The following is a 57,197-nucleotide window of genomic DNA, read 5'->3' on the forward strand; positions in this document are numbered from 1 at the left end:
GCCGAACGCGACGTCCGGCCGCTGGGCAGGGGACGCTGGCTGCTGGACACCGAAGTGGCGGGATTCGCCGGGGTAGGCCGCTTCGTGGTAGGGCTGCTGGACGACATCCGCATCGTCGATTCGCCCGAACTTACCACATATATACACAATTATATCAGAGCGAATATTTCCTGAGCCGCGTTTTTTCGCTACATTTGCTCTTGCACGAATACTAAAATACCAACACCTATGAAAACAGGCAGTATATTGACGGGAGCATTGTGCATGGCACTTGCCGCAGGCTCCTGCTGCCGGCAGACGCCGGCGGCGGAAACGGCGGGGAAGCAGCTGACAACCGCGGAAACGATCGTATTCAAGGACTACGGAGCCGAGCCGACCGTGCTCGACATCGAAAGCTACACGCTTGCCAACGAGAATTTCCGCACCGTACTCTGGACGGGCGGCAACCTGCAGGTCACCGTCATGGCGATTCCCGTCGGCGGCGACGTCGGGCTGGAGCTGCACAACGGCATCGACCAATTCCTGCGCGTGGAGGAGGGTACGGCGCAGGTGATGATGGGCGACAGCGCGGACAAACTCGACTTCGTGAAAGAGGTCAAGGACGACTATGCAATCTTCGTCCCGGCCGGCAAATGGCACAACATCGTCAACAAGGGCGACAAACCGCTGAAGATCTATTCGATCTACGCTCCCGCGGAGCATCCCCACGGCACGATACACAAAACCCAGCAGGAGTCCATGGAAGCCGAACACGACCATTGACAGCAGAAAAAAACAGTGAAAAACGTGTGTTTTGAATAAAAAACGCACGTTTTTTATTTCGTGTCACAACCTGTCACACAAAGGCCGTTCCTTTGCAACGTGAACCTAAAAGAAAAACGATTATGGGAACAGCTTACAAAATCAGGTGCCGCCACTGCGGAGCGCAGTTCGAGCACTACATGCAGCCGGGTTACGGCGTTCTGCCGATGTGCGTGGGTTGCGGCGAATACGTCGAGACCGAAACGGCCATCCGGTGCCCCGCCTGCCTCAAGAAACTCAACACCACGCAGGAGGAGTTCAACGAGCAGATAGAGGTGACTTACATGTGGGATTAGCGCGCAAAAAGTCGGCGCGGAAATATGGAAAATCCGTGAAAAATTTCTATCTTTGAAAAAATAAACCCTTTTTTCGAAAACACATGACACAGCTTCAGGCGGGGGATATGGCCCCCGATTTCAAGTCCACGACCCAAGACGGTGAGACACTGACGCTTGCCGACCTGAAAGGACAGCGCACGATACTTTATTTCTACCCCAAGGACAATACGTCGGGCTGCACGCTCGAAGCGCAGAGCCTGCGCGACGGCAAGGCGGAACTGACGAGGAGGGGATTCCGGATCGTCGGCGTAAGCCCCGACAGCGAGAAGTCGCACCGGAATTTCTGCGCGAAGCACGACCTGAATTTCACGCTGCTGGCCGACACCGACCACAGCGTATGCGAAGCGTACGGCGTGTGGGCCGAAAAATCGATGTACGGCCGCAAGTACATGGGCGTACTGCGCACGACGTTCGTCATCGACGCCGAAGGACGCATCGAACAGGTTTTCACGAAGGTAGACACCAAGAACCACTATCAGCAGATTCTGGACGCATACAAATAGGGCGATGAAGCGGTTGGGGAGCATATTACTCGTCGCAGGCTGTCTTTCCGGCACCTTGCAGCCGTATGCTCAGGAATATCCGGCCGGCCCCCTGTACGACACTCCGGACGAGTTGTCGTTCAAGGCCCGCGCCGCCGCTCAGACACTGTTGTTCAAAGAATTGGAACCGCTCAGCCTCCAATGGCTGCGCGAAGAGGTAAACCCGCTCCTGCGCGCCCGGCGGAAGCTGCGGCAGGCAATGCAGACCCGCGCGGAGAAAGCCGCGGCCACCGCCGTGCCGATGGTTCCCAAACGCGACCTGAGCAAGGAGGTCGGCCTGTGGCGGATGAGCGTCGGCAACACCTCGGCCGACAACTGGAGTCCGTATCCCGACCGTGCGCTGGACGCCCGGACCCTGCGGTTCCCGCTGCCGCGCGACTCACGAGCCGACAAGCGGCCCGACAACCTAAAAGCCCTCGACAGAATGAGGCAGCAGAAAAGATAAAAAAAAGAAAAAATAACAGACAAAGACAATGGCAGAAAAAGTACAGGTAAATGCGGATAAGCTCAAAGTGCTCAACGCAGTGATGGAAAAAATAGAAAAAGACTTCGGCAAAGGGTCGATCATGCGTATGAACTCGCAGGAAGTCAGCGACGTACCGGTAATTCCGACGGGTTCGATCACGCTCGACATAGCCCTCGGAGTAGGCGGATACCCCAAAGGCCGCGTCGTGGAGATCTACGGTCCCGAATCGTCGGGCAAGACGACGCTGGCCATCCACGCCATCGCCGAAGCGCAGAAGGCGGGCGGCATCGCGGCGTTCATCGACGCGGAGCATGCTTTCGACAGTTTCTACGCCCAGAAATTGGGCGTGGACGTGGACAACCTGCTGATCTCGCAGCCCGACAACGGCGAGCAGGCATTGGAGATCGCAGACTCGCTGATCCGTTCGAGCGCCATCGACATCATCGTCATCGACTCGGTGGCGGCGCTGACTCCCAAGGCCGAGATCGAAGGCGAGATGGGCGACTCGAAGATGGGCCTGCAGGCCCGCCTGATGTCGCAGGCGCTGCGCAAGCTGACGTCGAGCATCTCCAAGACCAAGACGGTCTGCATCTTCATCAACCAGCTGCGCGACAAGATCGGCGTGGTCTACGGCAACCCCGAAACCACCACGGGCGGCAACGCCCTGAAGTTCTACGCCAGCGTGCGCATTGACATCCGCCGCATGTCGGTCATCAAGGACGGCGAGGAGCAGCTCGGAACCCGCACGAAGGTCAAAGTCGTGAAAAACAAGGTGGCGCCTCCGTTCAAACGCGCGGAATTCGACATCATGTTCGGCGAGGGCATTTCGAAAATCGGCGAGATCGTCGATCTGGGCGTCGATTACGGCGTGGTCAAGAAGGCCGGATCGTGGTTCTCGTACGGCGACCGCAAGATCGGTCAGGGCCGCGACGCCGTCAAGGAACTGCTCAAAAACGACGAGGAGCTCCGCAACGAGATCGAAGGCAAGGTGCGCGAAGCCATGAAGGCGCCCAAAGAAAAATAGGTATTTATGGATTATACTGCCGAGGATGAAGTAATAATCAAGGAAAAGTGGGACGACCTGCTCCTCTCGTGTACGAAGATCTGCAAGAACGACGAGGACTGGAACTTCATCAAAAGAGCATTTTTCCTTGCCAAGGAGGCACATCAGGGGGTAAGGCGCCGCTCCGGCGAGCCATACCTCCTGCATCCTATTGCAGTAGCCAAGATCGTCATCGAGGAGATCGGGCTGGGCGTGAAATCGGTCGTTGCGGCTCTGCTGCACGACGTGGTGGAGGATACGGAGTACTCCGTGGAGGACATGGAACGCATCTTCGGTCCCAAGATAGCCTCGATGGTGGACGGGCTGACCAAAATGTCGGGAGTCTTCAACGCCGACACCTCGGAGCAGGCCGAATATTTCCGCAAGGTGCTGCTGACCCTCTCGGACGACGTGCGGGTCATCCTCATCAAGATCGCCGACCGCCTGCACAACATGCGCACGCTGGGGTCGATGCCGATGAACAAGCAGATTAAGATCACGGGCGAAACCATCTACCTCTTCGCTCCGCTGGCCTACCGGCTGGGACTCTACTCGATCAAAAGCGAGCTGGAGGACCTCTGCATGAAGTACCGCTTCCCGCAGCAATACGCCGAGATCACGCAGAAACTCAACGAAACGGAGGCGTCGCGCCGGGAGTTCATCGACAAATTCAACGCCCCGATCATCGCCGCGCTCAACCGCGACAACATCAATTACGAGATTTCGGGCCGCGTGAAGAGCATCTACTCGATCTGGAGCAAAATGCAGCGTAAGCAGATTCCGTTCGAGGAGATTTACGACCTGTTCGCCATCCGCATCGTCTTCAAACCGCTGCCGTTCCCTTCGGAGAAAACGCAGTGCTGGCAGGTTTACTCGACGATCACCGACATTTACACCCCCAAACCGGACCGCCTGCGGGACTGGATTTCGATGCCCAAGGCCAACGGTTACGAGGCGTTGCATTCGACCGTGATGGGTCCCGACGGGGTATGGGTCGAAGTGCAGATACGCACCCAGCGGATGGAGGATATCGCCGAAAGGGGATTCGCCGCCCACTGGAAATACAAACACGCCACGATTTCGCAGGACGAAGACGAGTTCGACAAATGGCTGAAGCAGATCCGCGCGGCGCTGAACAGCCCGACGGAAAACGCAGTTGACTTCTTGGATAACTTCAAGTTATCGCTGTATACCTCGGAAATAGTGGTGTTTACACCAAAAGGCGAGGCCCGAAAAATGCCGTTCGGCGCTACGGCGCTCGACTTCGCATACGACATCCACTCGAAGATCGGCAACAGCGCCATCAGCGCCAAGATCAACCACAAACTCGAACCGATCACCACGCAGATCAACAGCGGCGACCAGATCGAGATCATCACGGCCGACAATGCCCGCCCCAAGCCCGAATGGCTCGAAATAGCGACCACGGCCAAGGCCAAGCAGTCGATCAAAAGCTTCCTGAAGCGCGAACGCCAGAACAACATCGAGCGGGGTATGCAAATGCTCGACGAGAAGATGAAATCGCTGAATATCAAGCTCAGCGGCCGTGTCCTGCGCAAGATCGTCCCGATATACGAAAGCAACAACAAGGAGGAGCTGTACAGCAAGATCGGAGCCGGCATCATCGACCTGAAGGACCTCGACAAAGTCCTGAAAGTAAACTCCAAAAGCAAGATACTCAAGTTCTGGACCCTTTTCATCAACAAAAAGGAGGACGAGGAGGGCGACGACCCGGCGGCTATCAACGACGCGGGCGAAACGGCGCCGAATGCAGCGCACCCGGCCAAAGAACAGCCGGAAACGCCCCAGTTCGAGATAGCGGAATGCTGCAAACCGATTCCGGGAGACAAGGTCGTGGGTTACCGCGATCCGAAAACCGGCAACATCATCGTCCACAAAGCCACGTGCGACGAATTGAACCGTCTTGCGACCCAGTTCGGCCGGAATATCGTCAAGGAGGAGATCAAATGGTCGCAACACAAGGCGATGTCGTATTTGGTCACCATCGAACTGCGCGGCATCGACCGTATGGGAATTCTGCTGGATCTGGCGAAAGTCGTGAGCGCCGATTTCAGCATCAACATCCGCGAAGTCGGCATCCACAGCCACGACGGCATCTTCGAAGGCAGCATCAGTCTCTATGTCAAGGACGCCGAGGGCCTGCAGGACGTGATGACGAAACTGCGTAAGATAAAAGGGATCGAGAGTGTCAAACGAACTTTAAGCTGATATGGAAGACTATTCAACCGTAATATGGGTCGTGGCGATTTTTGCAGCCATGTTGTTCAACGCGACCTCGCAGGCTCGCAAAAAGGCGAAAAAACAGGCTCACGAGACCCAAAAGCACACTCAGCACGAAGCTTGGCCCTCGTGGGACACGCAATCTGCGGATGAAATGCGGCACCCGGACAGTCAGGAGACCGTATCCGGAGCGGAAACCGACCGACTGCGCCCCGCAATGCAGCAGCCCGCACCGACGCCCGGATTCGGTGAAGTCGCCCGCAAAACGGCCGATTTCAAAAGCTCCGGGCGGCACGCCGGACGCAAAAACGCTCCGGACGGACGGCATCTCCACGAAGAAATCCTGCACGAAGAACACGCAGCAGGGGACAAGCATACGACAGCGGAGGCTGTAGCGGAAATTACGGAGGATTTCGACCTGCGCAAGGCAGTTATCTACTCGGAGATACTCAAGCCCAAATTCAACGAAGAATAAGGCTTTGAAGAGCAGCCTGCCGAAAGACGGCGATTTCCGCACAGTGACAGCAGGCGGGCGTAGGAGACCCCGAAAAACAACGGGAAGTTCCGGCAACAACGAGGAGCGACAAACACGGCGAATTAAGCAGGAGGGCATAGCGCCAATGCTTTTTCGGGGCATATATGAACGCAGGGCCATGTAAACCTCCTGCCGATCGGGTTGGACCACGGTGATCTTGTCGATCCCAAGCGTCACGGCTTACGGCGCATCCTCGTGAAAGATCCTCACGGGACTAAACTAAGAAACTTTAAAAGATAAATATATGGCATCCATTTTTTCACGCATTATCGCAGGCGAAATACCTTCCTATAAGGTCGCCGAAGACGAAAACTATTACGCCTTTCTAGATATCAATCCGCTGACGAAAGGGCACACACTGGTCGTACCGAAAAAGGAAATAGACTACATTTTCGACCTCGACGATCAGACACTGGCAGGCATGATGCTGTTCGCCAAAAAAGTCGCAGGTAAAATCAAGCAGGAAATAGCGTGTTCCAGAGTCGCAGTGGTGGTTTTAGGGCTTGAAGTGCCGCATGCGCACATCCATCTGATCCCCATTAAGAGCGAAAACGACGTGGATTTTCACCGGGAAAAGCTCAAATTGACTCCGGAAGAGTTCGAAGAAATCGCAACAAAACTTTCGAAATAGGCAGCTGTTTACAATTATATAAACAACTGAAAAATAGGCGGGTAGTGGGTTATTAACACTATCCGCCTATTGTTTATTTAACATAATATATCGCCAATCAACGAAAGCTAATAATTCAGGCGATTATCCGTCGGAAATCCGTTAAAAAAATCAAAATTTTCCTAAAATAGGGTAGCGAATTTACACTTGTAAACACACAATGGAGGAAGTATTTCCATTTGTAATTACACTTGTAAATACACAAGCGTCGGTACATGTGTTAATATATCCATTTGTAAATAATAGGCAAACCGGCTCTAAATAGCGTTCCACGCATAATCGAGGAGGTGTCAAATGGTTAAACATCGGAGATTAATTCAATTATAACCAATGAATTACAAGAATTATATACAACTCTAATTGATATATGCAAATATGGCTTGTCGGGAATAGGGGAGTATTGCATACACATGGATATCATATAGCATATATTTACTAATATCCAGCTATTTAAAGTAAAATATATCAACTAATACATGATATCAACCACCGGAGGTAGATTTAACAATATTCCCTTCGTTACACTTGTAAACTTTTTCAACACTTATTAACATTTTACAAATGCAAAAATTGCTTGTTTTACAAAAAACAAATATTTATATTTGTAAAAAATTCTGCTGATGAGGGAAAAATTGCTCGATTTGATGAAAAATGAAGGATTGAAGCCAAGCCAGCTCGCCGAGCTGCTGGGAATCAATCCCGCCGGAATCTCCCATATTCTCGCCGGACGCAACAAACCGGGCTTCGATCTGCTGCAAAAGATTCTCCGGAGGTTTCCCCGGATCAACCCGGATTGGCTGCTGCTCGACTCGGATAAGATGTACCGCGACGAGCCGCCGGCCCAATCGTCAGCTCCGCAGCCGATGAGCCAGCCCGCGTCGCCCGGCGGCGACCTTTTCGGCCTTGCCTCCGGTCGGCATCCGCTTGAAGAAAAACGGCAGCCGGAAACGACGGAAAAAGCAACCGACGATCCGGCACCGCAACGACAGCTCCCGACAGCATTGTTTACCGCCAACGTCAAACGGATCGTCGTGCTGTATGACGATCAGACCTTCGAAAGTTTTACGCCGACGACAAAGCGTTAAAAAAATTCATACGGGCTGCGGGACGGAATACTCGATTCTCAGAGCGTAAAAAACCGGCTTCCGGTATATTCCAAGGTAACGGAACCGGACAAGAAATTGCGGCGAAATCGCAGACAATCCAATCCCGACCACCCACCGACAACAAATTAACAAGGCAGGTTTAAAAACCTGCCTTACTTGCACATGGCGCAAATTTGGCCGCCTTAACTTGCAACCGGCGCAAACACCAATTTTGCCGCCTTATTTATCCAACGGATTTTCTTCGGCCGCTTCGACGCCGCAATCGCAAAAATGGAATTCCGAACGCGCCTTGTCCGGGGGAAACAGGAAATAAACGCATACGGCCTCCGTGCATAACACTTCGTGCCGGTCATAGATGCGGACTTCGATCTCAACGATGTTGCGACGCTGCCGACACACGGATGCCCGCAAAACGATATGGTCGTCAGTCGTGTGAATCGGCTTGTGATAGCGGACCTCCATCTTCGAAGTAACGCCGCTCGTCTGAAACTTCCGGAATACGACCCAGCTGCTGATCTCGTCGGCCAGCGTTGCCTGAATGCCTCCGTGCAGCGTATCCACCCAGCCTTGGTATTCGGGACGAGGATGCCAGACGCTCACGATTTCATCGCCGTTTTCGTAAAATTCCATCCGCAGTCCCTGCGGACTGTTCGGATCGCAGCCGTAACAATGGTAACCGTCCATGCCGCGCCAAGGATTCGTTATCTTCTTCATAATTGCTATTCGATCTTGCGGTGAGGGCCGGATCTGTTCCGTGATCTGAGAACGGTTCCGGAATCGGCCCGGTATAACAAAGATAGCCATTTCCCCGCGAATCTCACCGTCTTCGGCAATGCAAATCCGGTTCATTTCATCCGGAATATTATTCAATCCCGACAACAAAGTCACACGGACAAATCGACACCATGGCGCAATGTTTGGTGTAATATTACCATTATGTTAAATTATCGCAAATTGGAAGTCCATTTTGTTCATAATCGAATCCATATACACTATAACATCCTGATTATTCGGCAAATTGAGCAAATAAGCAATATCCCGCAATCCGGCGACATATAACTTCACCGAATTTTTGCTATTTTTGTAACATAAATCCGGAACAAATGGCTGAAAATGACAGCTGTATAAAACGCTCGGCAATTATCCTGACGGCTTTCGGGCTGTTCTTCGTGACGTGGTATTTCAACCTCGGCGTTCGGCCATTTGCAAATTTCATATCTACTTGCAAATCAATTCACTACATATTGCATTACCTGATTGCGGGTATAATTCCGGCAGCGGCGCTTCTGTTGCTGCACCGACCCGATACCATATTATATAGGCTCGGACTGACGCACGGATTCGGCCGGGGATTGCTCTTCGGAGTGCTGAGTACGGTCCCCATGTTTGCCGGCTATGCGGTCATCGGCAGTTTCAACCGGGAAACGCCGCCGGATCACATGTTTACGTTCATAGTCGTCGCGGGATTCTTCGAGGAGCTGATTTTCAGAGGTTTCGTATTCGGAGAGCTGTTCCGGACAGCCCGTTGGGGATTTCTGCCGGCAGCGACGCTGACGGCTTTGGCATTCGGATCGCTGCATCTGTATCAGGGTGACGACCTGATTTCCGCATCGGCAGCTTTCGGCGTCACGACTGCCGGAAGCATCTTTTTCAGTTGGATCTATGTGGAATCGGAGAACAATCTGTGGAGCGTAATCTGGCCGCATACGCTGATGAACGCGCCGTGGATGCTGTTCAGCGGGAGCGGGAGCGGCGCAGTCGGCGGATTGTGGGCGAACAGCCTCCGCCTGTGCACGCTGCTGATCGCAATCGCATTAGTCGTCATATACAAGAAACGGAAGGGACTACCCTACCATATTTCAGGAAAAACACTGATAATCAACAGACAATATGTATAAAAAACTCGTTTTCATATTTATTGCAGCGCTGATGGGCGCTTGCACGCCCCGCCAGCAGGCGGACGAAAAGACATTGTATGTCTCGATCCTCCCGCTCCGCAGTCTCGTGGAGGAAATCGTGGGCGACGACTTCAAGATCGAAGTGCTGGTACCTCTCGGCGCAAGTCCCGAAACGTTCGAACCGACGCCCCGGCAGTTCATCGGGCTGAACCGGGCGGAGATGATCTTCAACGTCGGACTCATCGACTTCGAAACCACGCTGTTATCCAAGATCGAGGAGCGCGGCAAGGTCGTGAATCTCAGTCAGGGCATAGAACTGATCGCCGGCAGTTGTTCGCACGCTTGCACGCATGCGGAGCAGGAGACATCCGGCGGACACGGCACCTCCCACGCCGAAACCCACAACCATAGCCACGCTCACGGCGTCGATCCCCACGTATGGACATCGCCCCGCGCATTGCAGAAAATGGCGCAGAACGCTTATGCGGCCATTCGCCGGGCATATCCCGACTCGGTGAAGTACGAAACGAATTACAAACGACTGCAGGCCGATTTACGGGCGCTGGACGCCCGCACCGGCGAGAAGATCGCGCAGAGCGGCATCGAATACTTCATCATCTACCACCCCGCCCTCACCTATTACGCAAGGGATTACGGCATCCGGCAGGTGGCGATCGAAGCAGACGGCAAGGAACCTTCGGCCAAGCAGCTGACGCAGGTCATCCGTCAGGCCCGTGAGGACGGCGTACGGCGCATCCTCTATCAAAGTCAGTTTCCGGCATCCGCCGTGGAGATCATCGCACGCGACATCGACGCTGAATATGTCGAAGTGGACCCGCTGCGCGAAGATGCGATCGCCAATATCGACGCGATAACCGACATAATCACGCGGCGATGAATCTGGTAACGCTACGCGACGTCGGCGTCGCATACGACGGCTACGAAGCCCTGCAGCACGTCGATCTGGAGATTGCGAAAAACGACTTTCTGGGTGTCATCGGCCCGAACGGCGGCGGCAAGACGACCCTTGTGAAGGCGATTCTGGGCACGGTGCCCCATACCGGAGAGGTGCGGCTCGCACCCGAACTGTTCCGGGACAAGGAGCGGCTGATCGGCTACATGCCCCAGCTATCGGATTTCGACCGCACGTTCCCTATCTCGGTGCTCGAAGTGGTATTGTCGGGTTTGCAGGGGCACAAGGGAATTTTCAGCCGCTATACGAAAGCCGACCGCGCAAAAGCACTCGGCCTGTTGGAAACGGCGGGCGTGGCCGATACGGCCCGCAACCCTATCGGCGAAGTTTCGGGCGGCCAGATGCAGCGGGCGCTGCTGTGCAGAGCCGTCATTTCCGATCCCAAGCTGCTGATTCTGGACGAGCCGGCCAACTTCGTGGACAACAAATTCGAAAACGAACTCTACCGCACGCTGCACGAACTGAACCGCCGCATGGCGATCGTCATGGTGTCGCACGACATCGGCACCATCTCAAGCGTCGTGAAGGAGATCGTCTGCGTGAACCGCCGCGTACACCGCCACCGCTCGAACATCATCACCGAAGAGCAGCTGCGCAACTACGACTGCCCCATCCAGCTCGTGTCGCACGGGCACATTCCCCACACGGTGCTGGAGCATCATCCGGGCGACTGCTGTTGCGACCACGAATAAAAAGCGCGTTCCCCGGCGGGGAACGCGCTTAATTTATAGACCGGCCTCCATCCGCGAGCGTTTATGCGCTCTCGGCCCGATACCGGAAATCGGACAACGGCTTATTTCTTCGCCTCGTTGATCTTGCTCAGCTTCTCGAAAAGCTTGTCATAAGCCTCCACCATCTCGACGCGCAGAGCGGCGAAATGCTTGCGGACGAGCGAACGGTTGTGCGGCTCGGCGGGATTGTTGGCCTTCGTGAAGAGATCGTTGCGGACGGCAACGGCCTCCTGCATCACTTCGAAAACCTCCTTTTCCTTCGAAGGCTGGAAGCAGATCGCCATATCGCAGTCGAAAACCACCTCTTCCAGACGGTAGTCGATCTCCTTTTTCAGGTTCCTTAAATTTGCCATATCATTGTGCGTTTTAAAAATTTGCTCCGACAAAGGTACGAAAAGCTTTCGGATTATCAAACGTTTTATGCCCTACGCCGCTGAAATAATCCCCGCCGGCCCATGCAAAAAAAAAGGATTCCGCATGCGGAATCCTTTTTACCGTATTATTCGGCCTTACATCTTTTCCAACTCCCTGTAACTCTTTTTGGCGGCTTTAGCCTCCTGCCGGGCCGCCTTGCGGGCTGCTCGCTCCTGCTCCCGGACGATTTTCCTCGCTTCGCGAAGCTCCTTTTTATAATCGACATCCGATCCGGGCATTTCGACGATGATGCCCGTTATCGACTCGTCGATCACCTCGCATCCGCAGGGTTCACAGACGGGCTGCGGCGCAGGTTTGGGCCGGGGAATCATCGTGCGCTGCTCGACGACGCTGCCTTCGCCGTAATTGATCGTCAGTTCGACCCGGCGGAGCGGCGGAAGGATATTCTTTTTCATATAGTTCCAAGCCGAAGGCATCTTTTTGAGCGCCAGCTCCTTGGCGTCAGGCGACCGGCTGCCGTCGAGGATATCCAGCACGGACTGTTTGTCGGGCACCTCCGACTTGGCGACCAATGAGCGGCACATCTCCCAATCTTCGGCGACGGCATTGACCGTCACGTCGTACTTATTTGAAAAACCATACTTTCGATCGACGTAATTCTTGAAATCCTGCGCTCGGTTCCGGGCCAGCGTCTCGTTGAATTTCAGCGGACCGTCGGGCGACGAATATCCCGTGATCTCGACCGATTTGACCCTCATCAGCGTGTCTTTCATCAGGTTGCCGACGAAGTCGTCCAGATCGCCGAGCTCCCGCGAATTGCCGTCGAGCGTCGAGGAGAGTTTCGCCAGATTGATCTGATAACGGACCGAGTAGTCGGTGTCGCCGGGACGTTTGATGATGAACCTGCGGACGAGATAATCGCCGTCGGTGGTCTCCGACAGCATCACGGTATCGGCCGCAGGCACCGGCGCCGCGCTCCTGACTTGGGCCGTCGCTCCGGCAGCGGCACACAACGCAAGAGATAGAGCGAATGTTGTAAAGATTGTTTTCACGCAAATAATAGTGTTGGTTAATTCCTGCCGCACAACTCGCAAGATTCATACCACGGTTGAGCACTAAATATTTATGGCCGCAGCGGCAAGCGGAAGGGATAATAAAAAAGAGGAAGAACGATGATGTGCACCCCAAAGTTTGGACTGATTAATAATTCAGATAGCATGAGTTCGGTATTGTACCGGGCTCATGTTGTTTAATGCGGTCTTTATTCGCTTGTTATTGTAGTAATTTATGTATTCCTCCAGTTCCTTGCGGAAGTGATCGACAGACTCGAACTTCTGCAAATATAATAATTCTGATTTTAACAGTCCGAAAAAGTTTTCCATGACCGCATTATCCAAACAGTTTCCCTTACGAGACATGCTCTGACTAATACCTTTTTCACGCAGCCGATATTGATAGCGTTTCATCTGGTACTGCCAACCCTGATCCGAGTGAAGTATAAGTTCCGGAGTATCGGGCAGATCCTTTATGGCATCTTCAAGCATTTTCATTGTTTGGTAAAAGGTCGGATGTTCAGCTATATTATAACTTATTATTTCCCTGTTATATAAGTCCATAATAGGCGACAGATAAAGCTTCTTGCCGAACAGAGAAAATTCAGTAAGGTCTGTAACCCACTTTTGATTAGGACGTTCCGCCATAAAATTACGTTTCAGCAAGTCGGGCACCACGGCACCAACCTCTCCTTTGTATGAACGATATTTTTTTAGGCGCACCTGGCATTTAACTCCACATTCGTTCATTAACCTAAGTACCGTTTTATGGTTTATAGAATATCCGCGATTGTGCATCTCTACTGTGATACGGCGGTAACCATAACGTCCCTTATGATCGTGGTATATACTTACAATCTCGTTTTTCTCTTGTTTGTATTTATCGGGGAACTTTAACTGCTTCAGATGATAACAATAGCGTGGGAAGGGTATGTTCCGGTCTTAGTTCTTCGATGGCTTTTGCCCGCTCCCGTTCTCGCGGACGATGCGTTCCTCGACTAAGACCCTCAATTTTTTTAAGTAAGCAACCTCGGCGCGAAGACGTTGGTTTTCGACTCGCAAGTCATTTTCTTCCTGTGGTTGTAGTTCCTGTTTATTAGGCTTGGTTCTCATCTTACCCCGATTATCACGGTAAAGACCGGATTCACCTTCTTCATAATAGATACGCTCCCATTTGCTCAGCGTACTCTCATTGTAAATACCGAACTTTGCCGTTGTTTCCGTTAAAGATAAGTGATTCTCGTGCATGTGCCTGATAGCTGACAACTTAAAATCGCCGCTGTAAGTATATTGCCGTATACGAAGACCTGCTTCGCCGAACTCTTTATAACGCGCAATCCAACGCGACAAAGGCGTATAGCTTATTCCAAAATGCTTGGAGGCGGACGATACGGAATGTTGGCCATTGACAACAGACAAAACTGCCGCTAATTTCTCCTCATAACTGTACTTCATAAAACACCCCAAAAGTTATGTCCAACTTTTGGGGTGCAGTTCATGATGATCTTCCCCTTTTCACAGACCGCATCAGCGCTGCGCTTTCATATAATGCTGTTCCAGCAGTTTATAAAGCGATGACTGCGGATAAAGAATCTTTCCACCAAGAGTAGTATAAGGGATTTGGCGGTTGTCCCGGTAATTCTGCAAGGAGCGTTTCGAGATGCTGAAGATGCTGCAAATCTCCTCACTGGTCAGGTACAGTTCATTTCCGATGGTCGGGCGGTGCGTGTCGATCAGAATATCGACGGCACGGATGGCTTTGACGATGTCGCGGCGCAGTTCCTTGAACGCGGCGCTGTCGCGGGTAATGATCTCTTCGGTCATGCTACAGGCTTTTTATCAGGTTCTTTTCCAGAAGTTGCCGGATGTCGTCGTCCCGGAACAATACTTTATTCCCCAAGGCCGTATAGGGGATGATGCCGGCGGAGCGATAGTATTGCAAGGCTCGCTTGGTGATGCTCAAGGCCTTGCAGACCTCCTCGGCCGTAAGCCACCGGACAGTTGTCGGTTGGGCGGAGAGGGAATGGAGCGCAGACACTCGCTCCAGAAGACGTTGAAGGTGCGCCTGCATCTCTTTATAGGCGCTCGTTTCCATAAGGACGCAATCCATAATGCTGAGGGTTTAGGTGATTTCTGCGTTAAGGATGTGCAAGATAATCCAAGCCTTCAGAAAACGATCCCCATGTCCGCTCCAGACCGATCCAGTCCGCTCAAAGGAAAAAATGATCGGCGGTGACGCTGATGTACGCCATAAATCGGAAAATAGAGAGATAAAAATTCTATTTGCTTTTTTATCAGATATTCACTATATTTGTATAGAGTTGTTTGACAGGATGAACCTCGATGTAAGTTTATTCAAGACTTGCGTTTCTAAATCATTACCTCATAAAAAAACAACGCCGTAACTTATTAGGTTACAGCATTGTTTTGTAAATCCTCGGAAACCCGGCGAGATTCGGGATTTATATTTTGACGCTGCGCCGGCGCGGCCGCAAAAAGAGACATTTCGCACGGAAGGGAAAATCTCACACGGAGCGGCGCAGCACGATTTCAGGAGCCATGCGGCAGGCTGGTCGCGAAACCGGTCGAACCGGAATAAACGACGCCAGCCTATATCCCGGTTATCTTCTTGATTTCGTTAAGCTTGTTGAGCGCTTCGATCGGGGTCAGGGAGTTGATGTCGAGTCCCTTGATCTGGTCGCGGATCTGCACCAGCACAGGGTCGTCGAGCTGGAACATCGACAGCTGCATGTTCTGCGGCGCTCCGTTTTCGGCGGCTTCCTTGACCGAAGGCGAAGGTTTCTTCCCGCGGTTCTTGATGCTCCGGCTGGGCACGATTTCGTTGTTGCCGTAGACCAGTTCGAGGTTGCGCAGGATTTCGTCGGCGCGCGACACCACCGACACCGGCATGCCGGCCATGCGGGCGACGTGGATACCGAACGAATGTTCCGTGCCGCCCCTTTCGAGCTTGCGCAGAAAGACGATCTGGTTGCCCATCTCCTTGACGCTCACATGGTAGTTCTTTACGCGCGGACACATCTGCTCCATCTCGTTCAATTCGTGGTAGTGCGTGGCGAAAAGCGTCTTGGCATGCGCCGACGGATGGTTGTGCAGGTACTCGACCATGGCCCATGCGATCGAAATGCCGTCGTAGGTGCTCGTGCCGCGGCCGATCTCGTCCAGCAGGACGATGCTGCGGTCCGATATGTTATTGAGGATGCTGGCCGATTCGAGCATCTCGACCATGAAGGTCGATTCGCCCTGCGAAATGTTGTCCGAGGCTCCGACGCGGGTGAAGATCTTGTCCACGACGCCGATATGGGCCGACTTGGCGGGTACGAACGACCCCATCTGCGCCATGAGGATAATCAGCGCCGTCTGCCGCAGCAGGGCCGACTTACCCGACATGTTGGGACCCGTGATCATCATGATCTGCTGCTCCTTGTCGTCGAGCATCACGTCATTGGGAACATACTCCTCGCCCACGGGCAGCAGGGTCTCGATCACCGGATGGCGTCCCTGACGGATGTCGATGAGCTTGCCGTCGTCCAGCACCGGACGCACGTAGCGGCGTTCGCAGGCCAGACGCGCGAACGACTGCAGGCAGTCGATGCGGGCCACGACGGCCGCATCGCGCAGCAGGGAGGACAGCGAGCGGCTTATGTGGGCGATGATGTCGGCATAGATGCGCTGTTCGATGACGAGCATCTTCTCCTCGGCGCCGAGGATCTTCTCTTCGTACTCCTTCAGCTCCTCGGTGATATAGCGTTCGGCGTTGGCCAGCGTCTGCTTGCGGATCCACGTCTCCGGCACCTTCTCCTTATGGGCGTTGCGCACCTCGATATAGTAGCCGAAGACGTTGTTGTAGCTGATTTTCAGCGAAGGAATGCCCGTCGCCTCGCTCTCGCGCTGCTGGATGCGGGCCAGATAGTCCTTGCCGTGGAGGGCGATGCGGCGCAGATCGTCCAGTTCGGGGTCCACGCCGTCGGCGATCACGCCGCCCTTCTGAATCTGGTTGTTGAGCGGATCGGGATAGATCTCGCGGGCGATGCGGTCGCGCACCCCTTCCAGCAGGTCGATCTGTCCGGCCAGTGCGTGCAGCTGCGCGTCGTCGGTCGATTCGAGCGCGGCCTTGAGCAGCTCGACGGCGAAAAGCGAGTTTTTCAGCTGCACCAGCTCGCGGGGCGTGACGCGCGCCGCGGCGATGCGCGAAGCGATACGCTCCATATCCCCCACCAGCGCCACCTGTTCGCGCACGACGTCGGCCAGATCGGCGTCCCGGACGAATTTCTCGACCACGTCCAGCCGCTCCCCGATCTTCACGGGGTCCTTGATCGGCATGGCGATCCACCGTTTCAGCAGACGGCCGCCCATCGGCGTCAGCGTACGGTCGATGACGTCGGCGAAACTGCACTTCTCGCGGGCGCCGTTCGACGAGAAGAGTTCGAGGTTGCGGATCGTGAACTTATCGACCCAGACGTAATCCTCCTGATCGATACGCGATATGGAGGTGATGTGCGCGATGTCACGGTGCTCGGTGAATTCGAGGTAGTAGAGAATCGCCCCGGCGGCCGAGAGACCGCTGGTGAAGTGATCGACGCCGAATCCCTTGAGCGAGCGGGTGCCGAACTGCTTGCAGAGCTTTTCGCGGTTCACCTCCTCGGAGAAAACCCATTCGTCGAGGCGGTAAGTATAGAGTTTTGACCCGAAAGCGTCGGAAAAACGGTCTTCGTAGCCGCGCTGGTAGATGACCTCCTTGGGCGCGAGGTTGGAGATGAGTTTGTCGATGTAACTCTCCGAACCTTCGGCCACGTAGAACTCGCCCGTCGAGATGTCGAGGAACGCCACGCCCGTGGTCTGACGGCCGAAATAGACCGACGCCAGAAAGGCGTTCTCCTTGTTGGCCAGAATATTGTCGCCCAGCACCACGCCCGGCGTCACCAGCTCAATAACGCCGCGCTTGACCAGTCCTCTGACCTGCTTGGGATCCTCCAGCTGTTCGCAGATGGCGACACGTTCGCCCGCCCGCACCAGTTTGGGCAGGTAGGTGTCGATGGCGTGGTAGGGAAATCCGGCCAGCTCGACATAGGTGGCCGAGCCGTTGGCGCGCCGTGTGAGCGTGATGCCCAGAATGCCGCTGGCCTTGATCGCGTCCTCGCCGAACGTCTCGTAAAAGTCGCCGACCCGGAAAAGCAGGATAGCGTCGGGATGCACCGCCTTGATGGAGTAATATTGCTTCATCAGGGGGGTCTCGACATATTTTTTTTCTATTTTCTTCTCTGCGTTCACAATAAAAAATTGTATGTTATTTTCACACAAAGATAACGGAATTTAGCGGTCCTACCAAGCCTAAACGGGAAATTATTTTCGGTTTATCTGCTACGAAGGCGCACCGTATATTACAGAATTTCATTATCTTCGAATACTTTGCGGTAAAATCCTGCCTTCCACTCGACTGGGCGCGGATAGGCCCTCGACGACGACGGCATGCGCCAGAGCCGCATGCTGCGCCCGGCATATTCGAAGGCTACGCTTTCGCCCACCGCAGGTTCGCCGCAGCCCGTAATGGCGCGCAGCGTATCGGTCGCCTTCTGCCCCGTCGTAACGAGGGTGCGGCAGTGGGGAATGCGCGCCAGCAAAGCCGCCAGATCGACCTCGCGCACCACTTGAAGAAAATTGTCCGACGCATTGTCTTTCAGTCGGATGACTTCGACCGCCGTATCGTACAGCGCAATCCCCCGCTCGCGGCAGAACGCCTCGATGCGCTCCTTGTCGAACTTCCGCCCGCCGGGCATCAGGAAGTGCGACTTGTCCCCCGCGGCGAGGTAGCCCACGATGCGCCACATGTCGTTCTGCAGGTTGGGATAGAAGAAGTCCATCGACCAGCGGATGCGCTTGGGCGGGAAACTGCCCAGCATCAGAATGCGGGCGTTGGCGGGAAGAAACGGTTCGAGCGGATGGAGTTCGCTATTCATAGAATTTTTCATCGAAATTTACAAGATATAATTTATCCGTGGCGCGCGTCAGGGCCGTATAGAGCCAGCGCAGCATGTCGCGCGTCATCGGCTCGTCGCCGAACAGGCAGCGGTCGACGAAGACCGCCCGCCACTGTCCGCCCTGCGCCTTGTGGCAGGTCACGGCGTAGGAAAACTTCACCTGAAGGGCGTTGAAGTGCGGATTCTCACGTATCTCCTTGAAGCGTTTGAGCTTGCTTTTGACGTCGAGGTAATCCTTCTCGACCTCGTAGAAAAGGCGTGTCGATTCCTCGCGCGTGAGCGACGGGGATTCCGAAGCGATGGTGTCGAGCAGGATCTTGCACTCCAGCTCGGCATCCTCGTAATCGGGGAATTCGAGCACGACGTCCGCAAAGCGGAAGCCGTAGAAATCCTCGTAGCGCCGCAGCCGCTTGAGCCGCGCGATGTCGCCGTTGGCGATGAAGTGCATGGGGCAATCCTTGTTCCGCTCCGTAAAATAGTAGTTGTTCTTCACCACCATCAGCATGTCGTTGCTTTCGATCTCCTCCTCGGCGAACGTCACGTTGCGGCGGATACCTTCGTTATAACGGTTGGCGCGCTTGTTCGAGCGGGTGATGACGATGGTTTCGTCGCGGCCGTACTTGGCGTAGCAATCCTGCAGCTTGTCGAGAAACTCCCCGCCTTCGACCGCCTCGATGTCGGGATAGTCCGTTTCGAAGTGCGGAATCTCGTAGATGCCGTTTTCGAGCATGCAGCGCACCAGCGTGGCGTTGAACAGAATGCCCGACTCGGCCTCCTGACGCACGACTTCGTCCATCGTACCGTACTCCACGTCGCCGAAGCGGGCCAGCGCCGACGGGTCGAGCGCCGGGCTGCAATCGGCCCCCACGGGCGGCAGCTGGGCGCTGTCGCCGACCAGAATCAGACGGCACGCGCGGCCGCTGCGGACATACTGCACGAGGTCCTCCAGCAGTGATCCGGAACCGAACAGCGCCCCGTCGCCCGAACCGTCCGACAGCATCGAAGCCTCGTCCACGATGAAAACGGCCCCCTTTTCGGTGTTGATGTTGAGCGAATATTTCGATTCATAATCGGCGTTGGTCCGCTGACGGTAAATCCGCTTGTGGATGGTAAGTGCCTTTTCCTGAGCGTATTGGGCCAGCACCTTGGCGGCCCGGCCCGTCGGAGCCAGCAGAACGGGTTTGATATTCAAATCCTTAAGCGCACCGACCAGCGCCGCGATCAGAGTCGTTTTGCCCGTACCCGCATACCCGTTCAGCACAAAAATCCGGGAAAAATCGTCGTCTGCGAGATATTCGGACAACTTTTCTATAATTTTTTTTTGCCCAGAAGTTGTTTCAAAACAAATTTTAGCGTAAATTTGGGTCGCAATACGTGTGCTAAACATGCGTCGGTTTTATTTTGTGCAAAATTACAAACAAATATTAGATTAGCTTAAAAAATGAAAAAAATCGCTCAAATCATTCTTGCTGTAGTTATCGTGGCGCTGGTCTACGTTATCTACGACCAGATTTCTACCCCGATCCGTTTCGAGCAGGAGATGAAGGCCAAGAAAGCCCAAGTCATCGACCGCATCAAGGACATCCGTACTGCACAGCGCGCGTTCAAGTCGAAGTACCAGCGCTTTACGGGCAGCTTCGATACACTCGCATCGTTTATCCTGAACGACTCTCTGGAGCTTGAGCGTAAGATTGTCGACGAGGACGACTCGGTGGCCATGGCCATGCTGAAGAAGATGAACAAAAAGAACGTCGAGAAATTCACGGTCGCCGTTATCGACACCATCTTCTCGCCCAAACGCCTTTCGCGTCAGGATGTAGAGGACCTGCGGTATATCCCCACCACCGACAAGCAGGCTCAGTTCATCATGGAGGCCGGCTCTGCCGTCGCATCGAACGTAACGGTGCCTATCGTGGAGTGCCGCGCGCCGTACAAACTCTTCCTCGACACGGTGGCTTACCGTCAGGAGATCATCAACCTGATCGACGACGAGGAGAACAACTTCAACCGCTATGCCGGTGTCAAGTTCGGTTCAATGGAGGCAGCCAACAATGAAGCAGGCAACTGGGAGTAACACTCCGCAATCCATAAACAAGGTGTCCATTCAGCTAACGTTGGATGGACACTCTTTTTCGGCGCCTGCGCTGTCCGGAGAGTTTCCGGGCGACGGCCCCGTGGAGGTCGAACTGCTGACGCCCCGGACGATGCTCGTGCCGGAGGAGCTTTTCGACAAAGAGCACGCCGGAGAAGTGCTGGCCGCCGCCGGCATGGCCGCACTGCCCGGAGAGCGCGCCGTATGGAGCGCGCCGCAGCAGAATGCCGTCGCCGTAATGGCTGCGGCGGAAGATGCGCTGGCCGCGGTGCGCGAACGTCTCGGCGACCGCGCGCATTACACTACCCCGCTGCTCTGCGCACCGCAGGCAAGCGTTCCGACCGTATGGATGTACTATGCCGCAGGAGTGTTATATATTAAGGTATACGACGGCAAACTGCGTTTTGCGGAGGTCGTACCCGCACCGGACGAGAGCGACCTGCTGTATTTCTTCGAACGGCTCGGAAGCGAATTCAAGCTCAGAGATTATACGCTCCGCATCGGGAGCGGCGACGGCCGGGCGTTGAAACGGAAGCTCGGCGGATATTTCAGACAGATCGTATGCGAATAGTCAGCGGAAAATACAAGGGCCGGGCCATCAACCCGCCCCGCAACCTGCGGGCGCGCCCGACGACCGATTTCGCCAAGGAGAACCTCTTCAACGTCCTCGGCAATCTGGTGGATTTCGAGGAGTGCGACGTGCTGGACCTCTTCGCGGGAACCGGCTCGATCAGCTATGAGTTCGCATCGCGCGGGGCGCGGAGCGTAACCTCGGTGGAAATCAATCCGGTACACTACAACTTCATCCGGCAGACGGCGGCGCAGCTGGGCATCGGGAACCTCTATGCGGTCAAAGCCAACGTCTTCCTCTACCTCAAAAGCTGTCCGAAACAGTTCGACGTGATTTTCTCGGACGCTCCCTACGATCTGGAAGGCAGCGAGCAAGTCGTAAGGCTGGTGCTCGAAAACGACCTGCTGCGTCCCGAAGGCGTGCTGATTTTCGAACATTCGAAGAAGATGGACTTCTCCGCATATCCGGAATTCTGGCAGCAAAGGAGCTACGGAAGCGTGCAGTTCTCGTTCTTCCGGAGACAGTGATAATCGTCGGGAAAGGGCCCCGGCGCCAGCCCCGGCGGCCGACACGTCCCAACATACTTGCAGACAAGCGATTTCATACGCCCCGCCGGCGGGACAACGGAAAAATCGGCAACATCCCCGCATACGGGAGCTGCCCGCAAAAATCCGCCCTATCTTCCGCCCGGCACCCCTGCATACGAAAAAACCTGCAACTTGGAGTTGCAGGTTTTTCATTTGCCGACCCCGGTCGGCTGGCGGTGCGTAGGGGACTCGAACCCCTGACCCCGTGCGTGACAGGCACGTATTCTAACCAGCTGAACTAACGCACCATGGTTATGTATGAGCCGGATTTTATTCGCTCTTTCGGCTCCCGGAGCGGTGCGGTGCGTAGGGGACTCGAACCCCTGACCCCGTGCGTGACAGGCACGTATTCTAACCAGCTGAACTAACGCACCATTCCGGTTATTGCGAGTGCAAAGATAGTGTAATTTTTTTAATCGGCAAATGCTTTCGGGGATTTTTCGAAAAAAGAAAACCGCACAGATTCATAACTCGCTGTCTGTCAGAAGTGATTATTGCATGAAAAAGTTTGCTTTTTTGCCTGCGCAGGGAATAGAACGGCCGCAGGGAGGCCGCGGCGGCGGAACCGCCCTGCCCCCGCAGGTTCCGGTCTCGGCGCCGCCGGACGGGAAATAAGTATTTTTGCTGTAGGCGGCCCGCCCTATTTCCGCTATTTTTGCAACATATCGGATTTCACACGGATTATGAAAAAGACGACACTCGCCGACAACCTGCCCGAATGTTCCGCCGCAGCCGCGGGCTTCGGGGATTTCTTCTCCGGCCTGCTGGAGACGACCGCCGCAAAAACGATAGACGACGCCCTCGGACAGCAGATTCGGGCGTATGTCCTCGGCTGGCTGCAAACGCATCCCCTGACCGCGTTCGACGACTATTCCGACACGGCATACCGGCGCACCTACCTCGGACGCTGCCCCGCCACCGGCTGGGAGGCGATCGTGATGAGCTGGAAAAACGGCAACCGGACCAGCATCCATGCGCATCCCCAATTCGCGGGCTATCACATTGCCGACGGCACCTTCCGGCTCGAAATATTCGAACCTGCGGCCGGAGGTGCGGCGCGGCTGACGGAGAGCGCCGTCGTGGAGGGGCCTTGCGCATTCTTCGCCGTAGGGGCGCCGGGGCGTTTCGACAACCACATACACCGCATCACCTGCCTGAGCGACACGGGCCACAGCCTGCACGTCTACTCCGACGACGCCCTGCGGGGCGAGGTCTACCGGGAGGAATAGCGCCCCGCCGCAAAAATCCCCCGCCCCGCTGAAACATCGGCGGGCGGCACGACGTATTATATAACAACGAAGAACATGCGACGATGAAATACGATTTCGACGAAATAGTCCCGCGCCGCGGGACGCACTCGGTCAAATGGGAGCTGGACAGCGATCCCGACATACTGCCCATGTGGGTGGCCGACATGGATTTCCGTACGGCGCCGCCCGTCGTCGAAGCGCTGCGGCGGCGGGTCGAGCACGGCATATTCGGCTATGCGCAGGCGCCGCAGGCCTATTACGATGCGGTCGTGAAGTGGTTCGAACGGCGTCACGGCTGGCACACGGAGCCGGAGTGGATACTCCATACGACGGGTGTGATTCCGGCGCTTTCGGCCATTCTGAAAGCCTTGACGCAACCGGGCGACAAGATTCTGGTTCAGACGCCCGTCTACAACCACTTCTTCATCTCGATCCGCAACAGCGGATGCCGGACGGCAGAAAACGACCTGACCTACCGCGGCGGCGCCTATACGATCGACTTCGCCGATCTGGAGCGCAAGGCAGCCGATCCTGAGGTCAAAGCGATGCTGCTGTGCAACCCGCACAATCCGGCCGGGCGTGTCTGGTCGCCGGAGGAGCTGCGCAGGATCGGCGAAATCTGTCTGCGCAACGGCGTCTTCGTCGTGGCCGACGAAATTCACTGCGAGCTGGTCATGCCGGGATTCCGCTACACGCCGTTCGCATCGCTCGGCGAAGAGTTCCTGCACAATTCGGTCACCTGCTGCTCGCCCAGCAAGGCGTTCAACCTCGCCGGACTGCAGGTCGCCAATATCATCGCAGCCGGCGAAACGGTGCGCGCAAAAATCGAAAAGGCGTTACGCATCAACGAGACGGGCGAAATCGGTCCCTTGGCGATCGATGCGCTGATCGCCGCCTACGACCGGGGCGCGGAGTGGCTCGACGCACTGAACGAATACCTGCACGCCAACTACCTTTTCCTGCGGGAGTACTTCGCGCAGCACCTGCCGCACTGCCCCGTACTGCCGCTGGAAGGCACCTATCTGGTGTGGGCGGACTGCCGGGCCGCGGGACTGGCGTCGGACGAACTGGCGGAACGTCTGCTCGCCGAGGGCAGACTGCGCGTCAATTCGGGCACGATGTACGGTGCGGCGGGCGCAGGCTTCATCCGGCTGAATATCGCCTGCCCGCGCACGCTGCTCGCCGAAGAGCTTGATCGGCTGCGGAAGGTGCTCGAATTGCGGAAATAGCTAAAAGGCGGTATGGCGATATTTGCGACGACAATCGGCAGCGTGTCAAAACCTGTCATTCCCGCCGCGTATCTTTGCCGGAACTTAAAACCGAACGATTATGGGACGGGCAAGAGAAAACTTCAACGACGTCTATTTCAAAGACCTGCGCGGACAGCAGATGTCTTTCGCAGGTTACGCCAATGTACTGAGGCACATTTTCTGGAACCTGATGGACGGACACTCGATGGTCCGCGAATCGGAGAAGTGCAATTACACGATCGAAGCTTGGGGACGCCGCTGCTATCTGGTTCAGACCAACCGCGAAACCAAGGCAATCGACCGCTATGAAATCCTGAACTGCACCTACGAACAGCTTCGGGGCAAAATATCGAAACGACACGAAGCGGAAGAGGTTCCGGCGCGCTAAAACGGCAGCCGCCGTTCGCACCGCAGGCTCTTCATTTCGCGCTCCCTGATCACGTCATCCCCGCCCACCCGGCCGATCATCAGCGGGGAGTCGGGATCGTGCCTGCGGCGGTTGTATTCCGCCGTGTTGTAGTTGCCTTTGATCGCATAGCAGTAGGCGCAGCCGTTCAGGCAGGTTTCGTACGTGCCGACGTCGATGCTTTCGATGCAGTTGCACACCTGCCGCTGGTTTTTGTCTTTTTTCGCAGCTATGGGATAACCGGCGATCCGCTCGACCAGCCCGCGGTCGATGCACATTCCGGACGGAATCCCCAGATGACGCAGATCGACCTTCACGGTGCAGGTTTCCAGCGCAACCGGGTACGGTTCCAGCGTCCGGACGAACGACTGCGCCATGACTTCGATCTCGTCCCGGCGCAGCGGACCGACGCCCAGCTCACCCAGCGCACCGCGAATATGGCGGTAATGGTCGATAAATCCGAGCATGCACTTCGCGGTATGGTCGCGCAGGGCACGGGCGATTCGGGCGAAGGCTTCGCAGTGGAACCCGACGTCGTATTTCCCGTTGGTCAGAATCGGATCGTAACGCCAGATCACCCTGTCACGGCCGATTGCGTCCGACAGCCGCTTGAAAGTTTCGATCCGCCGGGAAAGATCCGGCAGGCGGTTCTCCACGTCGGCGCCATAGGGGTTGAGCGTGAATTGGAAGTAGTATTTATAGCGTTCCAGTTCCCTGAGCCGCGGAAGCATCGGCGCCGGATTCTTGGTCCAGAAGACGATGCAGTCCACCACGGCCGGATCGAGGCTGATCCGGCTGACGGCCTTGGGGTTGAAGGGGTTGGGCACCAAGAGATACCCTTCCCGCAGGCGGTTGAAAAACCACGGGGCATAGAAAGCCGGAATATCGGTCCGGCGGCTGGCGCTGATAATCATATTGTAATAACGGTCAATCTCCCCGCTCTATTTTTCCCGGCCGCAAATTTCGGCACGCCCGGCGTTTCGCTACGGCCTTGCGCTGTCATGCCGGTGTCTCTTCCCTGCCTTTTCCGGCACAAATCTGCCGACGCCGCGCGGCGAAATCGGTCCGGCCGGACAGGCGGCTGCGAAGTCCTATTGCGGCCGGCGGCCGGTGCGGAGAACGACGACGCTCACGGCGGCCACGATCAGCAGAATCCCCGCGGCCCCCTGCGCGGTAAAGGGTTCGCCGAAGACCGCGACGCCGATGACGACGGCCGTCAGCGGCTCCAAGGCTCCGAAAATCGAAGTCAGCGTCGGGCCGATGCGCTTAATCGCCTGCACCAGCGTCATGTTGGAGAGGGCCGTGGCGGGAAGCGCGAGACCGAGGATGCAGAGCCACGTCATGCCGTCGGTTTCGATCCGGACGCCGCCCGTCAGCAGGCCGCCGAGGATAAAATAGAGCGCCCCCAGCCCCATGACATAGCAGGTCAGCACCGCCGAGTCGATCTCCACGGCCCGGCTCTTGCGCACCCCGACGATATAGCCGCCGTATGAAAAGACCGAAACGCAGGCCGAAACCATGCCGAGCGCACTATTTTCCACCGTGAAATCGACATTCCCCAGCGAGAGCAGCACCGCGCCGACGACGGACATGCCGATAGCGGCGAAAACCCACGCAGAGCCTTTCTCGCGGAAGAAACACATCATAGCGAGAGCCACGGCGAGCGGATACATGAAATGAATGGTCGACGCGACGCCGCTGGCGATATGCTGATAGGCGATGATAAGGCTCAGCGACGTGGCGGCGCGGAAAAGGCTCAGCAGGAAGACGGTGACCAGTTCGCGGCGGCCCAGCCGGAAACTCCGTCCCGAAAACACGGCCAGCACGCCCAGAAACAACGCCGCGACGCCCCAGCGGTAGGACAGCGCCTCGAACGGCGAATAGCCCCCGGCGAGCAGCAGCAGCGTGAAGAGCGGCGCCAGTCCGAAAGTGGACGACGACAGCGCCGCATAGAGAATACCTTGTGCACGTTCCATAAAACGGATTTACGGCTGCAAATGTAGAAAATATATCCCCGGTTGATACTCTCCCGGCGCAGGAATTGCCGCCGGAAGCCGCATTCCGCGCAGCTCCTTTCCTGCCAAGATACTGCGGCAAATTCCTGCAACGGAAATATTTCGTCGCCGGACCGCCGGTTTGCGGGGATTTTTTTGCAATTTTGCAGGAAATGCGGCGGCCCGGCAAAGGCGGCGCAACGAAACACACGATGAATACGAAAACATATCCCCGCACGAACGACCGCCGGACGATCTATCTGAATACGGTGATCGACAACCCCTGTATCGAGGTCGGCGACTACACGATCTACAACGATTTCGTGAACGACCCGACAGAGTTCGAAAAGAACAACGTCCTCTACCACTACCCGATCAACAAGGACCGGCTGGTCATCGGCAAATTCTGCTCCATTGCCTGCGGCGCGCGGTTCCTGTTCAACAGCGCGAACCACACGCTCGGCTCGCTGGCCAATTACACCTTTCCGCTCTTCTTCGAGGAGTGGGAACTCGACCGGGCGAACGTCGCCGCGGCGTGGGACAACAAGGGCGACATCGTCATCGGCAACGACGTATGGATCGGTTACGAAGCGGTCATCATGGCGGGTGTCAGGATCGGCGACGGCGCCGTGATCGCGGCGCGGGCCGTCGTCACACGGGACGTTCCGCCCTACACGATCGTGGGCGGCGTCCCGGCCAAAACGATACGGCCGCGTTTCGACGACAGAACGGCCGCACGGCTGCTGGAGCTGCAATGGTGGAACTGGCCGGTCGAAAAGATCCGCGCAAACCTGCCCCGCATCATGCGGGGCGAAATCGACAAGCTGGGGTGATCCGGCAGGCGAGACGGCACTGCGGATAAACTCCGCAGGAGAATTCCCGGCCGACATCCTGCATACGGTTCGAGAGCAAGCAGAGCCGTATGATTCGACAGCAAACAGAGCCATATGGTTCGCCGGGCGGTCCGACGCGATCGTACAACAACGACGGTTTTCGGGAACTCAGAAGGTTCGCAGTCCGGCCGGCATATACGACAAGGCTCCCCGCTGTGAAGCGGAGAGCCTTATTTTCCGGCAACCCGGCCGAGGTTTTCACACCGGACCGGACATAAGTCTTCTCCGGCCTGTAAAACGCGCCGGCTTTCTTCCCGGCCGGCCGACGCAGCGGCAGGACCGGCTAAAACCGTTTGGTATAGGCGTGGCAGTACGGCAGCGTTCCCTTGCGCTTGTAATACTGCTGGTGATAATCTTCGGCGGGCCAGAACCGGCCTGCAGGGGTCACCTCGGTCACGACGTCGTACCCTCTGCGGCGCAGCTCGCCGATCAGCCTTTCGGCCGTCTGCTGCTGGGCGGGCGTCGTATAGAAAATCTCGGAACGGTATTGGTCGCCGAGATCCGGGCCCTGCCCGTCGAGCTGCGTCGGATCGTGAATCTCGAAAAAGAACTTCGCCAGCTTTTCATACGACACCTTCGCCGGATCGAACGTCACGCGCACCGCTTCGGCATGCCCCGTGGTATGGCTGCACACCTGCTCGTAGGTGGGATTTTCGGTCCTGCCGCCCGTGTAGCCCGATTCGACCTTCAGCACGCCGGGCATCTTGGACAGCAGGTACTCCACGCCCCAAAAACAGCCTCCGGCGAAGATCGCGGTTTCGGTCCCCTCCTTTTTCTGCGTCTGCTCCCCTCCGGCGGCCGGCTGTTCGCCGGCTTTCGCTTCGGGTTCGAAGAGGAGCGAAACCGAATTGACGCAGTGGCGCGTATTTTTCGGGGTAAATCCCTCGTTCAAAAACACATGCCCCAAGTGAGCTCCGCATTTGGCGCAGGTGATCTCGGTGCGCCGTCCGTCGGCGTCGGGCGTCCGCATCACGGCGCCCGGAATCTCGTCATCGAAACTGGGCCAGCCGCACCCCGCGTCGAACTTGTCGGCGGAACGGTACAGCGGCGCGCCGCATTGGCGGCAGTGGTATACGCCCGCCTCGCGGTGGTCATAATATCGGCCCGTAAAGGGTGCTTCGGTACCCTTGTCGACGATCACACGTCGCTCTTCCGGTGTCAGCGGTTTCATATTCTGTCCGTTTACGGCTCCCGACAGCAGGAGACCGATTGTTAAAATCAATAATCGCATACGAATCCCTCCGGGTCAAAAACTACGCCACATACTCCTCGCCGCGCAGGAATACCCGGCGGATGAGCGGCGTCGTATAGGCATAAGGCAAGAATTCGACCGAAGGTATCGGTTTGGTGATGAAGAAATTGGCAACTTTACCTACAGTAACGGAACCGTAGCTGCGGCTCAGGCCCATGGCGTAGGCGCCGTTGAGCGTCGCGGCGTTGATCGCTTCGGCCGGGGTCATTTTCATGCGGATGCAGGCCAGCGATACGACCATGCGCATATCGCCCGAAGGCGACGAGCCGGGATTGTAGTCCGAAGCCAGCGCCACGCCCAGCCCCGCGCGGATCATCTCGCGGGCCGGCGGATAGCTCATGCCGAGGAAGAACGCCGCGCCGGGCAGCATCGTCGGCGAGGTCACCGCGCCGCGCAGCGCCCGAATCTCCGCTTCGCCCATGCGTTCGAGGTGATCGACCGAGAGGGCGCCGTACTCCACGCCCACCTGCACGCCGCCCGAAACGGCCAGTTCGTTGGCGTGAATCTTCGGCTGCATGCCCAGCTTGCGCCCGGCCTTCATGATGCGGGCCGTCTGTTCCACGGTAAAGAACCCTTCGTCGCAGAAGACATCGACGAAATCGGCCAGTTTCCCGGCCGCCACGGCCGGAAGCATTTCGTTGCAGACCAGCTCCACGTACTCCTCCTGCCGGCCGATATAGTTCCGCGGCACGGCGTGGGCGCCGAGGAACGTGGCGCGCACGGCCAGCGGAGCCGTCTCGCGGATGCGGCGGATGACGCGCAGCATCTTCAGTTCGTCTTCGGTCGTAAGACCATAGCCGCTCTTGATCTCGACGCAGCCCGTTCCCTTCGCGGCGATCTCGCGCACGCGCTCCATCGCCTGCGCGTAAAGCTCCTCTTCCGAAGTTTCGTGCAGCAGGTCGGCCGAATTGAGAATTCCTCCGCCGCGGCGGGCTATCTCCTCGTAGCTCAGTCCGTTGATCTTGTCGAGAAACTCACGTTCGCGGCTTCCGGCATAGACCAGATGCGTGTGGGAGTCGCAGAACGACGGGAAGAGCATGCCCCCTTCGGCGTCGACGGTCCTGTCCGCGGCCATTTCACCGAGCGTCTCCATGCGCCCGAATGCGGCGATCCGGCCGTCGTCGGCCAGCAGCCACGCATCGTCGAGCGTCTCCAAGCGGTCCATCTCCCCGCCGCAGAGCCGAAGCCGTCCGGCTGTCTCGATGCCGACGATTTTGCCGATGTTCTTTACCAGAAGTCTCATGATTTGCGGATGAATCGGATGGAAGATTCGATATGCGGGTACATCACCGAATCGTTGTCGATGAAGGGCACCTCTTTGCGGTATTCGGCGACGAGACGTTCGAGCGTCTCCGATGAGCGCGCCGGACGGCGGAATTCGAGCGCCTGCGCGGCGTTGAAAAGCTCGATGGCCAGCACCCGTTCGGTGTTGCACACCACGCGGTAGAGTTTGGTCGCGGCGTTGGACCCCATGCTCACATGGTCCTCCTGCCCCTGCGACGAGGGGATCGAATCGACCGACGCGGGCATGCAGAGCCCCTTCGACTGGCTGACGATCGAGGCCGCCGTGTACTGGGGAATCATGAAGCCGCTGTTCAGCCCCGGCTTGGCGACGAGGAAGGCCGGCAACTCGCGCGCACCGGAGATCAGTTTGTAGGTGCGGCGTTCGGAGATGCTGCCCAGCTCCGCGAGCGCGATGGCCAGAAAGTCCATCGCCAGCGCGATGGGCTGACCGTGGAAATTGCCCGCCGAGACGACCATATCCTCTTCGGGGAAGACCGTCGGATTGTCGGTGGTACTGTTGATTTCGGTCGTCAACACGCCCTCCACATAGTCGATCGTGTCTTTCGACGCCCCGTGCACCTGCGGGATGCAGCGGAAGGAGTAGGGATCCTGCACATGCTTCTTCGGACGGGCGATCAGCTCGCTGCCTTCGAGCAGACGGCGGATGTTGCGGGCCGTGGTGAGCTGGCCCTTGTGCGCGCGGATCAGATGCACCTCGTCGCAGAAGGGTTCGATGCGGCCGTCGAAAGCGTCGAGCGACAGCGCGCCGATGCGGTCGGCCCACTCGCTCAGGCGGCGCGCCCCGATCAGCGACCAGACGCCGTATGCGCTCATGAACTGGGTGCCGTTGAGCAGGGCCAGCCCCTCCTTGGATTCGAGCCGGATCGGCTGCCAGCCCCGCTCGGCCAGCACCTCGGCGGCAGGCCGGACACGGCCTTCGCACTCCACTTCGCCCAGTCCCAGCAGCGGCAGGCTCATATGCGCCAGCGGCGCCAAGTCGCCCGAAGCGCCGAGCGACCCCTGCTGGTAGACCACGGGCAGTACGTCGTTGTTGAAAAAGTCGATCAGCCGCTCCACGGTCGCCAGCTGCACGCCGGAATGGCCGTAGGAGAGCGACTGTATCTTGAGCAGAAGGATCAGTTTCACGATCTCGGAGGGGACGCGCTCGCCCGTCCCGCAGGCATGCGACATGACGAGGTTCTTCTGCAGCTGGGCCAGCTCGTCATACCCTACCGAAATGTCGCACAACGATCCGAAACCGGTGGTGATGCCGTAAATCGGGCGTTCGGGGTTTTCCATCTTGCGGTCGAGGTATTCGCGGCAGCGGACGATGCGCGTGCGGGCATCGTCGCTCAGCGCCAGCGGCAGACGGCGGAAGAGGATTTCGCGGATGCGGTCGATCGAAAGATGCTGCGCGGAGATAAGATGATGTTCCATATGAGGTAATCCTTGTTTATTCGTTTTCTTTCAAGACATTGCGTATCATTTCTTCGTCGGCGGCATTGGGCAGCGTCACCTGCAGGCCGGGCGTGCGCTCCATCTCGCGCCTGATCGCCGACACGGCCCCTTCGTTGCGCGCCCAGCTGCGGCGGGCGATGCCGTTGTTCACGTCCCACAGCAGCATTTCGCGGATGCGGCGGTCGGAAGCTTCCGAACCGTCGATCACCATGCCGAAGCCGCCGTTTATCACCTCGCCCCAGCCTACGCCGCCGCCGTTGTGGATCGAGACCCACGTTGCGCCGCGGAACGAGTCGCCGATGACGTTCTGCACGGCCATGTCGGCCGTAAGGTTCGACCCGTCGTAGATGTTCGAGGTCTCGCGGTAGGGCGAATCTGTGCCCGAAACGTCGTGGTGGTCGCGGCCCAGCACCACGGGAGCCGTAAGGCGTCCGTCGGCGATGGCCCGGTTGAAAGCCTGCGCGATTTTCGTGCGGCCTTCGCTGTCCGCATAGAGGATACGGGCCTGCGAACCGACGACGAGCCGATTGCGGCCCGCTTCGCGGATCCAGTGGATGTTGTCGTCGAGCTGGCCCGCGATTTCGGCGGGAGCCGTGCGGCGGATCTCCTCCAGCACTTCGGCCGCGAGGCGGTCGGTAAGTTCGAGGTCTTCGGGTTTTCCCGACGTGCAGACCCAGCGGAAAGGTCCGAAGCCGTAGTCGAAGAACATCGGTCCCATGATGTCCTGCACGTAGGAGGGATAACGGAACCGGCCGCCCTCGCCCATCACGGCGGCTCCGGCGCGCGAAGCCTCCAGCAGGAAGGCGTTTCCGTAATCGAAGAAGTACATGCCGCGAGCCGTCAGCTTATTGATCGCATCGACCTGACGGCGCAGCGACTCCTGCACGCATTCGCGGAAACGGGCAGGCTCCTCGGCCATCATCTTGTTCGAAGCCTCGTAGCTCACGTCCACCGGATAATAACCGCCCGCCCACGGATTATGCAGCGAAGTCTGATCGGAACCCAGATCCACCGGAATCTCTTCGGCGGCGAGCCGCTCCCAGAGGTCCACGACATTGCCCACATAGGCCATCGAAACCGCTTCGCGCTCCCGGCAGGCCCGGCGGATGCGGGGAATCAACTCGTCGAGCGAATGGTGCAGTTCATCGACCCAGCCCTGCTCGTAACGCTTCTGCGCCGCCTTGGGGTTGATCTCGGCGATGACGCTCACCACGCCCGAAATGGTCCCCGCCTTGGGCTGCGCGCCCGACATGCCGCCCAGTCCCGACGAGACGAAGAGCATGCCGCGGGCGTCGCGGCGATCGGCGGTGAAGCGTTTGCGGGCGGCGTTCATCACCGTGATGGTCGTCCCGTGTACGATGCCCTGCGGTCCGATATACATATAGGAACCCGCAGTCATCTGTCCGTATTGCGACACGCCGAGGGCGTTCATGCGCTCCCAGTCGTCGGGTTTCGAATAGTTGGGAATCACCATGCCGTTGGTCACCACCACGCGCGGAGCGTCGGGATGCGACGGGAACAGTCCCAGCGGATGGCCCGAATACATCGCCAGCGTCTGGCTGTCGGTCATCTCCGAGAGGTATTTCATCGTCAGGCGGTACTGCGCCCAGTTCTGGAATACCGCGCCGTTGCCACCGTAGGTGATCAGCTCGTGCGGATGCTGGGCCACGGCCTTGTCGAGGTTGTTCTGAATCATCAGCATGATCGCCGCGGCCTGACGGCACTTGCAGGGGTATTGGTCGATCGGTCGGGCGTACATCTCGTAATCGGGACGCAGGCGGTACATATAAATACGCCCGTATTTGCGCAGCTCCTCGGCAAACTCCTTGGCCAGCACGGCGTGGTGTTTGGCAGGGAAGTAGCGCAGAGCGTTTTTGATCGCCAGCACCTGCTCCTCAGGCGTCAGAATCTCCTTGCGCTTGGGAGCGTGGTTGATCTGCCTGTCATAAGGTTTCGCGGCGGGCAGCCGGTCGGGAATACCCGCACGAATATCATTTTGGAACTCTTGCAGTGTCATATGGTTCAGATTTTACGCTCTACGATTTCCAGCACTTCGCGCTCGGCCCGTTCGGCGGCGGCGGCAACGGCGTTCGCCTCGGCGACGAGCGCGTCGGCCGCAGCCCGGTCTTTCAGGCCGGCGGCGTTGATCTTGACATTGAGACACGCCCCCAACACCGCGCTGCGGGCCGCAAGCGCGCCGACGCCCGCATCGGAAACCGAATTGGGATTGCCCTCGGCGGCCATGGCGCGAACGATCGCAAAGACCTCGAACGCCGTTTTCATCGTCCGCAGGGGGACCTGCGTGGCGTAGAGCGTCGCCGCCTGCAAAGCCGCACTGCGTGCCGCCTTCTCCTCGTCGGTCGATTTGGGCATGGCGAAAACGGCCATGATGCGGTTGAACGCCGCAGTATCTTCATCCACCAGATGCAGCAGCTCGCGCAGCAGCACCTGCCCCTTCTCGGCCCAGCCGGAGAACTCCTCCCAGCGGTCGTCCCAGCCCGCCTTGTGCGACGAGAGGTTGGCGACCATCGTGCCGAGGGCCGCGCCCAGCGCGCCCATATAGGCCGCGATGGAACCGCCGCCCGGAGCGGGCGACTCGCTCGCCGTCTCCTCGGCAAACCCTTTGCAGGTCATGTCGATAAGCCGCTTCTTCTGATCCTCCGCTTCAAGCAGGTATTCGATCACTTTTTCCTTGGGATCGAAGGGTTTCAGGTCGTCCAGCCCCATCGACTTGACGGCGATGCGGACGATCTCCTCCTCGGCGATGCCCGCCGAACGCTGTTGTTTGCGGAGGAAATACCGCCCCGCTTCCAGCAGGGCGCGTTTCGGCACCAGCCCCACGATTTCGGTGCCCGTCACGCGCACGCCGCGGGCATCGGCCTTGCGGCACACCTCGTCGAAAGCGACATGTAGCGGCGTTACGGCGATGTCGGTGATGTTCATCGAAACCTGCGCGATGCCGTACTCCTCGATAAACCAGCCGATAGCCTTGGTCGCCCGGAGCGTACCCGGCCGCATCAGAGGATTGCCGTCGGCATCCCTGACCACCTTGCCCGTGATCGGATTGCCCTCGCGGACGGGACGGCCCTTTTCGCGCACGTCGAAGGCGATGGCGTTGGCGCGGCGCGTGGAGGTGGTATTGAGGTTGAAATTCACGGCGATCAGGAAATCGCGCGCACCGACGGTCGTGGCGCCCGTGCGGGCTACCCCCTCGTCGAACGGACGCGCCCCGAAATCGGGCGCCGACTCCTCGTGCGCCAGCTTTTCGGGCAGCGCCTCGTATTCCCCTTCGCGGCAGACGGCCAGATTGCGCCGCCGGGGCGTAAACGCCGCGGCTTCGTAACAATAGGTCGGGACATGCAGTTCCCCGGCGATACGCTCGGCCAGTTTGCGGGCCAGTTCGGCGCACTCTTCGAGCGTGATGCCCGCGATCGGGATCAGCGGCAGCACGTCCGTAGCGCCCATGCGCGGATGCGCCCCCTTGTGTTTGCGCATGTCGATCAGCTCGGCGGCCTTTTTCACCCCCGCGAAAGCCGCTTCGACGACGGCTTCGGGCGAGCCGACGAACGTGACAACGGTGCGGTTGGTCGCTTCGCCGGGATCGACGTCCAGCACTTTGACGCCCCCGGAGGTTTCGATGGCCGATACGATCCGGTCGATTACTGCCTTGTCGCGTCCCTCGCTGAAGTTGGGGACGCATTCCACGATACGCTTTTCCATATGTTGTGCGGTTATATTGATTCTTCTTTTCAAAGATAAGAAAAACCCGGACAAAACTGAAAAATTCGTAAGGAAAAAAGGAGGTTCACATGCTGAAATGACACCATCGGGGAATTATCGTACAAAAGCGGGCGTCCGCAGCCGCCGAAGAAAACCGCCGAAGGAGGGTGCCGTAGGGGAAAGCCGTAGGGGAAAGCCGTAGGGGAAAGCCGTTCGGCGACAAAAAAGCCCGCCGCACGAGGCGACGGGCAGGATTGCAGCCGGAAAAAGGAGAGCGACCGGGTTCCCGCGCCTTATGCGGCGGGCGGGAGCGCGGCCGGAGAGGGGTCAGCGGCCGATGGTCAGCACCACGCCGCCCGTGACCCATGCGCCGGGCAGGCGGATGCCGCCCAGATCGCAGTAACGGGTATCGGTGATGTTCGTGGCATCGACATAGAGCCGGCAGACGCCTTTTCCCCACGACAGACGGCCGTCGAGCAGGAAATAGGGTTCGTAGTCGCGCACCTGAGAAACGGAAGCGTCGCCCGGCGTCGGATAGTCCGTATAACTGCCGTTGCGGTCGTAAACCGAAGCGGTCAGCGCCAGCGACATGCGGCGCAGGAAACGCACTTCGACGGCCAATGCAGCCTTGTGCTTCATGAAGTCCATGGCGCTGCGGGCGACGACCTCCGTATTGCGGTCGGTCGTGATGTAGCCGTAAGAGAGCGTCGCACGCCGCAGGAAACCTTCGGCGGCGGCATAGCCGCCCGTCAGCTCGACACCGTAGGTATCGAGACGGCTGGTCTGCTCGGAGTGCCACTTGCCGTCCATATCCTCGCGCCACACCCAGTCGATGATGTCGCGTCCGGCACGGTAGTAGGTGCGCAGCGAAGCGTTCCAGCGGCCCTTTACATAATCGGCTTCAATGCGGTATGTCACAGCCTTTTCCGGAATCAGGTCGAGGTTGTTGATCTGCGCCGGGGAGGAGTAATAGAGATCGGTGAAGGTCGGCAGACGCATCGACTGCGACGCCCCGACGGCCAGATGCAGTCCCGCAGCGGGTCGCCAACCGCCCGAAACGTTCCACAACGCCGAAGTGCCGTAAGGCGTCAGGCTGACGCCGGCCGAAGCGGCCGCATCGAAGCGCCGCCACTGCTCGGCGTGACGCAGCCAGACGTTGCCCGTATGGCGGGCCTTGGCATGCGTGTAATGGCCGTGCGGCACGGAGAGTTTTTCACCGAGATTGGTGCTGTAGATATGGTTGAAGGCATAGTCGCCGCCGAGCGAGGTCGTACCGCCGGCCCAATCGAAGTCGGTCCAGAGCCGCGCGCCCGCATTGTCGGTATTATGGCGGTTCATCACTGTGCCGCGCGTCCAGTCGTAGCGGTCGAAATTCTTGCGGTAGCTCGCCGAGGCCCCCAGCGAGAAGCGTCCGGCCTGCCTGAGCCACCGCAGCGACGCCAGCGAAGTGGAGGTGCCCTCCCACTGGTCGGGATTGTAGGCCGCATAGAAACCGTTGGAGCCGAAGCCGCGGTTCTGCCAGCCGGCTTGGAAATCGAAGAATCCGAGCCGCCGCGTCTCGTAGGTCGCACGCAGGAAGGCGTTGCCGTTGGTGAAATCGGTGTTGTGCCGGTAGCCGTCGCTGCGGCGGTAGGAACCTGCGGCGAGCAGCGAGAAGCGGCCCGCAGTCACGGCGCCCGAAAGGTTGGCGTAAGCATACCCGTACTGGCCGCCCGTACCCTCGAAACGCAGGTAGGTCGGCCTGAGGGGAGCCGTGCGGATATTGACCGCCCCGGCGTAGGCCCCGACGCCCGGCACGCCGTCCAGCAGATCGACGGCCGAAATGCAGTCGAGATCGACCGGAAGCGAGTGGGACTGGTGCCCGGTGCGGGCGTCCGTAAAATCAATGCCGTTGAGAAGGACCATCGTCTGGTCGAAAGAGCCTCCCCGAATGAAGATGTCGGCCTGCATGCCCTTGCCCCCGCGTTCGCGGATATCGACCGAAGGTGCGAGGCGCAGGGCGGACTCCAGAGTCTGGACGGGCGCTGCGGCCTGTGCTTTCCGGTCGAAAAGCGGGGTTTGCGACTGTACGTTGCGCGTCGGGGCAGTCTGGCTGCCCGATATGCCGACCTCGTCGATCCTCAGCGTACGGAGGACGGCGGCCGTGTCGGCATGCTGCGCAGACGCACTTTGCGTCGCGAGCAAGAGGATCGACATCGTCGCGGCGAGGACTCCGATGGTTACATGGCGGTGCAGGCTCGCAAAGGCCGACCAGCCTTTGCGGCTCCAACGCCTGAAGCAGGGAGTCTGCTTTGCTTGGATGTTTTTCATCTTGTTTTTTGTTGGGTTGATAAAATAATTTACAGCGGTCGGAAAGCGGGTCCGGCTGCGCCCCCGCTTTTCAAACCGCTGCAAAGGTAACTTTTTCCGGCAGCTTTCCGACTTTTGCAGCCATTTCTTTTTCAACATTGCGCGCTTATGCGCTCCCGGCCGCCGGCTGAGCGGCATGGGCGGGTAGGTCCGCATCCGCGTTTACGGCCGTCAGCGCCGGCGCAAAGCGGCGAGCCGCGGGAAGCACGCCGCACCGGTAACTGCCGGCATCGGGAAAGGCGCGAGCCGGGAAGGGCCGCATCCCCTGCCGGTTCGAAAAAGGTCCGGAGAAACGGGAGCGCACTCCCGCCGAGGAAACCCTGCAAAAAAAATTCCGGGGAGAATTTTCTCCCCGGAACCAATCGGCGACCGCTGCAACCGAAGGTGCAGACAATCTATGTATCGTACTATTCTGCAATGTTTTTCGCAAACAGCGCCTCGACCTTGGCGACCACGTCGTCCGTGTCGGGTTCGAGCGGGAAAACGTGGCTCGGCTTGAGGTACCACAGCTCCTTGTCCTCCTTGAAATGCTCCTCGCCGCCGCCCGTGATGTTGAGCATGACGACGGCGTCCTTCTCGATCTTGCCCGCGGCGACCGCATTGACAAGCGACGCGAGCGCGACGCCCGACGCCGAGTAGATATCGACGCCCTCCAGCTCCTTGAAGAGTTTGCGGGCCTTGCGGGCCATGGCGTTGGTGGCGACGAAGAATTCGCCGCCGGTAGCCTTCAGCGCGTCGTACAGACCGCCCGTAATGCCGTACGGCGGACGGCGGTTCGAGAGTACTTTGGCGTCGATGATCTCCGCATCGCGGCGCGCCTTGTCATCCTCGTAGGCCAGCATCTTGCGCGAACCGGCCTGCCATGCGTCGTACATCGGCACGAAGGGCGCATTCTGCGACACCATGAGTTTCATGGTGTTCGAACCGAAGCGGCCGTCCTCGATCAGGCGCATGTTGGCTTCCCATGCGGCGATGGCTCCCGTACCGCTGCCCACGGCCTGAAAATAGTAGTCGGGAATGCGGCCGATGGTCGTCACGGCCGAAAGAACCGTCGTGGCCATGCCGTCGCGGCGGGCGATGTTCTTCGCACCGCCCTCGGCATAGAAGCCGGGGCCCTTAAGGGCGATGTCGCTCAGGTGGATGGCGTCGAAATAGTCGCCGCCCTTCTCGCACGAAATGAGTTTTACGCAGGGGTTGAGCGGATGCTCGAACCAGAGGGCCTCGATATTGTCGTAAGGCACCGACAACAGCAGTTTGATGTGGTTGTCGGAGCATACCTTGGCGAAGGCGCGGGCCGTATTGCCGGCCGAGGCCACCACCAGCACGCGCTCTTCGTCCTCGGCGGCACGCGCGCAGACCGAGAAAGCTTCGGTCTCCTTGAACGAGCAGGTGGACATCGTGGCGCCGATGGCCGGATAGTAGCCGTTGAAGGTTATGTAGAGGTTCTCAAGTCCGAGGTGCCGGGCAAGCCCCTTGCTCTTGTAGGTGACGGGCGCCGAAGAGCCTTTGAGCATGCGGCGGACAGGAAGCCAGTCGCAGAATTTGTAGAAACCGTATTCGTCGGGTTTCACTTCGAGCTGCCTGCGGGCGTACTTGGCGCGCACGAGCGACGGCGTCTTGCACTGCGGATCGGCAAGCATCCAGCCCGTATCTTCGAATTCGCGCCCCGTGGCGACGCACTCAAGCGTGTAGGAAGTAGGTGTAAAATCTTTCATTTATATTGTGTTTGTGTTATTTACGACATGCGGTTCCTGAAATCTTCGTAGCCGAATTCGCGGACGACGTCGATGCGGCCGTCGCGGCGGGCGATGACGATGGCGGGATGCGCCACGCCGTTGAACATCGTGGTTTTGACCATCGTATAATGGATCATATCTTCGAAAACGATGCGCTCGCCCACTTTCAGCTCATGGTCGAAGGTCCAGTCGCCGTAATAGTCGCCCGCAAGACAGCTCGTGCCGCCCATGCGCCAGCGCTTCTCGCCTTCGGCGGGTTCGTGCGCCCCGACGATCGCCGGTTTGTAGGGCATTTCGAGGCAGTCGGGCATGTGGCAGGCGAACGACACGTCGAGCATGACGGTATGCACGCCGGCGTTCTCAACCAAGTCTTCAATTGTCGACACCAGATAGCCTGTGCGCCAAGTAAATGCACTGCCCGGTTCGAGGATCAGCCGCAGGTGCGGATGGCGGGCCTTGAACTCCCGAAGCAGCGCGATCAGCTCGTCGCAGTCGTATTCGGCATGCGTCATCAGGTGGCCGCCGCCCATATTGAGCCATTTGATCCGGTCGAGGTATTGGCCGAAGTGTTTTTCGACGGCTTCGAGCGCCAGCCGCAGGTGGTGCGGACGCGACTCGCAGAGCACGTGGAAATGCAGGCCGTCGATTCCCGCCGGCAGCTCCTTCAGGAGGTCGGCCGTAACGCCCAGACGCGAACCCGGAACGCAGGGGTTGTAGAGGTCGGTCTCGACGGGCGAATACTGGGGATTGATACGCAGTCCGCACGAAATGCCGCGCAGCAGGGCCATCGGTCCGAAACGCTCGAACTGGGCGACGGAATTAAAGGTGATATGGTCGCTGCAGCGAAGTATCTCTTCGATATTGCGGTCGGTATAGACCGGGGCGTAGGTATGGGCGGGGCGGCCGAACTCCTCGAAAACAAGACGCGCTTCGGCGGCGGAAGAGGCCGTCGCACCGTCGCTATGGCGGGCCAGTTCGGGAAAGATGCTCCACATGGCGCAGGCCTTCAGAGCCACGATAATTTCAGCGCCCGATTCGCGGCGCACACGGTCGATTATCGCCAGATTACGGTCCAGCAACTCTTCGTCGAGGACGTAACACGGAGAAGGCAGTTTCAAGAAGTCAATCATCGAGTCGTTTTATTTCAAAACAGTTGCAAAAATAGCAATTTCCCTGCTAAAACCGCACGGCTCAGGGTGTGAATTGCCATCAAATAGGTATTTATACTTAGCCGTCGGACGGCACGCGGCAAATCGGAACAGGAATGCGGGAAGCACAGGCCGATAAGGGAGATGATGTGAAACCGGCCGCCGGGCTGTCCAACAAGTCCTATTCTTACGATTTCACCCCCGTCAGAATTTGTTCTGACAGGGGTGATTTTCAATTTCGGGGAGTCGTCAGACAGCCGCTACAAGCCGGTAAGGGTGCAGTCCCCTACTTCGCGATACAGATGCTGACGCGGTTTTTCTCGACGCCGGGGAACGGCTGGGCGGTGTCTCCCCTGCCCTCGGCGCTGATGCGGGAGGCGGCGATACCGGCCTTCTTCAGCGCGGCGGCGACGCTCTCGGCGCGCAGCTTGGAAATTTTCAGATTGACGGCATGCGAACCGGTCGCGGCATCGGCATAACCGACGATTTCGACATTCGCTTCGGGATTGGCCTTCAGGTACTCGACCAGCGCGCCGACCTTGGCCTCTTCGGTGGTGCGGATCTGCGACGAGCCGATCCGGAAGAAGATGTTTTCACGCAGCTCGGCCGGTCGCTCGGCAACGGCCGCAGGAGCCGGAGCAGGCGTCTCCTTCACCGCGGGTTTCTCCTCGACGGGAGCGGGAGCGGGTTCCGGCGCAGGGGCCGGGGCCGGAGCGGGAACGACCGCCGCCGTGCGGGCTTTCTTATGGTTCTTGCCGAAGCGGAACGTGAAGCCGCCCAGCGCGTTGAACTGCCAGTCGAGGTTGCCGGCCTTCTTCGAGTTGTACTTGTCGGAGAGCATGTTGGCATTCATCTCCACCCCAAACAGCACACAGTCCGACAAGCGGAAATTCACGCCGAGACCCAGACGGCCCGCAACGAACACTTTGCTTCCGGACCAGATGTTGCCCAGCCGATAGCCGCTGTCGTTCAGGGCGTTGGCCTCGTCGTTGTCGAACGCTCCGTTCAGGCCGACACCGGCGAACAGGAAGGGATTGACCGTCCGGCGGGGATTGAAGCGGCCGAAAAGGTTGGCCAGATCGAGCGTGGCTTCGACATTGCCCTGCAGGTATTTATACTGATAGGTAGTTTGGGGCGACACCCATGCGCCCTTGCTCTGCCAGCCGCTCAGGCCGAAACGCAGCCCCCAGACGGGCGAGAACTGATACCCGGCCGACAATGCCGCGGCGGGCGATACGAGTTTGCCGAAAGGCCCTTCGCCGAGCGTATAGGACGCTCCGGCCTGCACCTGCATAAACCAGTGCGGGTTGAATTCCGATTTCTCTTGCTTATTCGCAGCTTGTGCGAAAACCGGCGCCGTGCACATCACAAGCGCGCCTAACGTACATAGGATACATTTCATTTTCATAACTATCAAGTGGGTTAATTGACAGCCAAAGATAATAAAATTGTATCATATATTATACATACTCAGCCGGAAAAATCTCCCTCCGGAAAAAGCGCGGACCTGCGGCGGAGGTATCGGACCGCGATTCGGCATAGCGGAGCGCGCCCCGGTTCAATATCTATCGACGACCACGACGCGGTCGGCTGTGCACACCGAGATAATCTTCAGCCCCAGCAGGACGGGCCACGATCTGAATACAAAACCCGGCGGAAATCTGCGCCGGGGAGGGGCCGCTGCCGGGTATGAAAAAAGCGCAAACAGAATCGTCTGTTCGCGCTTTGCGGATTATCGCACCTTGCGGAGAATATCGGAAACGGGTCTGCGGATCAAAGCTCGATATCGGTATCGAAAAGCTCGTGCCACGGCAACCCCTGCTCGCCCAGCTCGCCCAAGAACGGATCGGGATCGAACTCCTCGACGTTGAAGACGCCGGCGCCGCGCCAAAGGCCCTTGGCCCACATCGACGCGCCAAGCGCCGCGGGAACGCCCGTGGTGAAGCTGACGGCCTGCGTGCCGGTCTCCTTGAAAGCCTGCTCGTGGTCGCAGTTGTTATAGATATAATAGGTGCGTTCCTTGCCGTCCTTGACGCCCCGGATGCGGCAGCCGATCGAGGTCTGGCCGTGGTAGTTGGCGCCGAGCGACTTGGGATCGGGCAGCACCGCCTTGAGGAACTGGATCGGGACGATCTCGACGCCGTTGTAGATGATCGGGTCGATACGCGCCATGCCGATATTCTGAATCACGCGCAGGTGCGTGAGGTACTCCTGACCGAAGGTCATCCAGAAACGGGCGCGCTTGATGGTCGGATAGTTCTTGACGAGCGATTCGAGCTCCTCGTGGTAGATCACGTAGGATTCGCGCTCGCCGATGCCGGGATAGTTGAGCGGACGGTGGATTTCGTGCGGCTCGGTGACGACCCATTCGCCGTTTTCGTAATAGCGGCCCTTCTGCGTCACCTCGCGGATGTTGATTTCGGGGTTGAAGTTCGTGGCGAAGGCCATGCCGTGATTGCCGGCGTTGCAGTCCACGATATCGAGGTAATGAATCTCGTCGAAATGGTGCTTGGCGGCATAGGCCGTGAAGATGGCCGTAACGCCCGGATCGAAGCCGCAGCCGAGGATCGCCGTCAGCCCCGCGGCCTTGAAGCGGTCCTGATAGGCCCACTGCCACGAATATTCGAAATGCGCCTCGTCCTTGGGCTCGTAATTGGCCGTGTCGAGGTAGTTGCAGCCGCATTCGAGGCAGGCGTCCATGATCGTCAGGTCCTGATAAGGCAGGGCCACGTTGACCACGATGTCGGGACGGAACGCGCGGAAGAGTTCGCACAATTCGGCCACATTGTCGGCATCGACCTGCGCAGTCTTGACACGGCCGCCGCCGATAGCCGCCGCAACGGCGTCGCACTTGGATTTGGTACGACTGGCCAGCATCACGTCTGTAAAAACGGGATTGGCGGCGATTTTTTGGGTTACGACCGTTCCGACGCCTCCGGCACCGATAATTAACGCTTTACACATAGGTAATATGAGTTTAGAATTGAATTTTTTCACTTAAACGCCTACAAAAATATCGTTTTATTTTGGTAAAACAAAAATATTCTATACATTTGCACCACCAAAAACGGGAAACACCCCTCTTGGTATCGGAGATTCCGTAGCTCAGCTGGTAGAGCACAACACTTTTAATGTTGGGGTCCTGGGTTCGAGCCCCAGCGGGATCACTAAAAACGAGGGTTTCACACCTTGAATGAATAGAGCGCGATTACTGAATACACAAGTATCGCGCGGTAATGTACCAGATTAGGGGATATGATTTTAAGGAATCATATCCTTTTGATTTTTAGCACATTGCTAATTTTTCATGATCCCGCTGGGACAACATATATGTTATCTCGGTTATTTTTGTGCCCTTAAAACGGCTAAAAATGGACTGAGACATGTTGAACCCGGACTTCATGTCCCAGATTAGGGGATAAAATGAACTGTAAATTTTGTAACGGAAAATGTGTCAAAGACGGACACCAGAAAAACGGAATCCAACGGTACGAATGCAAGGACTGTCATAGAAAACAACAAGCATCGTATGCCTATAACGCTTACGATCCATCGCTGAACAAATCAATCACGACATTCATCAAGGAAGGTGTCGGTATTCGCAGCATTGCTCGAATACTTGAAATATCAATCACTACTCTTACGAAAAGGATTCTTAGTATATCCAGTTCGATAATAACTCCGCACATTATCGCTGATGCCGTTTATGAAGTCGATGAAATCAAAACCTTTGTAGGAAGGAAAACCGATCATATCTGGGTTACTTATGCCTTGAACCGAGATGACAAATCGGTCTCCTGCTTCTCAGTCGGGCCCCGAACAAATGAGACCTTGAGAAAGGTTACGGATAAGCTGTCGAATGCAAAACGCGTTTATACGGATAAACTCCGGCAGTACAGGACTCTTCTCTCTCCTGCAATTCACAAAACGACGAATAGAGGAACAAATCATATCGAACGGTATAACCTGACCATACGAACCCACATCAAACGATTGAATCGTCGAACAATTTGCTACAGTCGAGCAATATCTATGCTCTATGCAGTTATGAAAATTTATTTCTGGGGCTGAACAACAAGGCATTTTTTGAGGTTTTTCCTCAATTTATTTTAATTTTAGAGAATGTTTTTTTATATTTGGCGCATATATTGAGGTGTTGTCTCAATGTAAACTAAATTTTGATCAGATGTTACTTGAATTTTCTGTTGCCAATTTTCGTTCTTTTTATTCTAAAAGAACTTTTACCCTACAAGGGTCTACAAGTATTAGTGATATTCCGGAGAATATATCCAAAACTATGGGATATAATGTTCTTCGTACAGCCGCAATCTATGGAGCAAATTCTTCTGGGAAAACAAATTTTGTGCGTGCGTTGGCCTCTATGGGAAATATTATAACCGAATCTGCAAAATTAAATTATAATGAAGAACTAGATCCATATGATCCTTTTTTGTTAATGAAAAATACAGAAAAAGAGCCTACTTATTATGAAATTATTTTTATAGAAAACAACATTCGATATAGATATGGTTTTGAACATAATCTACAGCGGATTGTTGGAGAATGGCTCTTTATAAAAAAAGGAAGAAAAAAGGAAGAAGTACTATTTATTCGCAACGAAGAAGGCATTGGTATTTCGGAGAATGATTTTAAAGAAGGTATTGACTTAGAAGAAAAAACAAACGACAATAGATTATTCATATCAGTCGTAGCGCAATTAGGGGGAACTATATCAAAACTAATAGTTGAATGGTTTAGTACCAAATGTAACGCAATATCTGGAATTCACAGTAAGTCTTATATGGGATATTCTAAAGAGATGTTCCACACAAAATTGAACGGGCATAATGAAGCATTGAATTTCCTACAGAATTTGAAACTTGGGTTTGAATCTCTTTCCACAATAGAGAACGAATTTGATCCTTCAACTCTTCCAACTGAATTGTCTGAAAAACTCAAAAAAGAGTTGACAAAGCAATTGGCAAATAAAAAAGTGGTTGAATTGTTATCCATACATAAAAAATATGATAAGAATGGAGTGGTTATAGGAGAGATTCCGTTTGATGTTTATGAAAAAGAATCTGAAGGAACTCAGAAATTAATTGATTTATCAGGGCCAATATTTGACACATTGATTAATGGAGATACCCTTTTTATTGACGAATTGGATTGTCGTATGCATCCTATTATATCTGAGTTTATTGTAAAATTATTTAATGACAAGGAAACCAACCCCAATAATGCCCAATTAATTTTTACAACACATGACACTCATCTATTATCATCTAAAATATTTAGACGAGATCAGATATGGTTTGCCGAGAAAGACAGTATGCAGCAAACAGACCTTTATACATTGAATGACATAATTCTACCTAATGGACAAAAGCCTCGCAATGACAGCAATTATGAAAAAAACTATATTGCAGGCCGGTATGGAGCTATTCCCTTTTTAATGAATTATAATTTATAAGGGTATAAGGGCCATGGCAAGAAAGATAAAAATTGATAATGCTATCCTCAAGAGACGACAACACTCTGCTCCTAAAAGAAAAGTACGTGTTATTAATTGCAATATTTTAATTGTATGCGAGGGAGAGAAAACCGAGCCCAATTATTTTAGAGTTTTTAATAAGACTAGAAAGGGGACTATCGTTTATGAGTTGACAATCGACGGTGGTGGGATTAATACAATGCAGGTTGTGGATAAAGCTATTGAATTAAATTCCTCTTTTGATTACGATAGTGTATGGGCTGTTTTTGATAAAGATAGTTTCTCTCCGGATCAATTCAACGGCGCTATAATTAAAGCGCGACAGAATAATATCAATTGCGCATGGAGCAATGAGGCATTCGAATTATGGTATCTATTGCATTTTCATAATAGAGTCACTGCAATGAGCAGGGAGGAATATAAAAAAGCGATTTCGGATGCTGTCAATACGTCACCTAAAAATAAGAAAAAGAAGAAAGATTATGAATATGCTAAAAACGCCCCTAATAATTATGATATAATTAATCAATATGGGAATCAAAATGCTGCAATAAGATGGGCAAAAAGCCTGCACGACCAATTTGAAGACCAAAGGTTCCATACACATAATCCGTGTACACTTGTATATAAATTAGTACTGCAATTAATTGGAGAAGATGACGATCTTAATTCTAAGCTTATCTCAAAAATAGAAAGTTAAGAATGGTGTGGTTATGCTGCAATTTTAAAATGATCAGGATTAGGCACCCACTGCATAACTTAAATGTAACCCAACATATACCTCGAACAATATTCTTACTGTATAAACTTATATTCAGGACATCAACAGGCATGCTTTAGGATAATTACGTGATCTTGCAAGGATCATACGTTCTCGCGTAACCAAAAAACGACAAAAAACGCACTGCGGCAACTTAGTTACATAACCTGTGTGTGACCTACTGTAATTTCGAACTCTATAATTGGTATAGAAATGAAGGAGAATCAGCCACCTAAAGCCGCTGTAGCCCACATATAACACAGTTTCGGAGGTAAACCCCAGACGGATCACTGGATGATTCCAGCTGAATCACAAAAGATCCCAGCGGGATCACAGAAAAGAGTCCGAAACTCGGCGAAACGTCCTGAATCATTCGGGACGTTTTTTCATTTGCCCCGCTCCGCAAAACTCCGGCCGTTCCGGCAAGATCTTGAATATTTGCGGAAATCCGCTATCTTTGCACGGCAACGACACTACACACCGCAACACTCAAAAGCATCTTATGTATTCGGAAAACGATACCCGCCACTTCTTTCAGCTGCTGCGCAGCGGGCTGAAACCGGACTGCGCTCCGGCTGTCACCGGGAAAATCTCAGCACGGCAATGGGACGACATCTTCCGCATGGCGGCCGATCAGGGCGTATGCGCGGTGATCGGAGACGGCATGGAGCGTCTGCCCGAAAAGCTACGGCCGCCGCGGGATATTCGGCTCCGCTGGGCCTTGACGGCCGAAAGGCAGGAGAAACGCTACCGCCGCCAGCAGGAAAAGACCGCGAAGATGGCGGCAGCCTTCGCCGAAAACGGCATCCGCATGCTCGTACTGAAGGGGCTGGGGCTGAGCAGGGACTACCCCGTTCCGGCGCATCGTGAGTGCGGCGACATCGACATCTACCTGTTCGGGGCCTCCGACGAAGGCGACCGCCTGCTGCTGCAAATGGGGGCGCAGCCCTATTTCGACGTTCCGAAACATTCGTCCCATACGTGGGACGGCATTCTGATCGAAAATCACCGGACCATTCTCAATGTCCGGCGCAACCGGAGCGAACGGGAACTGAACGCCCTGCTGACGGCAGTGCTGGAGCAGGAGGGCGTGTGCGAAATCGGCGAAAACATCGCCGTCCCGCCGGCAACCTTCAACGCGATATACCTGCTCCGCCATGCGGCCGTGCACTACCAGAAGGAGGGAATCGCGGTCCGGCATCTCTGCGACTGGGCCTGCTTTCTGGAGCGGCACGGCCATGAAATCGACCGGCAACTGTTCCACAAAGCGCTGGCCGACTACCGGCTGGACCGTTTCGAAGCGCTGATGACGGCCGCCGCCGTCCGGTATCTGGGCACCGAAGTTCCGGAGCCGGCCTGCGATGCAGGCATGCTGGAGCGTTTCATGCGGGAAATATACGCCATGCGCCCCATGCCGACCCGGACGCTGCCCAAGCTCTATTTCAAGCTGTTCAGCCCCATACACAACCGCTGGCGGCTGCGCCGCGTCCTGCGGACGTCCCCGTGGCGCTATTATTACGACACGATACGCGCCCAGTGGAACGAAAGGTTCACCCTGTTCCGATAATGCGCCGCAGGCCGCGCAGGGAAGTGCGGACGCAGCGCCGTACGGCCCGCCGCATCGGCACGGCAAGGGCGGCAGACCGGCGCCCGTCACCCGGCGGCGGCCGCGAATACGCCGAACAGGCCGCCGGGCCGGCGAAGAAGTCTTCTTTCGCCTAAAAATCAAAAAAATCGTCCGTTTATTGCCAATTAAAAATAAAAGATTAACTTTGCGTCCGAAAGGAAAACCGATATGCACCGTTTGGGGCGTGCCGGTACGACAAAGGACATAAAGAGGCGCGAATCCGGAATTTCCGGACCTTTTTGTGCCCTTTATTGTTTAGGCTGCAAACGGAATCGACCCGCCGCGGTGTTGCCGTATGGGGAAAATTGCTTATATTTGCACCGGACGAAAGGATGTGCAGGTCCTATGGGTAGGAATGCACGCGAGCGAATGTTTCAATAAACCGAATCAAAACGACTGACAACCGCACTTCGTCTGCGGAGGTGTCCCCAAGGTGTGCCCATGTGTGAAGAGCCGCAAACCGAACAGCAATGGTACGCAATACGTGTCACGTACAGCCGGGAAATGGCCGCAAAGAGCTATCTGGACAGTATCGGGATCGAGAGCTACGTACCCATGCACTTCGCTGAACGGACCTACGGCGGCAAAAGACGCAAGGTCTGGGAGCCGCTGATCCACAACCTGCTGTTCATCCGCACATCGGCCGACCGGCTGCGGGAGATAAAAGCGACCACCACCCTTCCGATCCGCTACATCATGGACCGCGAAAGCAAATCGCCGACGGTTATTCCGGAGCGGCAGATGCAGGACTTCATGGCCGTCGTCGCCACGCAGAACGAGCACGTCGAAATCGTCGCGCCGCAGGACGTGGATCTGGAAAAGGGAGATCCGGTACGCGTCACGGAGGGCATATTCGCCGGAATCGAAGGCCGCTACATCCGCCACAAGGGACACAGCAAGGTCGCCGTGGCGATCCGCAACGTCGCAACCGCCCTGACGGCCTATATTCCGCTGAAATACATCGCAAAGATAGATTAGCAATTCATTTTATATCCATACGTAATCCGACATACGTTCAATACGGAAATTAACGCCTCTAAATTTTCGATTTATGAAACAAGTCATGCAGGAATCCCTGCTGATCAAGCTTCCTGTAATTATCGGTGATCTATTTCTACTCAATCTTTCTTGGATATTCGCGCTGACGCTGTTTCCCCAGCCGGCATATGTCGCCCACTCGCTGGAGATATTCGCCTGTCTCAACATCTGTTTCATCCCCGGACTTTCGTGGTTCGGCGTGATCCTCTCTTCGCGGATCGTTCCCTACGAGGAGATCATACGCCGCGTGTTTTACGTCGTACTCTGCCACATCGGATTCTTTACACTGATACAGACCGTATGGAGTTACGGCCTGCTGCCGCTCCGGCTGATCGGCGTCTTCTACATATCGCTCACCGTCGCGCTGATGCTGTGGCGCTACATCTGCCGCATGGCGGTCAAGATCACCCGCGGACACGGACGCAACTCGCGGCGGGTCATCATCGTCGGCAGCAAGGACAATGCGCTGGAGGTGTATCACGAAATGGTGGACAACACCAGCACCGGCTACCGCGTACTCGGTTTTTTCAGCAACCATGACGACAAGGCCCTGCCCGGCAACACCCCGTGTCTGGGCAGCGTAGACGAAGCCCTGCCGTGGCTGAAACGCCATCCGGTCAACGAGGTGTACTGCTGCCTCTCCACCGACCGCTATCTGGAGGAGATATTCCCGATCATGGACTACTGCGAAAACAATTTCGTGCGGTTCTACTATGTGCCCAACCTGCGCAACTACATGAAACGCGCGATGAACCTCGAACTGCTGGGCAACGTACCGATCCTCTATATCCGCGAAGAGCCGCTGCGGCAGGTTTCGAACCGTTTCGTCAAACGCGCGTTCGACGTCGCGGTATCCGGCGCCTTCCTCTGCACACTCTTCCCCGTCGTCTATCTCTTCGTGGCCTTGGGCATCAAGCTGACTTCGAAAGGCCCGGTATTCTTCATTCAGGAGCGCAGCGGCGAAAACGGCCGCACGTTCGGCTGCATCAAGTTCCGGTCGATGCGCGTAAACGACGAGGCCGACCGGGTGCAGGCGACGAAAAACGATCCGCGCAAGACCCGTTTCGGCAGCTTCCTGCGCAAATCGAGCATCGACGAGCTTCCCCAGTTCATCAACGTGCTGAAAGGCGACATGTCGATCGTCGGTCCCCGTCCCCACATGCTCCAGCACACCGAGCTTTACTCCAAGCTGGTCAATAAATACATGGTGCGCCACCTGATCAAGCCCGGCATCACGGGCTGGGCGCAAGTGACGGGATACCGCGGCGAGACCCACGAGTTGAGCCAGATGGAGGGCCGCGTGCGCCGCGACATCTGGTATCTCGAAAACTGGTCTCTGCTGCTGGATATACGCATCATGCTCCTGACGGTGTGGAATGCGCTGAAGCGGGATGAAAACGCATATTAATTCACTTGAATAATGAAAGGCCTTATTTTGGCGGGTGGCAGCGGCAGCCGCCTGTATCCGATCACGAAGGGGGTCAGCAAGCAGCTGCTTCCGGTCTACGACAAGCCGATGGTCTACTACCCGCTCTCGGCGCTTCTTCTAGCGGGCATCCGCGAAATCCTCGTGATCTCGACTCCGGAGGACCTTCCGGGTTTCCGGCGTCTGCTGGGCGACGGCTCCGACTACGGCGTGCGTATCGACTACGCGGCACAGCCATCTCCGGACGGTCTTGCACAGGCTTTTCTGATCGGCGAGGATTTCCTCGGCGGCGATTCCGCGTGCCTCGTTCTTGGCGACAACATCTTCTACGGTTCCGGTTTCACGGGTCTTCTTCGCGAGGCCGTCCGTACGGCCGAGGAGGATGGCAAGGCCACGGTCTTCGGCTACCGCGTCGACGATCCGGGCCGCTACGGGGTCGCGGAGTTCGACGATAAGGGCAACTGCCTTTCGATCGAGGAGAAACCCGCCCATCCGAAGTCTAACTACGCAGTCGTGGGCCTGTACTTCTATCCGAACAAGGTCGTGGATGTGGCCAAGAGCATCAAGCCCTCGGCCCGCGGGGAGCTTGAGATCACGAGCGTGAACCAGTGTTTCCTGCAAAGCGGCGAGCTGAAGGTGCAGACGCTCCAGCGCGGCTTCGCATGGCTGGATACGGGCACGCACGACTCCTTGGCCGAGGCCTCGATCTTCGTGGAGGTCATCGAGAAGCGTCAGGGACTTAAGATCGCCTGTCTGGAAGGCATCGCCTACCGCAACGGGTGGATCACGGCGGACAAGCTGCGCGCACTTGCCGAGCCGATGCTCAGGAACCAGTACGGACAATACCTTTTGAAACTCCTCGACGAAAAATAATCCCATGAAAGTTCTGACAACCGCCATAGACGGCGTTGTTATCCTAGAGCCGGAGGTTTTCGGCGACGCGCGGGGCTACTTCTTCGAGAGCTACTCGCAGCGCCGTTTCGACGCAGAGGTCCGTCCCGTGCGCTTCGTGCAGGACAACGAATCGCACTCACGCTACGGCGTGCTGCGGGGCCTCCATTTCCAGAAAGGGCGGTACTCCCAGTCGAAACTCGTCCGCGTGGTCCGGGGCCGCGTGCTCGACGTCGCGGTGGATATCCGCCGCGGCTCCCCCACGTTCGGCCGCCACGTGGCGGTGGAGCTGACGGAAGACAACAAGCGTCAGTTCTTCATTCCGCGGGGCTTCGCGCACGGCTTCGCCGTGCTGAGCGACGAAGCGACGTTCCAATACAAGTGCGACAACCCCTACGCCCCCGAATCGGAGGGCGCCATTGCATGGAACGACCCGTCGCTGGGTATCGACTGGCGTCTGGCCCCCGAAGATGTCGTCCTCTCGCCCAAGGACAGCGCCCACCCGCTGCTGTCGGAGGCCGGGGAACTGTTCGACTATAACGAAGACTATTATGCTTAATATCCTGATTACGGGCGCGAACGGTCAGCTTGGCAGCGCCCTGCGGCGTCTGGGCTGTGTCTCGCCCCACAACTATATCTGTACGGACGTCGCGGAACTAGACATCACCGATGCGGCTGCCGTTCTGCGAACGGTCGAGGAGCGGCGCATCGACGTTATCGTAAACTGCGCGGCCTACACCGACGTGGAGCGGGCCGAGGAGGACGAACCGCGTGCGGACCTGCTGAACCACAAGGCTGCGGGCAACCTCGCGGCGGCGGCCAAGGCGACGGGCGCGACGCTGTTCCACGTCTCGACGGACTACGTCTTCGACGGCACGGCCCATACGCCCTACAGGGAGGATACGGCTCCCTCGCCGCTGGGAGCCTACGGGCGTACGAAGCTTGCGGGCGAACGCGCCGTCATGGCGTCCGGGTGCCGGTATCTGATCTTCCGCACGGCGTGGCTCTATTCGGAGTACGGACACAACTTCCTGAAGACGATGCTGCGTCTGACTTCGGAGCGGGATACGCTGCAGGTGGTCTTCGACCAGATCGGCACTCCGACCTACGCCGGGGACTTGGCGCTTGCGATCTTCTCGATCATCGAGTCGGAACGCTACGCGGGCAACGAGGGCGTGTACCACTTCACCGACGAGGGCGTCTGCTCGTGGTACGACTTCGCGACGGAGATCGCCGCGGCCGCGGGTCACGACTCATGCCGCATCATCCCCTGCCACACGTCGGAGTTTCCGACCAAGGCCCAGCGCCCGGCCTACTCGGTGCTGGACAAAACCAAGATCAAGACCACCTTCCAGATGGACATCCCCCACTGGAGGGAGGCTATGATCTACTGCCTGAAACAACTCGCCGAATAATCCAATCACTATGCAACGCACTATCCTCATCACGGGCGGCGCGGGCTTCATCGGCTCGCATGTGGTCCGTCTTTTCGTGACCAAATACCCCGATTACCGGATCGTCAACCTCGACAAGCTGACCTATGCTGGCAACCTTGCCAACCTGCGGGACATCGAGGAGCGGCCGAACTACACTTTCGTCAGGGGCGACATCTGCGACTTCGAGGCGATGCGTGAACTGTTCCGGCAGTACGGCATCGACGGGGTGATCCACCTCGCAGCCGAGAGCCACGTGGACCGCTCGATCAGGGATCCGTTCACCTTCGCGCGTACGAACGTCATGGGCACGCTGTCGCTGCTCGAAGCTGCGCGGGAGCATTGGAACGGCAATTGGGCGGGCAAGCTGTTCTACCACATCTCGACCGACGAAGTGTACGGTGCGCTGGAGCTGACCCGCCCCGCGGGGGACCCTGCGGGCTGCGAGAGCGGCGGCGGTCCTTTCGGCGAGGAGTTCTTCACCGAGGAGACGAAGTACGACCCGCACAGCCCCTACTCGGCGTCGAAGGCTTCGTCGGACCACTTCGTGCGGGCCTACCACGACACGTACGGCATGCCGACGCTGGTTACGAACTGCTCGAACAACTACGGGCCCTACCAGTTCCCGGAGAAGCTGATTCCGCTGTTCATCAACAACATCCGCCACCGAAGGCCGCTGCCCGTGTACGGCCGCGGGGAGAACGTCCGCGACTGGCTCTACGTCGAGGACCACGCACGGGCCATCGACGTGATCTTCCACAAGGGCAAGGTCGCCGACACGTACAACATCGGGGGTTTCAACGAATGGAAGAACATCGACCTGATACGGGTGATCGTCAAAACCGTGGACCGGCTGCTGGGCAATCCCGAAGGCGCTTCGGAAAAGCTGATCACGTATGTCGCCGACCGCGCGGGTCACGACCTGAGATACGCCATCGACTCGCGCAAACTCAAAGACGAGCTGGGCTGGCAGCCCAGCCTGCAGTTCGAAGAGGGGATCGAAAAGACCGTCCGCTGGTACCTCCAGAACCAAAAATGGATGGACGACATTACTTCAGGAGAGTATGAAAAATACTACCAAAGCATGTACAAGGAGAGGTAGTTCCGACCGCATGACATGCAAATCGCTGGCAAACAACCACACACATCCATCAGATTAACATGGGGGAAACCATGTCGGTGAAATCCGAGAACAACAAACGGATCGCAAAAAATACCTTTTTGCTGTATTTCCGCATGCTATTCACCATGGGGGTATCTTTGTATACATCCCGCGTGGTATTGAATACATTGGGTGTAGAGGATTTCGGCATCTACAACGTGGTCGGGGGCGTGGTAGTCATGTTCTCCTTTTTAAACAGCTCCCTGGCCACGGCCACGCAACGCTTCCTGAATTACGAAATGGGACAGGGCAATGCCCTGAAGTTGGAAAAGGTTTTTTCGATTGCACTGACCGGACACTACCTGATCGCGCTATCCGTCATTCTGTTGGCCGAGACGATCGGACTATGGTTCGTCAGCACCCAGTTGGAAATTCCGGCGGAACGCATGCACGCAGCATTGTGGGTATACCAATTTTCAATCCTGACCCTGGCCGTTTCGATCATCAGCGTCCCGTATAATGCAGTGATCATCGCCCACGAGCGAATGAAAGTCTTCGCCTACGTTTCGATCGCGGAAGTTTCGCTCAAACTGACGGTCGTTTTCCTGCTCGTATACTTGTCTTTCGACAAATTGGTCCTCTACGCATTCCTGCTGCTTGTCGTAGCAGTCATTGTCAGAATGATCTATGCCACCTATTGCAAGCGGAATTTCACAGAGTGCAAGTACCGCTTTATCTTCGAGAAAGACCTTTTTGCCCAGATGTTCTGCTTCTCGGGATGGATGTTTACCGGCACCCTCTCCAACCTCTTCAGCAGCCAGGGCGTGAATATCCTGATCAACATGTTCTTCGGGCCTATCCAGAATGCGGCCCGGGGAATAGCCTACCAGATACAGGGGACAGTGAATGCTTTCGTCACAAATTTCATGGTAGCCGTACAGCCTCAGATCGTAAAATCCTATTCACAGGGGAATTACAGTTATATGTACAAGTTGGTCTTCATGGCATCCAGATACTCTTTTTACCTGCTGTTCCTGCTGTCACTGCCGGTTTTACTACAAACACAGTATCTATTGCAACTCTGGCTGAAAAACGTGCCCGACTACTCCGTGCTGTTCACGCAACTGGTCGTTATCGACCTGTTGATCAACTCTTCGTTCACCCCGATTGCTTCGGTAGCCTTCGCATCCGGGAAAATACGCAATTACCAGCTCGTCGTTTCCGCAGGCTACCTGCTCACTTTCGCATTGACCCTGCTGTTTTACCAACTCGGATTCCCGTCCTACGTAGCCTTCGTCGTAGCGATAATCATATCCTTCATCGGATTGTTCGCCCGTTTGTACGTATTGAGACATTCCGTCCATTTTCCTTCGAAAAAATATATCCATAAGGTTTTCCTCGTGCAGGCGAAAGTCGGGATTATCGCCATCGTCATCCCGGCTGTATTTGTGTACTATGCCTCCCCTACTTTTTTTCATTTCGCAATTACCGTTCTGATCTCGTCCGTCTCTATTGCAGGCACGACATGGTGCTGGGGGCTCGGCCCTGAAGAACGGCTGTATATACGGAACAAGATACGCGGTTATTTTCACAGAAAAATATGATCACTATCCATCGCCCTGACTTCTCCCAGAGAGGAGAATATGCCAGAATACAGTCACTGGTCGACATCGACGGCAACAGGAATACCATCTGGTTTGAAGTCCGCAGGGAATACGGGGAATATCTCTGCTGGGAACGCTCGGATGCTTTCGTCATAGGTCTCCTGAACTATGCGATGCGCAACGGGCATGACATCACGTGCGAAGCCCCGATGGGCGAAGATCTGCATTACCAAATAACGACTTACCTGATCGAGGCCATTGCCAAAGGTGACGCCCGCATGTACCACACCCGCATTACGGCAGAGGTCGACCACAGTGAACTGCCCTGTGACAATGCCGTAGGGACAGGCATCTCATGCGGCATAGATTCCTTTCACGCCCTGGCCGGGAATAACGATGCAAAATACCCGAAGCACCGGATCACACACCTCACGTTCAATAACGTGGGATCACACGGGGAAGGGGAACACGCCCGTCGGTTGTTTGCAGAAAGGAAAGAGCATTCGCGGAAATTCTGTGAGGAATTCGGGTTCAAGTTCGTCGAATCGAACTCCAATATCATGGATGTAATTCCGCAGGATCACTACCAAACCCATACTTTTACCAGTTCCTTTGCAATCTACTGTCTCCAGAAATTGTATTCGGTATACTATTATGCCTCAGGCCAGCCATTTGCAGAATTTTCCCTTTCGGACAATTACGATCGGGATTGCGCCTATTACGACCTGCTTTTGGCCGAAGCGTTTTCGACCCGGAATCTGAGGATCCATTCGGAAGGCGGAGCACTGACCCGATTGGAGAAAACAAAACGCGTTATCACTTATGCCCCATCGTACAATTATCTGAACGTGTGTACAATCACAGCCGCAAATTGCGGCAAATGCGAGAAATGTTCCCGCACGCTCCTGTCCCTGGAGGCACTGGGGCAACTGGAGTTATATAAAAATGTCTTCGATATCGGCTGTTACCAATCGCACAAGAGGGATTATCTGATATTCTTATACGGACAACGTTGGTTGAAAAACCATACCTATATCGAACTCTATCCCTTTTTCAAGAAACAGAT

The 57,197-nt window shown here is 56.4% G+C and carries 52 protein-coding genes, 3 tRNA genes and 2 pseudogenes (2 of these 57 only partly in view); 33 read left to right on the forward strand and 24 right to left on the reverse strand.

Annotation, left to right across the window (positions count from 1 at the left end; translation table 11 throughout):
* The 10 genes from HMPREF9720_RS10200 to HMPREF9720_RS10245 all read left to right on the forward strand — a co-directional run.
* Positions 1-174: the final stretch of a helix-turn-helix transcriptional regulator gene (locus HMPREF9720_RS10200; protein ID WP_009598218.1), read on the forward strand. Its footprint begins 723 nt before the window's first position; 174 of the gene's 897 nt are visible here — the last part of the coding sequence; its start codon lies off the left edge, out of view; it ends in the stop codon at positions 172-174.
* Between the two features lie 54 nt (positions 175-228).
* The gene (locus HMPREF9720_RS10205; protein WP_009598149.1) at positions 229-762 is read left to right on the forward strand and encodes a cupin domain-containing protein; all 534 of its coding nucleotides are present in this window, start codon (positions 229-231) and stop codon (positions 760-762) included.
* 122 nt (positions 763-884) lie between these two features.
* Positions 885-1,097 (forward strand): hypothetical protein, encoded by a 213-nt coding sequence (locus HMPREF9720_RS10210; protein ID WP_039940424.1) that lies wholly within the window; start codon positions 885-887, stop codon positions 1,095-1,097.
* 83 nt (positions 1,098-1,180) lie between these two features.
* Entirely contained in the window at positions 1,181-1,642 is a 462-nt protein-coding gene (gene bcp / locus HMPREF9720_RS10215) for a thioredoxin-dependent thiol peroxidase (RefSeq protein WP_009598309.1), read from the forward strand.
* Positions 1,643-1,646: 4 nt separating this feature from the next.
* On the forward strand, positions 1,647-2,126 hold the full coding sequence (locus HMPREF9720_RS10220) for a hypothetical protein (RefSeq protein ID WP_009598210.1): 480 nt from the start codon (positions 1,647-1,649) through the stop codon (positions 2,124-2,126).
* Between the two features lie 28 nt (positions 2,127-2,154).
* Positions 2,155-3,171 carry a recombinase RecA gene (gene recA, locus HMPREF9720_RS10225; RefSeq protein WP_009598282.1) on the forward strand — a complete coding sequence of 339 codons (1,017 nt, stop codon included), beginning with the start codon at positions 2,155-2,157 and terminating at the stop codon, positions 3,169-3,171.
* A gap of 6 nt (positions 3,172-3,177) precedes the next feature.
* Positions 3,178-5,418: a RelA/SpoT family protein gene (locus HMPREF9720_RS10230; RefSeq protein WP_009598201.1), complete on the forward strand. Its 2,241-nt coding sequence runs from the start codon at positions 3,178-3,180 to the stop codon at positions 5,416-5,418.
* Position 5,419: 1 nt separating this feature from the next.
* Complete coding sequence (locus HMPREF9720_RS10235; RefSeq protein WP_009598175.1) at positions 5,420-5,905, forward strand: hypothetical protein; 486 nt, start codon at positions 5,420-5,422, stop codon at positions 5,903-5,905.
* 304 nt (positions 5,906-6,209) lie between these two features.
* Positions 6,210-6,596 (forward strand): HIT family protein, encoded by a 387-nt coding sequence (locus tag HMPREF9720_RS10240; RefSeq protein WP_009598313.1) that lies wholly within the window; start codon positions 6,210-6,212, stop codon positions 6,594-6,596.
* A 659-nt stretch (positions 6,597-7,255) separates the two neighbouring features.
* A complete protein-coding gene (locus tag HMPREF9720_RS10245) occupies positions 7,256-7,720 on the forward strand; it encodes a helix-turn-helix domain-containing protein (RefSeq protein WP_009598249.1) in 465 nt (154 codons plus the stop codon).
* A gap of 240 nt (positions 7,721-7,960) precedes the next feature.
* Here HMPREF9720_RS10245 and HMPREF9720_RS10250 read toward each other — a convergent pair whose 3' ends face one another.
* Entirely contained in the window at positions 7,961-8,455 is a 495-nt protein-coding gene (locus HMPREF9720_RS10250) for a PaaI family thioesterase (protein WP_009598303.1), read from the reverse strand.
* Between the two features lie 389 nt (positions 8,456-8,844).
* On the opposite strand from HMPREF9720_RS10250, the gene HMPREF9720_RS10255 reads away from it, so the two are divergent.
* Genes HMPREF9720_RS10255 through HMPREF9720_RS10265 form a run of 3 tightly spaced genes read left to right on the forward strand, consistent with a single transcriptional unit; the run spans position 8,845 to position 11,304 of the window.
* Entirely contained in the window at positions 8,845-9,639 is a 795-nt protein-coding gene (locus HMPREF9720_RS10255) for a CPBP family intramembrane glutamic endopeptidase (protein WP_009598295.1), read from the forward strand.
* On the forward strand, positions 9,632-10,537 hold the full coding sequence (locus HMPREF9720_RS10260) for a metal ABC transporter solute-binding protein, Zn/Mn family (protein ID WP_009598305.1): 906 nt from the start codon (positions 9,632-9,634) through the stop codon (positions 10,535-10,537). The genes HMPREF9720_RS10255 and HMPREF9720_RS10260 overlap by 8 nt, the downstream gene beginning before the upstream one ends.
* Entirely contained in the window at positions 10,534-11,304 is a 771-nt protein-coding gene (locus HMPREF9720_RS10265) for a metal ABC transporter ATP-binding protein (protein ID WP_009598188.1), read from the forward strand. The genes HMPREF9720_RS10260 and HMPREF9720_RS10265 overlap by 4 nt, the downstream gene beginning before the upstream one ends.
* Before the next feature lie 101 nt (positions 11,305-11,405).
* Here the strand turns inward: HMPREF9720_RS10265 and HMPREF9720_RS10270 are convergent, their stop codons facing one another.
* From HMPREF9720_RS10270 to HMPREF9720_RS10310, 9 genes and pseudogenes are all read right to left on the reverse strand, one after another.
* Positions 11,406-11,696, reverse strand: a complete 291-nt coding sequence (locus tag HMPREF9720_RS10270; protein ID WP_009598294.1) for a hypothetical protein — start codon at positions 11,694-11,696, stop codon at positions 11,406-11,408.
* Positions 11,697-11,852: 156 nt separating this feature from the next.
* Positions 11,853-12,770, reverse strand: a complete 918-nt coding sequence (locus HMPREF9720_RS10275; RefSeq protein ID WP_237959019.1) for a hypothetical protein — start codon at positions 12,768-12,770, stop codon at positions 11,853-11,855.
* A gap of 156 nt (positions 12,771-12,926) precedes the next feature.
* Positions 12,927-13,841 (reverse strand): annotated as a pseudogene (locus HMPREF9720_RS10280) (IS3 family transposase); the annotation flags it as partial.
* A 102-nt stretch (positions 13,842-13,943) separates the two neighbouring features.
* Positions 13,944-14,225, reverse strand: a pseudogene (locus HMPREF9720_RS16105) (helix-turn-helix domain-containing protein); the annotation flags it as partial.
* Positions 14,226-14,297: 72 nt separating this feature from the next.
* Positions 14,298-14,594, reverse strand: a complete 297-nt coding sequence (locus HMPREF9720_RS10290; protein ID WP_009598243.1) for a helix-turn-helix domain-containing protein — start codon at positions 14,592-14,594, stop codon at positions 14,298-14,300.
* 1 nt (position 14,595) lies between these two features.
* The gene (locus HMPREF9720_RS10295; protein ID WP_026076620.1) at positions 14,596-14,880 is read right to left on the reverse strand and encodes a helix-turn-helix domain-containing protein; all 285 of its coding nucleotides are present in this window, start codon (positions 14,878-14,880) and stop codon (positions 14,596-14,598) included.
* A gap of 500 nt (positions 14,881-15,380) precedes the next feature.
* Complete coding sequence (mutS, locus tag HMPREF9720_RS10300; protein ID WP_217491228.1) at positions 15,381-18,011, reverse strand: DNA mismatch repair protein MutS; 2,631 nt, start codon at positions 18,009-18,011, stop codon at positions 15,381-15,383.
* 158 nt (positions 18,012-18,169) lie between these two features.
* The gene (locus HMPREF9720_RS10305) at positions 18,170-18,745 is read right to left on the reverse strand and encodes a uracil-DNA glycosylase family protein (protein WP_009598292.1); all 576 of its coding nucleotides are present in this window, start codon (positions 18,743-18,745) and stop codon (positions 18,170-18,172) included.
* The gene (locus HMPREF9720_RS10310; RefSeq protein ID WP_009598173.1) at positions 18,738-20,153 is read right to left on the reverse strand and encodes an ATP-dependent DNA helicase; all 1,416 of its coding nucleotides are present in this window, start codon (positions 20,151-20,153) and stop codon (positions 18,738-18,740) included. The genes HMPREF9720_RS10305 and HMPREF9720_RS10310 overlap by 8 nt, the downstream gene beginning before the upstream one ends.
* Positions 20,154-20,207: 54 nt before the next feature.
* On the opposite strand from HMPREF9720_RS10310, the gene HMPREF9720_RS10315 reads away from it, so the two are divergent.
* Genes HMPREF9720_RS10315 through HMPREF9720_RS10325 form a run of 3 tightly spaced genes read left to right on the forward strand, consistent with a single transcriptional unit; the run spans position 20,208 to position 21,956 of the window.
* Positions 20,208-20,840, forward strand: coding sequence for a hypothetical protein (locus HMPREF9720_RS10315; protein ID WP_009598226.1), 633 nt, complete (start codon positions 20,208-20,210; stop codon positions 20,838-20,840).
* Positions 20,841-20,862: 22 nt separating this feature from the next.
* A complete protein-coding gene (locus HMPREF9720_RS10320; RefSeq protein ID WP_254654382.1) occupies positions 20,863-21,429 on the forward strand; it encodes a DUF3822 family protein in 567 nt (188 codons plus the stop codon).
* Positions 21,420-21,956 carry an RsmD family RNA methyltransferase gene (locus HMPREF9720_RS10325; RefSeq protein WP_009598240.1) on the forward strand — a complete coding sequence of 179 codons (537 nt, stop codon included), beginning with the start codon at positions 21,420-21,422 and terminating at the stop codon, positions 21,954-21,956. The genes HMPREF9720_RS10320 and HMPREF9720_RS10325 overlap by 10 nt, the downstream gene beginning before the upstream one ends.
* Before the next feature lie 231 nt (positions 21,957-22,187).
* Here the strand turns inward: HMPREF9720_RS10325 and HMPREF9720_RS10330 are convergent.
* Positions 22,188-22,264 (reverse strand) — tRNA-Asp (locus HMPREF9720_RS10330).
* Positions 22,265-22,316: 52 nt separating this feature from the next.
* Positions 22,317-22,390: transfer RNA gene (locus HMPREF9720_RS10335), tRNA-Asp, on the reverse strand.
* Positions 22,391-22,699: 309 nt separating this feature from the next.
* Here HMPREF9720_RS10335 and HMPREF9720_RS10340 point away from each other — a divergent pair.
* The 3 genes from HMPREF9720_RS10340 to HMPREF9720_RS10350 all read left to right on the forward strand — a co-directional run bounded on the left by HMPREF9720_RS10340 (position 22,700) and on the right by HMPREF9720_RS10350 (position 24,904).
* Entirely contained in the window at positions 22,700-23,245 is a 546-nt protein-coding gene (locus tag HMPREF9720_RS10340) for a cysteine dioxygenase (RefSeq protein WP_014776408.1), read from the forward strand.
* 83 nt (positions 23,246-23,328) lie between these two features.
* A complete protein-coding gene (locus HMPREF9720_RS10345; protein WP_009598275.1) occupies positions 23,329-24,495 on the forward strand; it encodes a MalY/PatB family protein in 1,167 nt (388 codons plus the stop codon).
* Positions 24,496-24,595: 100 nt separating this feature from the next.
* Complete coding sequence (locus tag HMPREF9720_RS10350) at positions 24,596-24,904, forward strand: hypothetical protein (protein ID WP_014776406.1); 309 nt, start codon at positions 24,596-24,598, stop codon at positions 24,902-24,904.
* On the opposite strand, the gene HMPREF9720_RS10355 is transcribed toward HMPREF9720_RS10350, so the two are convergent.
* Positions 24,901-25,836, reverse strand: coding sequence for a DUF1848 domain-containing protein (locus HMPREF9720_RS10355; RefSeq protein ID WP_009598177.1), 936 nt, complete (start codon positions 25,834-25,836; stop codon positions 24,901-24,903). The two genes, HMPREF9720_RS10350 and HMPREF9720_RS10355, sit on opposite strands and share 4 nt — an antisense overlap.
* Positions 25,837-26,013: 177 nt before the next feature.
* The gene (locus HMPREF9720_RS10360) at positions 26,014-26,898 is read right to left on the reverse strand and encodes a DMT family transporter (RefSeq protein ID WP_009598261.1); all 885 of its coding nucleotides are present in this window, start codon (positions 26,896-26,898) and stop codon (positions 26,014-26,016) included.
* A gap of 230 nt (positions 26,899-27,128) precedes the next feature.
* Here HMPREF9720_RS10360 and HMPREF9720_RS10365 point away from each other — a divergent pair, with 230 nt between their 5' ends.
* Positions 27,129-27,749, forward strand: a complete 621-nt coding sequence (locus HMPREF9720_RS10365) for a CatB-related O-acetyltransferase (RefSeq protein ID WP_039940475.1) — start codon at positions 27,129-27,131, stop codon at positions 27,747-27,749.
* Between the two features lie 343 nt (positions 27,750-28,092).
* Here HMPREF9720_RS10365 and HMPREF9720_RS10370 read toward each other — a convergent pair whose 3' ends face one another.
* From HMPREF9720_RS10370 to HMPREF9720_RS10415, 10 genes are all read right to left on the reverse strand, one after another.
* On the reverse strand, positions 28,093-28,980 hold the full coding sequence (locus HMPREF9720_RS10370) for a bifunctional methionine sulfoxide reductase B/A protein (RefSeq protein WP_039940476.1): 888 nt from the start codon (positions 28,978-28,980) through the stop codon (positions 28,093-28,095).
* An 82-nt stretch (positions 28,981-29,062) separates the two neighbouring features.
* On the reverse strand, positions 29,063-30,304 hold the full coding sequence (gene hutI, locus HMPREF9720_RS10375; protein ID WP_009598316.1) for an imidazolonepropionase: 1,242 nt from the start codon (positions 30,302-30,304) through the stop codon (positions 29,063-29,065).
* Entirely contained in the window at positions 30,301-31,782 is a 1,482-nt protein-coding gene (gene hutH, locus HMPREF9720_RS10380) for a histidine ammonia-lyase (protein WP_009598225.1), read from the reverse strand. Before hutH ends, hutI begins: the two co-directional genes overlap by 4 nt.
* Positions 31,783-31,798: 16 nt before the next feature.
* Positions 31,799-33,820, reverse strand: a complete 2,022-nt coding sequence (locus tag HMPREF9720_RS10385) for a urocanate hydratase (RefSeq protein WP_009598308.1) — start codon at positions 33,818-33,820, stop codon at positions 31,799-31,801.
* A gap of 5 nt (positions 33,821-33,825) precedes the next feature.
* Positions 33,826-35,523, reverse strand: a complete 1,698-nt coding sequence (gene ftcD, locus HMPREF9720_RS10390) for a glutamate formimidoyltransferase (protein ID WP_039940438.1) — start codon at positions 35,521-35,523, stop codon at positions 33,826-33,828.
* A 327-nt stretch (positions 35,524-35,850) separates the two neighbouring features.
* Positions 35,851-37,833 carry a TonB-dependent receptor plug domain-containing protein gene (locus HMPREF9720_RS10395; RefSeq protein ID WP_039940439.1) on the reverse strand — a complete coding sequence of 661 codons (1,983 nt, stop codon included), beginning with the start codon at positions 37,831-37,833 and terminating at the stop codon, positions 35,851-35,853.
* Between the two features lie 446 nt (positions 37,834-38,279).
* Complete coding sequence (locus tag HMPREF9720_RS10400) at positions 38,280-39,587, reverse strand: cysteate synthase (protein ID WP_009598152.1); 1,308 nt, start codon at positions 39,585-39,587, stop codon at positions 38,280-38,282.
* A 20-nt stretch (positions 39,588-39,607) separates the two neighbouring features.
* Positions 39,608-40,738: a carboxynorspermidine decarboxylase gene (nspC, locus tag HMPREF9720_RS10405; protein ID WP_009598174.1), complete on the reverse strand. Its 1,131-nt coding sequence runs from the start codon at positions 40,736-40,738 to the stop codon at positions 39,608-39,610.
* A 304-nt stretch (positions 40,739-41,042) separates the two neighbouring features.
* Positions 41,043-42,164: an OmpA family protein gene (locus tag HMPREF9720_RS10410; RefSeq protein ID WP_022044156.1), complete on the reverse strand. Its 1,122-nt coding sequence runs from the start codon at positions 42,162-42,164 to the stop codon at positions 41,043-41,045.
* Positions 42,165-42,529: 365 nt separating this feature from the next.
* Positions 42,530-43,720: a saccharopine dehydrogenase family protein gene (locus tag HMPREF9720_RS10415; RefSeq protein ID WP_009598219.1), complete on the reverse strand. Its 1,191-nt coding sequence runs from the start codon at positions 43,718-43,720 to the stop codon at positions 42,530-42,532.
* A gap of 130 nt (positions 43,721-43,850) precedes the next feature.
* Between HMPREF9720_RS10415 and HMPREF9720_RS10420 the strand changes: the two genes are divergently transcribed.
* The 13 genes from HMPREF9720_RS10420 to HMPREF9720_RS10475 form a co-directional block, all read left to right on the forward strand.
* A tRNA-Lys gene (locus HMPREF9720_RS10420) sits at positions 43,851-43,923 on the forward strand.
* 256 nt (positions 43,924-44,179) lie between these two features.
* A complete protein-coding gene (locus tag HMPREF9720_RS16045; RefSeq protein ID WP_009598172.1) occupies positions 44,180-44,827 on the forward strand; it encodes an IS1 family transposase in 648 nt (215 codons plus the stop codon).
* Between the two features lie 115 nt (positions 44,828-44,942).
* Positions 44,943-46,229 carry an AAA family ATPase gene (locus tag HMPREF9720_RS10425; protein ID WP_009598244.1) on the forward strand — a complete coding sequence of 429 codons (1,287 nt, stop codon included), beginning with the start codon at positions 44,943-44,945 and terminating at the stop codon, positions 46,227-46,229.
* 13 nt (positions 46,230-46,242) lie between these two features.
* On the forward strand, positions 46,243-46,950 hold the full coding sequence (locus tag HMPREF9720_RS10430) for an RloB family protein (RefSeq protein WP_009598133.1): 708 nt from the start codon (positions 46,243-46,245) through the stop codon (positions 46,948-46,950).
* Positions 46,951-47,512: 562 nt separating this feature from the next.
* Positions 47,513-48,577, forward strand: coding sequence for a nucleotidyltransferase domain-containing protein (locus HMPREF9720_RS10435; RefSeq protein WP_009598220.1), 1,065 nt, complete (start codon positions 47,513-47,515; stop codon positions 48,575-48,577).
* A 501-nt stretch (positions 48,578-49,078) separates the two neighbouring features.
* A complete protein-coding gene (locus HMPREF9720_RS10440) occupies positions 49,079-49,615 on the forward strand; it encodes a UpxY family transcription antiterminator (protein WP_039940443.1) in 537 nt (178 codons plus the stop codon).
* A gap of 73 nt (positions 49,616-49,688) precedes the next feature.
* Positions 49,689-51,083 carry an undecaprenyl-phosphate glucose phosphotransferase gene (locus HMPREF9720_RS10445; RefSeq protein WP_009598141.1) on the forward strand — a complete coding sequence of 465 codons (1,395 nt, stop codon included), beginning with the start codon at positions 49,689-49,691 and terminating at the stop codon, positions 51,081-51,083.
* 12 nt (positions 51,084-51,095) lie between these two features.
* A complete protein-coding gene (rfbA, locus tag HMPREF9720_RS10450; protein ID WP_009598264.1) occupies positions 51,096-51,974 on the forward strand; it encodes a glucose-1-phosphate thymidylyltransferase RfbA in 879 nt (292 codons plus the stop codon).
* Positions 51,975-51,978: 4 nt separating this feature from the next.
* Positions 51,979-52,551: a dTDP-4-dehydrorhamnose 3,5-epimerase gene (gene rfbC, locus HMPREF9720_RS10455; protein ID WP_009598206.1), complete on the forward strand. Its 573-nt coding sequence runs from the start codon at positions 51,979-51,981 to the stop codon at positions 52,549-52,551.
* On the forward strand, positions 52,544-53,407 hold the full coding sequence (gene rfbD, locus HMPREF9720_RS10460) for a dTDP-4-dehydrorhamnose reductase (protein ID WP_009598126.1): 864 nt from the start codon (positions 52,544-52,546) through the stop codon (positions 53,405-53,407). Before rfbC ends, rfbD begins: the two co-directional genes overlap by 8 nt.
* Before the next feature lie 10 nt (positions 53,408-53,417).
* The gene (gene rfbB, locus HMPREF9720_RS10465; RefSeq protein WP_009598179.1) at positions 53,418-54,527 is read left to right on the forward strand and encodes a dTDP-glucose 4,6-dehydratase; all 1,110 of its coding nucleotides are present in this window, start codon (positions 53,418-53,420) and stop codon (positions 54,525-54,527) included.
* Between the two features lie 71 nt (positions 54,528-54,598).
* Complete coding sequence (locus HMPREF9720_RS10470; protein WP_009598167.1) at positions 54,599-56,131, forward strand: oligosaccharide flippase family protein; 1,533 nt, start codon at positions 54,599-54,601, stop codon at positions 56,129-56,131.
* Positions 56,128-57,197, forward strand: the 5' portion of a protein-coding gene (locus tag HMPREF9720_RS10475) for a hypothetical protein (protein WP_039940445.1). 130 nt of this gene lie beyond the right edge of the window; the window shows 1,070 of its 1,200 coding nt (coding positions 1-1,070); its start codon is at positions 56,128-56,130; its stop codon lies off the right edge, out of view. The genes HMPREF9720_RS10470 and HMPREF9720_RS10475 overlap by 4 nt, the downstream gene beginning before the upstream one ends.

Source organism: Alistipes sp. HGB5 (genome assembly GCF_000183485.2).
Classification (GTDB): Bacteria; Bacteroidota; Bacteroidia; order Bacteroidales; family Rikenellaceae; genus Alistipes; species Alistipes finegoldii.

Coding starts and splice junctions, on each gene's coding strand:
- HMPREF9720_RS10205 (WP_009598149.1), top strand. CDS start 229: ATGAAAACAGGCAGTATATTGACGGGAGCATTGTGCATGGCACTTGCC.
- HMPREF9720_RS10210 (WP_039940424.1), top strand. CDS start 885: ATGGGAACAGCTTACAAAATCAGGTGCCGCCACTGCGGAGCGCAGTTC.
- bcp (WP_009598309.1), top strand. CDS start 1,181: ATGACACAGCTTCAGGCGGGGGATATGGCCCCCGATTTCAAGTCCACG.
- HMPREF9720_RS10220 (WP_009598210.1), top strand. CDS start 1,647: ATGAAGCGGTTGGGGAGCATATTACTCGTCGCAGGCTGTCTTTCCGGC.
- recA (WP_009598282.1), top strand. CDS start 2,155: ATGGCAGAAAAAGTACAGGTAAATGCGGATAAGCTCAAAGTGCTCAAC.
- HMPREF9720_RS10230 (WP_009598201.1), top strand. CDS start 3,178: ATGGATTATACTGCCGAGGATGAAGTAATAATCAAGGAAAAGTGGGAC.
- HMPREF9720_RS10235 (WP_009598175.1), top strand. CDS start 5,420: ATGGAAGACTATTCAACCGTAATATGGGTCGTGGCGATTTTTGCAGCC.
- HMPREF9720_RS10240 (WP_009598313.1), top strand. CDS start 6,210: ATGGCATCCATTTTTTCACGCATTATCGCAGGCGAAATACCTTCCTAT.
- HMPREF9720_RS10245 (WP_009598249.1), top strand. CDS start 7,256: ATGAGGGAAAAATTGCTCGATTTGATGAAAAATGAAGGATTGAAGCCA.
- HMPREF9720_RS10250 (WP_009598303.1), bottom strand. CDS start 8,455: ATGAAGAAGATAACGAATCCTTGGCGCGGCATGGACGGTTACCATTGT.
- HMPREF9720_RS10255 (WP_009598295.1), top strand. CDS start 8,845: ATGGCTGAAAATGACAGCTGTATAAAACGCTCGGCAATTATCCTGACG.
- HMPREF9720_RS10260 (WP_009598305.1), top strand. CDS start 9,632: ATGTATAAAAAACTCGTTTTCATATTTATTGCAGCGCTGATGGGCGCT.
- HMPREF9720_RS10265 (WP_009598188.1), top strand. CDS start 10,534: ATGAATCTGGTAACGCTACGCGACGTCGGCGTCGCATACGACGGCTAC.
- HMPREF9720_RS10270 (WP_009598294.1), bottom strand. CDS start 11,696: ATGGCAAATTTAAGGAACCTGAAAAAGGAGATCGACTACCGTCTGGAA.
- HMPREF9720_RS10290 (WP_009598243.1), bottom strand. CDS start 14,594: ATGACCGAAGAGATCATTACCCGCGACAGCGCCGCGTTCAAGGAACTG.
- HMPREF9720_RS10295 (WP_026076620.1), bottom strand. CDS start 14,880: ATGGATTGCGTCCTTATGGAAACGAGCGCCTATAAAGAGATGCAGGCG.
- mutS (WP_217491228.1), bottom strand. CDS start 18,011: ATGAAGCAATATTACTCCATCAAGGCGGTGCATCCCGACGCTATCCTG.
- HMPREF9720_RS10305 (WP_009598292.1), bottom strand. CDS start 18,745: ATGAATAGCGAACTCCATCCGCTCGAACCGTTTCTTCCCGCCAACGCC.
- HMPREF9720_RS10310 (WP_009598173.1), bottom strand. CDS start 20,153: ATGTTTAGCACACGTATTGCGACCCAAATTTACGCTAAAATTTGTTTT.
- HMPREF9720_RS10315 (WP_009598226.1), top strand. CDS start 20,208: ATGAAAAAAATCGCTCAAATCATTCTTGCTGTAGTTATCGTGGCGCTG.
- HMPREF9720_RS10325 (WP_009598240.1), top strand. CDS start 21,420: ATGCGAATAGTCAGCGGAAAATACAAGGGCCGGGCCATCAACCCGCCC.
- HMPREF9720_RS10340 (WP_014776408.1), top strand. CDS start 22,700: ATGAAAAAGACGACACTCGCCGACAACCTGCCCGAATGTTCCGCCGCA.
- HMPREF9720_RS10345 (WP_009598275.1), top strand. CDS start 23,329: ATGAAATACGATTTCGACGAAATAGTCCCGCGCCGCGGGACGCACTCG.
- HMPREF9720_RS10350 (WP_014776406.1), top strand. CDS start 24,596: ATGGGACGGGCAAGAGAAAACTTCAACGACGTCTATTTCAAAGACCTG.
- HMPREF9720_RS10355 (WP_009598177.1), bottom strand. CDS start 25,836: ATGATTATCAGCGCCAGCCGCCGGACCGATATTCCGGCTTTCTATGCC.
- HMPREF9720_RS10360 (WP_009598261.1), bottom strand. CDS start 26,898: ATGGAACGTGCACAAGGTATTCTCTATGCGGCGCTGTCGTCGTCCACT.
- HMPREF9720_RS10365 (WP_039940475.1), top strand. CDS start 27,129: ATGAATACGAAAACATATCCCCGCACGAACGACCGCCGGACGATCTAT.
- HMPREF9720_RS10370 (WP_039940476.1), bottom strand. CDS start 28,980: ATGAAACCGCTGACACCGGAAGAGCGACGTGTGATCGTCGACAAGGGT.
- hutI (WP_009598316.1), bottom strand. CDS start 30,304: ATGAGACTTCTGGTAAAGAACATCGGCAAAATCGTCGGCATCGAGACA.
- hutH (WP_009598225.1), bottom strand. CDS start 31,782: ATGGAACATCATCTTATCTCCGCGCAGCATCTTTCGATCGACCGCATC.
- HMPREF9720_RS10385 (WP_009598308.1), bottom strand. CDS start 33,820: ATGACACTGCAAGAGTTCCAAAATGATATTCGTGCGGGTATTCCCGAC.
- ftcD (WP_039940438.1), bottom strand. CDS start 35,523: ATGGAAAAGCGTATCGTGGAATGCGTCCCCAACTTCAGCGAGGGACGC.
- HMPREF9720_RS10395 (WP_039940439.1), bottom strand. CDS start 37,833: ATGAAAAACATCCAAGCAAAGCAGACTCCCTGCTTCAGGCGTTGGAGC.
- HMPREF9720_RS10400 (WP_009598152.1), bottom strand. CDS start 39,587: ATGAAAGATTTTACACCTACTTCCTACACGCTTGAGTGCGTCGCCACG.
- nspC (WP_009598174.1), bottom strand. CDS start 40,738: ATGATTGACTTCTTGAAACTGCCTTCTCCGTGTTACGTCCTCGACGAA.
- HMPREF9720_RS10410 (WP_022044156.1), bottom strand. CDS start 42,164: ATGAAAATGAAATGTATCCTATGTACGTTAGGCGCGCTTGTGATGTGC.
- HMPREF9720_RS10415 (WP_009598219.1), bottom strand. CDS start 43,720: ATGTGTAAAGCGTTAATTATCGGTGCCGGAGGCGTCGGAACGGTCGTA.
- HMPREF9720_RS16045 (WP_009598172.1), top strand. CDS start 44,180: ATGAACTGTAAATTTTGTAACGGAAAATGTGTCAAAGACGGACACCAG.
- HMPREF9720_RS10425 (WP_009598244.1), top strand. CDS start 44,943: ATGTTACTTGAATTTTCTGTTGCCAATTTTCGTTCTTTTTATTCTAAA.
- HMPREF9720_RS10430 (WP_009598133.1), top strand. CDS start 46,243: ATGGCAAGAAAGATAAAAATTGATAATGCTATCCTCAAGAGACGACAA.
- HMPREF9720_RS10435 (WP_009598220.1), top strand. CDS start 47,513: ATGTATTCGGAAAACGATACCCGCCACTTCTTTCAGCTGCTGCGCAGC.
- HMPREF9720_RS10440 (WP_039940443.1), top strand. CDS start 49,079: ATGTGTGAAGAGCCGCAAACCGAACAGCAATGGTACGCAATACGTGTC.
- HMPREF9720_RS10445 (WP_009598141.1), top strand. CDS start 49,689: ATGAAACAAGTCATGCAGGAATCCCTGCTGATCAAGCTTCCTGTAATT.
- rfbA (WP_009598264.1), top strand. CDS start 51,096: ATGAAAGGCCTTATTTTGGCGGGTGGCAGCGGCAGCCGCCTGTATCCG.
- rfbC (WP_009598206.1), top strand. CDS start 51,979: ATGAAAGTTCTGACAACCGCCATAGACGGCGTTGTTATCCTAGAGCCG.
- rfbD (WP_009598126.1), top strand. CDS start 52,544: ATGCTTAATATCCTGATTACGGGCGCGAACGGTCAGCTTGGCAGCGCC.
- rfbB (WP_009598179.1), top strand. CDS start 53,418: ATGCAACGCACTATCCTCATCACGGGCGGCGCGGGCTTCATCGGCTCG.
- HMPREF9720_RS10470 (WP_009598167.1), top strand. CDS start 54,599: ATGTCGGTGAAATCCGAGAACAACAAACGGATCGCAAAAAATACCTTT.